General features: G+C 42.8%; 38 protein-coding genes and 1 tRNA gene (1 of these 39 only partly in view). 23 read left to right on the forward strand and 16 right to left on the reverse strand.

Annotation, left to right across the window (positions count from 1 at the left end; all coding sequences use genetic code 11):
• From ACP69U_RS08815 to ACP69U_RS08860, 10 genes are all read left to right on the forward strand, one after another.
• Positions 1 to 848 carry the 3' portion of a porin gene (locus ACP69U_RS08815; protein WP_109589414.1) on the forward strand. 196 nt of this gene lie to the left of the window's left edge, so only the last 848 of its 1,044 coding nucleotides appear in the window; the start codon falls outside the window, past its left edge; it ends in the stop codon at positions 846 to 848.
• Between the two features lie 195 nt (positions 849 to 1,043).
• Entirely contained in the window at positions 1,044 to 2,678 is a 1,635-nt protein-coding gene (locus ACP69U_RS08820) for a CTP synthase (protein WP_314884293.1), read from the forward strand.
• 230 nt (positions 2,679 to 2,908) lie between these two features.
• Entirely contained in the window at positions 2,909 to 3,784 is an 876-nt protein-coding gene (gene kdsA, locus ACP69U_RS08825; protein ID WP_424518253.1) for a 3-deoxy-8-phosphooctulonate synthase, read from the forward strand.
• A gap of 30 nt (positions 3,785 to 3,814) precedes the next feature.
• Positions 3,815 to 4,069: a heavy-metal-associated domain-containing protein gene (locus ACP69U_RS08830; RefSeq protein WP_198329356.1), complete on the forward strand. Its 255-nt coding sequence runs from the start codon at positions 3,815 to 3,817 to the stop codon at positions 4,067 to 4,069.
• Between the two features lie 263 nt (positions 4,070 to 4,332).
• The gene (locus ACP69U_RS08835) at positions 4,333 to 4,557 is read left to right on the forward strand and encodes a heavy-metal-associated domain-containing protein (RefSeq protein ID WP_011280902.1); all 225 of its coding nucleotides are present in this window, start codon (positions 4,333 to 4,335) and stop codon (positions 4,555 to 4,557) included.
• Between the two features lie 219 nt (positions 4,558 to 4,776).
• Positions 4,777 to 7,137 (forward strand): heavy metal translocating P-type ATPase, encoded by a 2,361-nt coding sequence (locus tag ACP69U_RS08840; protein WP_426138327.1) that lies wholly within the window; start codon positions 4,777 to 4,779, stop codon positions 7,135 to 7,137.
• 320 nt (positions 7,138 to 7,457) lie between these two features.
• Entirely contained in the window at positions 7,458 to 8,774 is a 1,317-nt protein-coding gene (gene eno / locus ACP69U_RS08845) for a phosphopyruvate hydratase (protein WP_426138328.1), read from the forward strand.
• A gap of 124 nt (positions 8,775 to 8,898) precedes the next feature.
• Entirely contained in the window at positions 8,899 to 9,207 is a 309-nt protein-coding gene (locus ACP69U_RS08850) for an FtsB family cell division protein (protein ID WP_055125147.1), read from the forward strand.
• 164 nt (positions 9,208 to 9,371) lie between these two features.
• Positions 9,372 to 10,139 carry a 2-C-methyl-D-erythritol 4-phosphate cytidylyltransferase gene (ispD, locus tag ACP69U_RS08855; RefSeq protein WP_426138329.1) on the forward strand — a complete coding sequence of 256 codons (768 nt, stop codon included), beginning with the start codon at positions 9,372 to 9,374 and terminating at the stop codon, positions 10,137 to 10,139.
• A 407-nt stretch (positions 10,140 to 10,546) separates the two neighbouring features.
• Positions 10,547 to 11,170 (forward strand): BLUF domain-containing protein, encoded by a 624-nt coding sequence (locus ACP69U_RS08860; protein WP_045444510.1) that lies wholly within the window; start codon positions 10,547 to 10,549, stop codon positions 11,168 to 11,170.
• 385 nt (positions 11,171 to 11,555) lie between these two features.
• On the opposite strand, the gene ACP69U_RS08865 is transcribed toward ACP69U_RS08860, so the two are convergent.
• From ACP69U_RS08865 to pyrC, 4 genes are all read right to left on the reverse strand, one after another.
• Positions 11,556 to 11,631: transfer RNA gene (locus tag ACP69U_RS08865), tRNA-Glu, on the reverse strand.
• A 53-nt stretch (positions 11,632 to 11,684) separates the two neighbouring features.
• A complete protein-coding gene (locus ACP69U_RS08870; RefSeq protein WP_140412980.1) occupies positions 11,685 to 11,882 on the reverse strand; it encodes a hypothetical protein in 198 nt (65 codons plus the stop codon).
• A 297-nt stretch (positions 11,883 to 12,179) separates the two neighbouring features.
• On the reverse strand, positions 12,180 to 12,839 hold the full coding sequence (rnt, locus tag ACP69U_RS08875; protein ID WP_201600334.1) for a ribonuclease T: 660 nt from the start codon (positions 12,837 to 12,839) through the stop codon (positions 12,180 to 12,182).
• Between the two features lie 291 nt (positions 12,840 to 13,130).
• Positions 13,131 to 14,201 carry a dihydroorotase gene (pyrC, locus tag ACP69U_RS08880; protein ID WP_426138330.1) on the reverse strand — a complete coding sequence of 357 codons (1,071 nt, stop codon included), beginning with the start codon at positions 14,199 to 14,201 and terminating at the stop codon, positions 13,131 to 13,133.
• Between the two features lie 327 nt (positions 14,202 to 14,528).
• Between pyrC and ACP69U_RS08885 the strand changes: the two genes are divergently transcribed.
• Positions 14,529 to 15,767, forward strand: coding sequence for an argininosuccinate synthase (locus tag ACP69U_RS08885; protein WP_060491644.1), 1,239 nt, complete (start codon positions 14,529 to 14,531; stop codon positions 15,765 to 15,767).
• A 156-nt stretch (positions 15,768 to 15,923) separates the two neighbouring features.
• On the opposite strand, the gene ACP69U_RS08890 is transcribed toward ACP69U_RS08885, so the two are convergent.
• The gene (locus ACP69U_RS08890) at positions 15,924 to 17,222 is read right to left on the reverse strand and encodes a hypothetical protein (protein WP_426138331.1); all 1,299 of its coding nucleotides are present in this window, start codon (positions 17,220 to 17,222) and stop codon (positions 15,924 to 15,926) included.
• 146 nt (positions 17,223 to 17,368) lie between these two features.
• On the opposite strand from ACP69U_RS08890, the gene ACP69U_RS08895 reads away from it, so the two are divergent.
• Positions 17,369 to 17,908, forward strand: a complete 540-nt coding sequence (locus ACP69U_RS08895; RefSeq protein WP_426138332.1) for a L,D-transpeptidase family protein — start codon at positions 17,369 to 17,371, stop codon at positions 17,906 to 17,908.
• A gap of 214 nt (positions 17,909 to 18,122) precedes the next feature.
• A complete protein-coding gene (locus tag ACP69U_RS08900) occupies positions 18,123 to 18,737 on the forward strand; it encodes a nitroreductase family protein (protein ID WP_426138333.1) in 615 nt (204 codons plus the stop codon).
• 318 nt (positions 18,738 to 19,055) lie between these two features.
• On the opposite strand, the gene ACP69U_RS08905 is transcribed toward ACP69U_RS08900, so the two are convergent.
• On the reverse strand, positions 19,056 to 20,753 hold the full coding sequence (locus ACP69U_RS08905) for a CYTH domain-containing protein (RefSeq protein WP_426138334.1): 1,698 nt from the start codon (positions 20,751 to 20,753) through the stop codon (positions 19,056 to 19,058).
• 358 nt (positions 20,754 to 21,111) lie between these two features.
• Here ACP69U_RS08905 and ACP69U_RS08910 point away from each other — a divergent pair, with 358 nt between their 5' ends.
• Positions 21,112 to 22,239: a DUF4349 domain-containing protein gene (locus ACP69U_RS08910; protein WP_426138336.1), complete on the forward strand. Its 1,128-nt coding sequence runs from the start codon at positions 21,112 to 21,114 to the stop codon at positions 22,237 to 22,239.
• Positions 22,240 to 22,388: 149 nt separating this feature from the next.
• Here ACP69U_RS08910 and ACP69U_RS08915 read toward each other — a convergent pair whose 3' ends face one another.
• Complete coding sequence (locus ACP69U_RS08915) at positions 22,389 to 23,975, reverse strand: isocitrate lyase (protein ID WP_045444527.1); 1,587 nt, start codon at positions 23,973 to 23,975, stop codon at positions 22,389 to 22,391.
• Between the two features lie 689 nt (positions 23,976 to 24,664).
• Between ACP69U_RS08915 and ACP69U_RS08920 the strand changes: the two genes are divergently transcribed.
• Both ACP69U_RS08920 and ACP69U_RS08925 read left to right on the forward strand, forming a co-directional pair.
• Entirely contained in the window at positions 24,665 to 25,654 is a 990-nt protein-coding gene (locus ACP69U_RS08920) for a LysR family transcriptional regulator (RefSeq protein WP_045444529.1), read from the forward strand.
• A gap of 418 nt (positions 25,655 to 26,072) precedes the next feature.
• Positions 26,073 to 27,455, forward strand: a complete 1,383-nt coding sequence (locus tag ACP69U_RS08925) for an NAD-dependent succinate-semialdehyde dehydrogenase (protein WP_201560342.1) — start codon at positions 26,073 to 26,075, stop codon at positions 27,453 to 27,455.
• Positions 27,456 to 27,605: 150 nt separating this feature from the next.
• On the opposite strand, the gene purN is transcribed toward ACP69U_RS08925, so the two are convergent.
• The gene (gene purN / locus ACP69U_RS08930; RefSeq protein ID WP_201560341.1) at positions 27,606 to 28,313 is read right to left on the reverse strand and encodes a phosphoribosylglycinamide formyltransferase; all 708 of its coding nucleotides are present in this window, start codon (positions 28,311 to 28,313) and stop codon (positions 27,606 to 27,608) included.
• Positions 28,313 to 29,362 carry a phosphoribosylformylglycinamidine cyclo-ligase gene (gene purM, locus ACP69U_RS08935; protein WP_426138337.1) on the reverse strand — a complete coding sequence of 350 codons (1,050 nt, stop codon included), beginning with the start codon at positions 29,360 to 29,362 and terminating at the stop codon, positions 28,313 to 28,315. The genes purN and purM overlap by 1 nt, the downstream gene beginning before the upstream one ends.
• Positions 29,363 to 29,703: 341 nt before the next feature.
• Here purM and ACP69U_RS08940 point away from each other — a divergent pair, with 341 nt between their 5' ends.
• From ACP69U_RS08940 to ACP69U_RS08950, 3 genes are all read left to right on the forward strand, one after another.
• Complete coding sequence (locus ACP69U_RS08940; RefSeq protein ID WP_426138338.1) at positions 29,704 to 30,810, forward strand: AI-2E family transporter; 1,107 nt, start codon at positions 29,704 to 29,706, stop codon at positions 30,808 to 30,810.
• 327 nt (positions 30,811 to 31,137) lie between these two features.
• Entirely contained in the window at positions 31,138 to 31,941 is an 804-nt protein-coding gene (gene hda, locus ACP69U_RS08945) for a DnaA regulatory inactivator Hda (RefSeq protein ID WP_426138339.1), read from the forward strand.
• 75 nt (positions 31,942 to 32,016) lie between these two features.
• Positions 32,017 to 32,706 (forward strand): DUF2057 family protein, encoded by a 690-nt coding sequence (locus ACP69U_RS08950; RefSeq protein WP_426138340.1) that lies wholly within the window; start codon positions 32,017 to 32,019, stop codon positions 32,704 to 32,706.
• 267 nt (positions 32,707 to 32,973) lie between these two features.
• On the opposite strand, the gene ACP69U_RS08955 is transcribed toward ACP69U_RS08950, so the two are convergent.
• The gene (locus ACP69U_RS08955) at positions 32,974 to 33,450 is read right to left on the reverse strand and encodes a Dps family protein (RefSeq protein WP_426138341.1); all 477 of its coding nucleotides are present in this window, start codon (positions 33,448 to 33,450) and stop codon (positions 32,974 to 32,976) included.
• Between the two features lie 375 nt (positions 33,451 to 33,825).
• Complete coding sequence (locus ACP69U_RS08960; RefSeq protein ID WP_045453124.1) at positions 33,826 to 34,485, reverse strand: YcxB family protein; 660 nt, start codon at positions 34,483 to 34,485, stop codon at positions 33,826 to 33,828.
• A 433-nt stretch (positions 34,486 to 34,918) separates the two neighbouring features.
• Between ACP69U_RS08960 and serS the strand changes: the two genes are divergently transcribed.
• The 4 genes from serS (at position 34,919) to ACP69U_RS08980 (ending at position 40,359) form a co-directional block, all read left to right on the forward strand.
• Positions 34,919 to 36,205, forward strand: a complete 1,287-nt coding sequence (gene serS, locus ACP69U_RS08965; protein WP_426138342.1) for a serine--tRNA ligase — start codon at positions 34,919 to 34,921, stop codon at positions 36,203 to 36,205.
• Between the two features lie 256 nt (positions 36,206 to 36,461).
• A complete protein-coding gene (gene tkt / locus ACP69U_RS08970) occupies positions 36,462 to 38,459 on the forward strand; it encodes a transketolase (RefSeq protein ID WP_426138343.1) in 1,998 nt (665 codons plus the stop codon).
• Positions 38,460 to 38,592: 133 nt separating this feature from the next.
• Complete coding sequence (locus ACP69U_RS08975) at positions 38,593 to 39,249, forward strand: LysE family translocator (RefSeq protein ID WP_426138344.1); 657 nt, start codon at positions 38,593 to 38,595, stop codon at positions 39,247 to 39,249.
• Between the two features lie 75 nt (positions 39,250 to 39,324).
• Positions 39,325 to 40,359 (forward strand): NERD domain-containing protein, encoded by a 1,035-nt coding sequence (locus ACP69U_RS08980; protein WP_426138345.1) that lies wholly within the window; start codon positions 39,325 to 39,327, stop codon positions 40,357 to 40,359.
• A 12-nt stretch (positions 40,360 to 40,371) separates the two neighbouring features.
• On the opposite strand, the gene ACP69U_RS08985 is transcribed toward ACP69U_RS08980, so the two are convergent.
• The 5 genes from ACP69U_RS08985 to ACP69U_RS09005 all read right to left on the reverse strand — a co-directional run bounded on the left by ACP69U_RS08985 (position 40,372) and on the right by ACP69U_RS09005 (position 46,358).
• Positions 40,372 to 41,343, reverse strand: coding sequence for a peptide ABC transporter ATP-binding protein (locus ACP69U_RS08985; protein WP_426138346.1), 972 nt, complete (start codon positions 41,341 to 41,343; stop codon positions 40,372 to 40,374).
• Complete coding sequence (locus ACP69U_RS08990) at positions 41,340 to 42,422, reverse strand: ABC transporter ATP-binding protein (protein ID WP_426138347.1); 1,083 nt, start codon at positions 42,420 to 42,422, stop codon at positions 41,340 to 41,342. The genes ACP69U_RS08985 and ACP69U_RS08990 overlap by 4 nt, the downstream gene beginning before the upstream one ends.
• A gap of 1 nt (position 42,423) precedes the next feature.
• A complete protein-coding gene (locus tag ACP69U_RS08995; RefSeq protein WP_087814459.1) occupies positions 42,424 to 43,338 on the reverse strand; it encodes an ABC transporter permease in 915 nt (304 codons plus the stop codon).
• Positions 43,339 to 43,479: 141 nt separating this feature from the next.
• Positions 43,480 to 44,496 (reverse strand): ABC transporter permease, encoded by a 1,017-nt coding sequence (locus ACP69U_RS09000; RefSeq protein WP_201600069.1) that lies wholly within the window; start codon positions 44,494 to 44,496, stop codon positions 43,480 to 43,482.
• A 221-nt stretch (positions 44,497 to 44,717) separates the two neighbouring features.
• A complete protein-coding gene (locus ACP69U_RS09005) occupies positions 44,718 to 46,358 on the reverse strand; it encodes an ABC transporter substrate-binding protein (RefSeq protein ID WP_201600072.1) in 1,641 nt (546 codons plus the stop codon).
• Positions 46,359 to 46,516: the final 158 nt, after the last annotated feature.

Here is a 46,516-nt window from a genome sequence, read left to right on the forward strand (position 1 = left end):
TAAGAGGCTCTGAAGCCATGACTGCTAACACTGATGTTATCTATCAGTTAGAGTATGGCACACGTGTCGATGGCGATAGCGATGGTTTCAGCAATCGTGATACGTATCTTGGTGTTGTAAACAAGCAGTTTGGTGAGTTCCGTGCTGGTAAAAACCAATCTACTTTAGACAAGATTAACAACGTTGTTGTAAACGATGGTTATTGGGATAACTTAGGTGGTAATAAGCTTGAAGAAGACGAAAACTATGGTGGCCTAAATATGGCTGATAGTAGACGTATCAATAGCTCAGTTATTTGGATGGCTCCAAAGTATAACGGTCTTCCATTACAGCTTTCTGTAATGTACAGTGCTGACGAAAGCTTTGTTGAATCAAGCAAAGATCGCGATAGTGGCTTTGGTGCTGCATTAATGTTTGACCAAGGTACTGGCTTCACTGCTGGTGTTGCTTACGACAAAGACCAAAATATTGCTGGTGATATCATCCGTGGTACAGCGACTGTAGATTTAGGTAAATACATGGCAGCTCCTGTGACTCTAGGTGCTTTGTATCAAGTAGCTGATTTTGACTATGATTATTCTACTAAGAAAGAAAAAGGTCTAGTAGTTAGTGGTGCTTTAGGCCTATCTAACTTTGCTCGCCCAGCAACTGTATATGTTCAGTATAATAAAACTGATAACTTGGATGGCATTAACAACTTTGACTCAGATCAAATCGTTGTTGGTGGTAAATACTTCTATCAAGACAATATGATTGTGCACGCTTATGCTGGTAATAACTCAGCTGATATTGGCAATGCTGATGCTGACGTATTAGCTATCGGTGGTGGTCTAGAATACTTATTCTAATCTAAGCATTAGAATCTGATTATAAAAACTCATCCTTCGGGGTGAGTTTTTTTTGTTATATCCTTTTTGAGTGGGTAGTGCGTTATAATAGCTAAGTACTAAAGATTGAATGTTTCAAAGAGTTTGTGCTTTTGCCCTATATTTTTTGACGTATTTTTAGTAAAATCCTTCTTTACCAATTACCGACAGAGTACTATGACCAAGTTTATATTTGTGACCGGTGGGGTAGTGTCCTCACTAGGAAAAGGTATCACCGCAGCCTCTCTTGCAGCGGTCTTAGAAGCCCGTGGCGTGACCGTCACGATGACCAAGATGGATCCGTACATCAACGTCGATCCAGGTACGATGAGCCCATTCCAGCATGGCGAAGTATTCGTCACTGAAGATGGTGCAGAGACTGATTTAGATTTGGGTTACTATGAGCGCTTCTTACGCCATTCAAAAATGAGTAAGAGCAATAACTTTACTAGTGGTCGTATCTATCAAAACGTCTTGAATAAAGAGCGCCGTGGTGAATATCTTGGTGGTACAGTACAAGTTATTCCACATATCACTGATGAAATTAAGAGTAAAATCTTAGCCAGTGGTGAAGGTTATGATATCGCTATTATTGAGATTGGCGGTACCGTTGGTGACATCGAATCGTTACCATTTATGGAAGCCGTCCGCCAAATGCAAGTGGAGCTTGGTCGTAATAGAGCTATGCTGATGCATTTGACGCTAGTTCCTTACATTGCTAGTGCAGGCGAAACCAAAACCAAACCAACGCAGCATTCAGTAAAAGAGCTACGTTCTATCGGTTTGCAGCCTGATATATTGATTTGCCGCTCTGATCACCACATCTCGCAAGACAACCGTCGCAAAATAGCGCTGTTCACCAATGTGGAAGAGCGTGCGGTTATTATGTGTGAAGATGCGCAAAGTATTTATCAGATTCCACGCACGCTTCATGAGCAGGATCTTGATGATTTGATCTGTGAGCGTTTTGGTTTAGATGTACCAGAAGCAGATTTAAGTGATTGGGATAAAGTAGTTGAAGCTCAGCTTAATCCTGAAATGAGTCTTACGGTAGCGATGGTTGGTAAATACGTCGAGTTGCCTGATGCTTATAAATCGATCAACGAAGCACTGCTGCATGCTGGTATCACTCATAAAGCCGATGTCAAAATTGACTATGTCGATGCTGAGCGTCTAGAAGACGATGACAGTTTATTGACGCAGCTACACAATGCCGATGCCATCCTAGTACCGGGTGGTTTTGGTGAGCGTGGTACCAATGGTAAGATAAAAGCCATCACTTATGCTCGTGAAAACAACGTGCCATATTTAGGTATTTGCCTTGGTATGCAGCTAGCAGTGATTGAGTACGCGCGTAATGTACTCAAAATCGATGCCAACTCTTCTGAGTTTGATCGCAAAACGGCAGAGCCTATCATTGGTCTCATCACTGAGTGGTTAGATGAGCGCGGCGAATTACAGATTCGTAGTGATGACTCGGACCTTGGCGGCACCATGCGTCTAGGCGCGCAGCAAGCCGAACTGGTTGCTGGCAGCAAGCTTAGCCAAATTTATGGCGCTAAAAATATCACTGAACGTCATCGCCATCGTTATGAGATGAACAATCGCTATATCGAGCCATTAGAGCAAGCAGGCATGACCATATCTGGTTATTCTGCCAAACAGCATCTAGTAGAATCGGTCGAGATTGCTGATCATCCTTGGTTTGTCGCCGTACAGTTCCATCCTGAATTTACCAGCTCGCCACGTGGTGGTCATCCACTGTTCAACAGCTTTGTAAAAGCGGCCAAGAACTATAACGAAAGCAAATAATCGTTAACGTATAAAAACTTACATGTATAAAAAAGACTGATCTTCGGATTGGTCTTTTTTTTGCGTTTAATTTTATGACTGTGGTTATGAATGAGATTGTTTTTAAGCAATAAACATGACAATTTTTTTAATGGTTGGTCAGCAATTACGCTTAACCCCTTTTTTTACTGAGTCTATCGGTTACAATATGGGAGAGAAATATTAATAACAATAAAGAGGGCAACGACTTCATGGAATATTTATCAACGGCGCAATCACATATCAAACTTACTACGCCAAATGGCAATACTCTTAATATCGGTAACGACCAACCATTTGTGTTATTTGGTGGTATGAATGTCTTAGAATCAAAGGAATTGGCATTTGAGATTGCAGAGCAATATGTCGAAATATGTCAGCGTTTGGGGATTGGCTATGTCTTCAAAGCCAGTTTTGATAAAGCCAACCGTTCAAGCCTGCACTCATATCGAGGTCCTGGATTAGAGCAGGGTCTTGATTGGCTGGGTCAAATTAAAGAAAAATATCAAGTCCCTATTATCACGGATGTCCACGAACCTTATCAAGCGGCACCCGTCGCTGAAGTCGCAGATATTATTCAATTACCTGCATTCTTATCGCGTCAGACAGATTTAGTACACGCGATGGCTAAGACAGATGCGATTATTAACATCAAAAAAGCACAGTTTTTAGCGCCGCATGAGATGCGTCATATCGTTAACAAATGCCTTGAGGGCGGCAACGATAAGTTGATCCTTTGTGAGCGCGGCAGTGCCTTTGGTTACAATAATTTGGTCGTTGATATGCTTGGTTTTGATACCATGAAGCAGATGGATATCCCTGTATTTTTTGATGTGACGCATAGTTTACAGCAGCCAGGCGGCCGTAGCGATAGTGCGGGTGGACGCCGTGAACAAATCACAACATTGGCACGAGCAGGGATGGCGACAGGATTGGCAGGGTTGTTTCTAGAAGCGCATCCAAGCCCAGAGACTGCAAAATGCGATGGTCCGTGTGCGCTACGTATGAGCCAATTAGAGCCGTTTTTGCATCAGCTGAAGCAAATTGATGACTTGGTCAAAGGCTTTGAGGTGTTAGATACTCATTAATGTATTCATAGACAATAAGAGGCTGAGATTATGGCGATGCAAACAGCAACAGTCAGTATCGAAAATATCGATGATGATGAAGGATTAAAGAGTGTGATGACAGCGCTGAAAAATATCACAGGAGTGACGGCCATCGAGCTTGATCCTGATAATCATGTTGCCACCATACGTTATGAAGATACAGACACCAGTATCCATGCGTTTACGGCGGCAATCAGTACGGTCGATTATGTGACTCAGCCATTTCCTCTTGATGCACCGCAAAACCCACGTCATGATGATTAGACGTTATTCTAAAATAAGCGCTATTGTCTGTCACTTAGGCATAAATTCACGGTTCTATTATTTACAGTTCCATTATTTACGGTTCTATTAATAAAGTGATAATCAAAGAGCCTTGTTGTTAACCGTGATAGGGCTTAAGCTGGTTAAGTGCTATTTTTATAACGTCTTAAAAGATAGCCGTCTTAAAAAGACAGTTATAAAAGCAATTCTTTAATAAAAGTATTTACCTATAAAAACTCAGTTACAAAAATAAGGAGCCTCTCATGGCAAACCAAACACGTATTATCAAAATTGATGGCATGACTTGCGGTGGCTGTGTGGCCAGTGTTCATAACGCCACTGCCGATATCGATGGCTTAGACGATATCAGTATTGAGCTGGCAGATAATCAAGCGACGGTTACTTTTGATGATAGCAAAACCAGTGTAGAAACAATTGCTGCTGCTATCGACGATGCAGGCTTTGATGCCACTGTTGCTAATGCTTAACCTGCTTCATTTGTATTAAAAAACCGGCTATCAAGGCTGGTTTTTTAATGGTTAAAAATTATTGATAGTAGCGTACTCATTATTCAGTGTGACCATACCAATATTAAATTTAAAAGTGTGCTATTTGTTTGACTTAGATATTCCATCCATTGAGTTGCTATCCTAGCTCAGACGACTTTATAACGCCATAACGCATAAACGCCATACCGAGTTTTATTTATGAATGATACTACCCAAACCGACAATCATGACGCCTACGATGTAAAAACTGATATTCAATCCAATACGCCGCTCGCGCCGCAGCGTGCACATTTGCAGCTAGCAATTGAGGGGATGACGTGTCAAGCCTGCGCCTCACGAATTGAGAAGGTGCTCAACAAAAAGCCGTCGGTATACGAGGTGAGTGTAAATTTCGCTGGCGAAACTGCGAATGTTGATTATGATCCGACTCAGACAACGCCTGAACAAGTGACAGAATGGGTAAATAAAACAGGCTTCGTTGCCAATTTGCAGGCGGCCGATAGTTTGTTTGCAAAAACAACCGAAGATACCGCGACTCAGTACCCATGGCGTTTGATTGGGTTATGGGTTTGTTTGGTGCCATTTTTAGTTGGTATGGCAGGTATGCTCGTTGGGCAGGGTATGGCGTGGATGCCGCCGATTTGGACTCAATTTATATTGGCGACCCTTGTACAGTTTGGATTTGCTTTACCATTTTACAAAAGCGCTTGGGCATCGATTAAAGGTGGTCTTGCCAATATGGATGTGCTAGTCGTCATCGGTACCGTGACTATTTGGGCGTATTCCACTTATCTATGGCTGACCCATGGCGATGGTACTTTAAACAGTTTGCTGCAAAGTGGTCATGCTGGTGGTCACGGTGCGGATGGCAGTCCTGCGGTGTATTTTGAAGCAGGCGTCATGGTCATTGCTTTTGTACGTACGGGTAAGTATCTAGAAGAGCGCACCAAAAAACACAGCCTCAATAGTATCGATTTATTATTGTCCTTAACGCCCGATGAAGTCGAACAGCAGCAGCCTAATGGTGATTTTCATAATGTTGCTCTTAAAGACGTGCAAGTTGGTGATATTTTGCGTGCCAAGCAAGGCAGCCGCGTCGCAACCGATGGGGTGGTTATCGATGGTGCTGGCTGGTGTGTCGAGAGTCATTTAACGGGTGAGTCGGTACCGCTTAAAAAAGAAGTGGGAGATAAATTATTGGCAGGGGCGTTGGTTGAAAATGGCAGCTTGTTATACCGCGTCAGTGCTAAAGGTAGTGATACAAAGCTTGGTGATATGGTACAAGCCCTCAGTGATGCCCAAGGCTCAAAAGCCAATTTAGCTCGTCTCGCCGATAGAGTGACGGCGGTATTCGTCCCAGTCGTCGTTGCCATTGCGCTTATCACCTTTGGAGTGACGTGGTGGCTGACTGGGATGATGGATACTGCCTTGATGCATGCCGTCTCGGTGTTGGTCATTGCATGTCCTTGTGCTTTAGGTTTGGCAACGCCAGCCGCTATCATGGCTGGTATGGGCGTTGCTGCTCGTCATGGTGTCTGGTTCAAAGACGCACAAAGCCTTGAAGCGGCAGGCAATATCGATACGGTGGTGCTCGATAAAACGGGCACATTAACCATCGGTAAGCCGACTATCGTGGACCATGTGATGGTGGATAAATCGATCGCAGTCGATGATGTGTTACAAATTGCCGCAAGCGTTGAAGCACATGCCAGTCATCCACTAGCAACAGCATTGGTTAACGCGGCTACTGAGCGAAATTTGCCGTTGATGAATGTGACTGATATTAGTGTCATTAAAGGCGCTGGTATACAAGCCAATATTGAAGGTTTGGGTGTGGTAAAAGTCGGTACCGCAGAGTTTGCTAATTTAACACTGCCTAAGCTGATGCCAAAGGTATGGCAAATTGCCAGTACCGTTGCCGTTAGTATTAATGAGGAAGCTTTGGGTGCTTTTGCTCTAGCTGACGACTTAAAAGTAGATACTCCGAAGACTATTACTGCGCTGCAAGACGCAGGTATTAATGTCATTTTGATGAGTGGTGATAAGCAGTCTGTGGTCGATCATGTGGCAGGGCAGCTGGGTATTGAGCAGGCTTATGGTAAAATGAGCCCACGTGATAAGGCCAGTCAAATTGCCTTGTTGCAAACGGCTGGTCATAAAGTTGCAATGGCAGGTGATGGTGTCAACGATGCGCCAGCGATGGCAACTGCCGATGCAAGCTTTGCCATGTTTGAAGGCACAGATGTCGCCCAGCATAGTGCGTCTGCACGCTTGATGGGTGAGTCACTGATGCATATTGATGCCGCGCAAAAAATCGCCAATGCAACAGTGCGCAACATCAAGCAAAATCTGTTTTTTGCTTTTATTTATAATTGCCTTGGTATTCCGCTGGCTGCTTTTGGTTTTTTAAACCCTATGATTGCCGCCGCTGCGATGGCGCTGAGCTCTATTTCAGTATTAATGAATGCCTTACGTTTGACCCAATTTAAAACAGAGGTTGAGCTGGATAACACAGTATCTGGCTCCGAGACTAAAGCAAAGCGTCTAACAAAAGCATAAGAATCATATGACTTTTAATATTATAGGTGCTGAGACAAATCCATAATTGGTAATTTGTTTATCTAAGTATGATTTTATCAGCGCCAGTCGGTGCAAGATAAGGGAAGTTTGGCAAAATTTATGCTATGATGCCAAGCACTATAGCTGACGATTAAAGTATTAAAACCACCTTTAATCTTGCTCAAAACTTGCTGACTATATAGATAAACAAAGCTGGTTTGAGCATAGCACTATACGATATTTTGCTTTATCTTTTTTGTATTCTAGTTGCCGTTATTTATCCCACAAACTTGGCATGACCAAAGGAATTAACAGACATTATGTACGCTGAAGAAACCACCAACGTCACCGCAATTAAAGACATTCGCGCCCGTGAGATTTTAGACTCGCGTGGTAACCCAACCATCGAAGCTGATGTAATCTTAGCTGATGGCACTATCGGCCGTGCTGCTGCCCCAAGTGGTGCATCAACTGGTTCACGCGAAGCGCTTGAGCTACGTGATGGTGACCAAAGTCGCTATATGGGTAAAGGCGTTAAGAAAGCCGTTGCTAACGTCAATAGCCAAATTCGCAGCGCGTTGATGGATAAAGACGTCACCGAACAGCAAGGCATTGATGATGCAATGATTGCGCTAGATGGCACAGAAAACAAAGATAGCCTTGGCGCCAATGCCATGCTAGCGGTGTCTCTTGCCACTGCAAAAGCCGCTGCCAAGTCACAAAGTTTGCCATTACATCAATATATTGCAAACTTGCGCAATCAGACGTCGCTGACGATGCCTGTACCGATGATGAACATCTTGAACGGTGGCGAGCATGCGGATAACACGGTTGATATCCAAGAATTTATGATTGAGCCTGTTGGTTTCACCAGCTTCTCAGAAGCGCTGCGTGCGGGTACAGAAATTTTCCACAGCTTGAAATCTGTGCTGAAATCACAAGGCTTGAATACAGCGGTTGGTGATGAAGGCGGTTTTGCACCAAACCTACGTAGCAACGAAGAAGCTATCACTGTTATTATGCAAGCGATTGAGCAAGTCGGCTATAAAGCGGGCGAAGACATTCATTTGGCGCTAGATTGTGCGGCTAGCGAATTCTACAAAGATGGTCAATATATCTTGGCAGGCGAGGGCAACAAAGCCTTTGATAGCCAAGGATTCTCAGATTATCTAGTCGGCTTGTCGCGTCAATATCCTATTATCTCTATCGAAGACGGGCTTGACGAGTCTGATTGGGATGGTTGGAAGTACTTAACTGAGCAGATTGGTGATAAAGTTCAGTTGGTTGGTGATGATTTATTTGTGACCAATCCTGCTATCTTGCAAGAGGGTATTGATAAGCATATTGCCAATGCAATTTTGATTAAGTTTAACCAAATCGGTACTTTATCAGAAACGCTAGATGCGATCTATCTAGCGAAGAAAAATGGCTATGCAACCATTATCTCACATCGTTCAGGTGAAACTGAAGACAGCACCATTGCAGATTTAGCCGTTGGTACGGCTGCTGGTCAGATTAAAACTGGCTCTCTATGCCGCTCAGACCGTGTGGCAAAATACAATCAGCTGCTACGTATCGAGCAACAAGTACGTGCAAGCTACCGTGGTCGTGAAGAGTTCATCGGTCTACGTGGTTAACAAGCCAGATTTCTTGCTACAGCTAGGCGATATGTCATCATTAATACGGTGATATATCGCTTAGCAAGCTTAGCTGGTTTTTTATTTTTATTATTGTCTCTATGTTGTTCGGCGTTATTATCTTATGAAATACTTTAGCCAATTTATGCTACTTGCTCTAGCCGTTGCCGTCCTTTTGGGACTGCAATATCAGTATTGGCTGGGCGAAAATGGTCGCTTTGAGCATAATAAATTGCTGACTCAAATCGAAGAACAACAACGCTTAAACGAAAACCAAGTGGCAGCAAATAATTTATTGCGTACTGATGTACATGACTTAAAAACTGGTCTTGAGGCAGTAGAAGAGCACGCTCGTTTAGACTTGGGTTTGATTAAGCCGAACGAGACCTTTGTACAAGTATCTACGGCGCCCACGACGCATAGCCGTTATTAATTGCTCTTGACTGTCTAAAATTATGATCTTCTATTGTCTATAATAGAAATCTTATTCACCTGAAATTCGTTACTCCTCTTATTCCTCGTCTATCCCTAGCAATACTGTCATGGGTTCTAACCATGAATACTACTTTATGAATATTGCCTTATGAACATTGCCTTATGAACATGACACCTAATGTACATGCCATGATCGTTGCTGCGGGTCGCGGTAGTCGTTTTGGTGCCTCTATTGCCAAGCAATATACGATGCTGCAAGGGCAGACCTTGCTACAGCATAGTGTGGCACGGCTTGCTAGTAGTGCTTATATTGATACATGTTTATTAGTCGTCGCAGCAGATGACAGTACGGCACAGACATTGAATTTTGCGCTACCCATACATTATGCCATGGGCGGCGCTGAGCGCTGGCAGTCCGTACAGGCAGGGGTAAAGGCGATTATTGAGGCGGGAGCCAACGATTCAGACTTGGTTGTTATTCATGATGCTGCGCGTCCTGCGGTTCCCAATCATGATATTGAAGAGGTCATCGAAGCGGCGATGCTAGAGCCCTATGGCGCTATCTTAGCGACACCGGTGGCTGATACTTTAAAGGAATCTTATCCGCAGTCTACCGCTCAATCTGAGCTTGTAGGTGAGACGGCTGTAGTTAACCTGACAGTGAGTAGCAGCCCACATTCTTACGCTAAACGTACTATCGATCGCCGTCATATGTGGCAAGCACAAACGCCGCAAGTGTTTCGCTTAGGTCAGCTGCAAAAAGTATTAACTTATGTCGCTGAACACGAGCTCACCATTACTGATGAAGCCAGTGCATTTGAATATTTAGACCTACCCATTCGCCTCGTGACTGGCAGTCGCCAGAATATCAAGCTTACCTATCCTGATGATGCTATCTTGCTCGCAGCGATTATTACCGCTCAGTTCTGAGTAGACAAAAAATAATTAAACACTCGCAATAGCCATCAGTCTGTATCAATCTCATTAATGAGCCGGTGGTCTTATCGCTCATTGGATGACGGCTTTTATCATCACTTTTCCCTCCCATATTACCTATTTATCCTATTGCTTCCCAAAAACCACAGTGCAAGTTCTCAGTAGAAATAATTGTGAATTATTGTTTGGTTTTTTCAATTAATGATATAAGATAAACATATATTGCTTTGATGACTAAACTAGCCTATGATGTAACCAACTTAATACAATTAATATAAACATTTATAAAATCAATAATATACCAAGCCTATTTGATATTTTCAAAGATCTTGTTTCTATGTTTTTTCTAAATTTAGTATGGTTGTCTTAGCTACATTTACCTAAAAATAGGGAGAAGCTGATTGTCAACAATCAACGATTCGACAAATCCAGTGACGACAGATCTCTGCCAGCTTATATATATAAGCCAAATTACTTCGACTGGTCTTTCAAGCCCCAGCACGCTTAACGACATCTCAGAGGTCGCGATTGAGCGTAACCAAGCCGATAATGTTACGGGTATTCTTTGCTATGGCAATGGCTACTTTTTTCAATGTGCAGAAGGGTCAGAACAAGATTTAACCAATCTAAAGAATCGCTTATTATTAGACGATCGACATAAAGAATTAAAAATCTTAGATTTTTCAGAAATTACCGAACGCCGTTTTTCGAACTGGTCTCTACGCTCCATTACACTTGAACGTTGGATGACCAAAGAGCCTGAGCTGAAAAAACTCATGCCATTTAAACCCTATGATTGGGGCTCTAACGCATGGCGCGAATTTTTAGATATCTTACAAGGGTATTATGAGGAACAAGCAAGAACTGGCAATATTGACACGCCACCTATCAAGTACAGCACGTTAGGGGTGACGTTAAGTAAGGTTGTTGGTCAGCATCAAGCATTCTTCTTGATTCAAACAGTACTCGGTATCATGATTGTGATGACATTGTTGTGGCTAATGCTATCAGATAAGATTTGGTAGTTTTTGTAAAAATAGACTGTTTGACTGAAAAATCCAGTATTCAATGCTGGATTTTTTTTGCTTAAATTTATGATAAAAAATTCAATAAATAAACAAAACATCAAGTTAGGTATAGAAACCATGGATAGCGACACTTAGTAAATATACCTTAATATTTTGAGCGAACCTAATACCGGATCTTATCTATAAAATTAATTATGCTTCATTTATCAAGTAAATCGGCGATGACGAACTGAGTGCTAAGGTATCAAGAACCTCATGATATAAAAAACAGGCATAAAAAAAGTCCAATCACAATGGTATTGTGATTGGACTTTTTGGTGGTACGCTTATTAGTCTTATCAGATGCTTTGCAGCAAACTTGCTAATAAGTGACGCCAAATAGTGGCGTCCCCAGGGGGATTCGAACCCCCGTTACCGCCGTGAAAGGGCGGTGTCCTAGGCCTCTAGACGATGGGGACTAGTAACACAACACCTCAGCTGCTTTCACCTTTATGCTGAAGTGGTGCGTATTCTAATAGCGTCTGCGCTTGCTGTCAAGCCTTTTTCTTCTTCTTTTTAAAATTAAGTATCTTTTTTTGATCGCACGGCGAGGATGTAAGTCATTACGCTTTAAATGATAGCGAATCCATAGAGAAGTACAAGCACTAATAGTCAATGCGAGCAGCATATAACCGAGGATGGTTCCCCATAACTTAAGCTGTGGATCCATAATAGAGTCCCTCCTATTACGCCTCGATAGCATGAATCGTACGGGCTATCGAGACAATGTGGGCAACTTAAACCATCTATAGGATATAACGAGACGTTCTAATGTTAGTAATTACAACAACTTATCTGTTTTTGAATTGTTTTACACAATATGATATTCAACGGTTAGACAAGTTGCTGATTTATTGTGATATCAATCATATCCCTATTGATTGTAAAACCAAGATGTTAAAGTCATCAAGTATTACAAATAGCACTATTATGGGTAGTTGGCAATATAGGATATGTGATAAATGGATTATTTGTGACTACTCTCAGTCGAATCCTCTTTATTTTCTTCAGTATGCATCGCATTAGCCAGCATAGGATAATGGTTTAGGATATGACAAAACAGCTCAGCAGTCTTTTGTGTATCGTATAGGGCAGAATGTGCATCATTACCATCGAAATCAAGCCCCGCTGCCTTGCAAGCCCGTGCTAGTACTGTCTGACCAAATGCCAGCGCAGATAAAGTCACTGTGTCAAAAACTGAAAAGTTATGAAACGGGTTGTGACTTTTGTTATTGGTACGCAGCACTGCCGCATTCAAAAATGCTAAGTCAAAATGGGCGTTGTGCCCAATTAAGACGCACTGGCGGCAGTCCTCAGTACGGCGTACTTCTTTTAACCCTTTGAAGATACGGCGTAGTGCTGTTTTTTCGTCTTCGGCAATGGCTTTACGCATTGGATTGTTGGGATCAATGCCAGTGAAGGCAAGGGCACTTGGCTCAAGATTCGCGCCTTCAAAGGGTTCGATATGAGCATTGAATGCTTCCCCAGGATAAAACACACCTTGCTCATTCAGTAGTACAGGAATGCAGGCAATCTCTAGTAAAGCATCGGTTTGCGCATTAAAGCCGGCAGTTTCCACATCAACGACGACAGGCAGAAACTTACGAAATCGGTCTTTTAGACGCATTGGTGCTAGCTCGTCTGCTGCGGCATCTTCTGTGTGACTATTTGATGGGCTCTTAATGCTATTATCTATAGGGTTTGATGAGTTTTCGTTAGGTAAGGCGGCATCGTTTGGAGTGGTCATATCTGGTTAAATCGCTTTTATCAGTCGTATTGTTATATTGAATTAAGACATTAAATGAAAAATAAATAACCTATGATACAAATCACACCGCTGGTTAGCAGATGTCATTCTTATCATAGGGTTAAACTTCTCAAGTTAAAATAGAATACAGATGGTTTTGCTTAGTGCGTTTTATGCTTTGATAGACCAAGGCAGTGTCTCGCCTGCCATAAGCGGGGTCAATGATGAGCCATCAAAGTAAGGATAGACTGCTGGCACTTGCATAGGCGTATTGACAAGTGTAATCGTGCTGTCATTGATTGGCAATCCATAGAACTGAGCCCCAAAACGACTGGCAAAGCCTTCTAACTTGTCTATTTTTCCCACGCTATCGAAAGCGGTGGCATACAAGGGCAAGGCAGTAGCAGCGCTATAGCAGCCAGCACAGCCACAAGCGGCTTCTTTTTTATCCGTCGCATGCGGGGCTGAATCCGTGCCTAAGAAAAACTTAGGATTGCCACTGGTTGCCACATCTAATAATACTCTTTGATGGCTTTCACGCTTCAAAATAGGCAAGCAATAAAAGTGCGGCTTGATACCGCCAACCAATAGATGATTGCGGTTAAACATTAAATGCTGCGGGGTGATAGTGGCGGCAATGTGATTGCCTTGTGCTAAGACAAAATCAGCGGCATCACTGGTAGTAATATGCTCGACGACAATCTTTAATGTAGGGAATTTGACAATGATTTGCGCCAATACTTCGTCTAAAAAGCGCTTTTCACGGTCAAAGATATCCACATGATCTTGCGTCACTTCGCCATGTATCAATAAGGGTAGGTTGTACTTTTCTAATGCTTCAAAAACATCGACACAGGCGTTAATATTGGTGACACCATCAGCCGAATTGGTAGTCGCGCCAGCAGGATAAAGCTTGACCGCTTGAACGATACCTGATTTTGCTGCCATCTCGATATCTTGAGCAGTGGTTTTATCAGTGAGATATAAAGTCATACGTGGATCAAATGCAGTTTTGCGCTCAGTACTCAGCTCACTGGCTACTAAGTGCGCCATGATACGGTCGCGATAGGCACGCGCATCGTCAGTGTTCTTAACAGGAGGCACTAAGTTTGGCATACATATGACACGGTTAAAGCTGTTTGCTGCGTGCGATACAGTCGTGCTCAATGCTTTGCCATCACGCAAATGGATATGCCAATCGTCTGGCTGAAGGATGGTCAACTCTCTAATCGAATCAGTCATAATGTCGTCGCGCTCTATATCGTCATATACGGAAATAAAAGGAAGGGATACTGTACTGCTATCATAACAGATTTGCCTACTTGACTAAATATGCGGCTAAATATCTGTACATAATAGATGGGTTGTTTTTTAATTTGCGGCAGTCAACTGTCACCTATATGTGAATAATTGAAATCTATCGACCCAAAATTTAAATCAAAAGCTTATGCCATGGGGCAGTTGCACTTTTGCCTATAGTAAATATGATGTACACTGAGCAAGTAGTTTATCTTTTGATTGAATATTAGCGCTTTTCCTAACACTAAATGCTCACAATAGGAGTTCTTCATGGCTCAACTTGATCCAAAAAATATTAATAAAATCGTCTTGGCCTATTCAGGTGGTCTTGATACCTCCATTATCGCTAAATGGCTGCAAGAAACCTATGATGCAGAAGTGATTACCTTTACTGCTGATATCGGTCAAGGCGAAGAAGTTGAGCCAGCACGCGCCAAAGCTGAAGCTATGGGCATCAAACATATCCATATTGAAGACTTACGTGAAGAGTTCGCCCGTGATTATGTGTTCCCAATGTTCCGCGCCAATGCCATCTATGAAGGCGAGTATCTGCTAGGGACTTCTATCGCCCGTCCGTTAATCGCCAAGCGCTTGGTTGAGATTGCTAAAGAACACAACGCCGATGCTATTAGTCATGGCGCTACTGGTAAAGGGAATGACCAAGTCCGTTTTGAGCTTGGCGCCGTTGCTTTATCGCCTGACGTGGTTACCATTGCCCCATGGCGTGAGTGGGACTTGTCTAGCCGTGAGAGCTTGATGGAATATGCCAAAGAGCATAACATTGCGATTGATTATGCGGGCAATAAGAAAAAATCTCCGTACTCAATGGACGCCAACTTATTACACATCTCTTATGAAGGCGGTATTTTAGAAGACCCTTACGCCGAAGCAGAAGATGATATGTGGCGCTGGTCAGTGAGCCCAGAAGAAGCGCCTGACGAAGCACAATACTTAGAATTAGAATACGAAAAAGGCGACATCGTTGCCATCGATGGTGAAGCACTTAAGCCGTATGAAGTCATGATTAAGTTAAATGAGATTGGCGGTCAGCATGGTATTGGACGTTTGGATATCGTAGAAAACCGTTATGTTGGTATGAAATCACGCGGATGCTATGAGACGCCAGCGGGTACCATTATGCTAAAAGCGCATCGCGGTATTGAGTCATTGACGCTCGATCGTGAAGCGGCGCATCTAAAAGATGAGCTGATGCCACGCTACGCCAAAACTATCTACAATGGTTATTGGTTCAGTCCTGAGCGTATGATGTTACAAGCATTGATTGACAAGTCACAAGAATATGTCAATGGCACAGTACGTGTGAAGTTATACAAAGGTGCTGTGAGCGTTGTTGGTCGTAAGTCAGATGATTCGTTGTTTGACGAAAAAATCGCGACTTTTGAAGATGATGCGGGTGCTTACGATCAAAAAGATGCAGAAGGTTTCATCCGTCTAAATGGTCTACGTTTGGCTATCGAAGCCAGTCGTGGTCGTGATTTATCGAAGTAAGCCGGTCTTAATAGACTGTGCTAGATAAAGCATGAATAAAAAATATGAATAGAAAAAGGCGCTATACGAATAGCGCCTTTTTTTTGTGGATTTTTTAAAGGTTTGTTCGATGATTTTTTGCTAATTAAGAAGTTCTGTATTCAGAGCTTTTATTTATCATTGAGCCGCTTTTGTTTCTTTATCATCAGGCTCCTCATCGTCAACCATGACAATAGCCACATCCTGCTGCTGACGTTCTTCGATAACATCTTGTTCTATGACTTCTTCTGTCGCCAGTAACACACCGTCAGATTTTTGGCTTTGATACTTGAGCGTTGCAAGCCCGCCAAGCACCCCGATCACAGCAATAATAATCAGGATAACCGGATTTTTCCAGAGGGGTATTGATGCCTCGTATTCAATGGGCTTTTCGCTGGTGGTGGTCGGCGTATTATCGTTATTACCACCAATTAAACCCAAGCTTACCAAAGGTGGTTTGGGTGCGCTGGCAGGTTCGGAGGTAATACGTAGGCGATTACGACTGAGATAGATATCTGAGATTTTGGCGAGCTGTAATAGCCAGCGTTGGTGTGGCAAGGCAATGGCTTGCATTTCTGTAAAGACTAGCATATCGTTATGGCGACCTTGCTGCAAGTTATCAGGTGAGCGCCCAATGGCTTTTAAATAGTTACCAGTTGCCAATTGCATATCTTGCACAGGCTGTTGATTTTCAGGCTTGAATGTCGTCAATTCATGCCAGTAAGGATTGAACGCTGGTGGGGTGTCAGCGAGCTGCTCTGTACTTAATAAGGCACGTTCTGTATGAGGATGGTTTTCGGATTCGGCTGCTGCCTTTGTTTTTACTGCCAAGTCTAAATTGACCTCTGATGCTGCGACTAGACTGTTATCTTCATTTACCTCATTCAATTTAACAGAGACAGACGCTGGCTCATTGATGGCAAAGCGAGCAGCTGATAAAAACTGTGGCTGTAAAGCGAACCACTTATCCATCTCGTCGTTATCAAGTTGGCTATAGTCGGCTAAAATAGCCAGCTCACGTAAGACAATCACGCATAAGGACGTGAGGAGTATCTGTACTTGCTGCGTTGTTGCGTCAATCTGCTGAGCAATATAGTCACTCGCTTTAATCACGCGAGCATTATCATAAAATATCGCATCCGCCGCTTCATGGCGGTGATATAACGTCGCATTCATGGTCGAAAAATTCATGGAATTATATTGGCGTAGCTCTTTAACAGCGCCGCGACTAAATAGCTTTTTGCTCACAGCTTGTCCGTCATTGTGCTGCTGGTAAGCAAGCAAGGCACTGATAATGGCTTGCAAACTGGCATCCATTGCCAATCGAGCTTGTGGTAATGAAAGCTTGGCGGCATCGGCCAATAAAGATACCATTGGCTTGGTATCTTGATAGAGAAAATCATACATCGACACACGTGTCGGTGAAATAGTCGTCATAATCTGCTAGCATCAAAAAGTGTGCCCCTATATTACGGTGCCAAAAGCCTTGATACAATCCCTTAATAATAGAAAAAATCAATCAACTTACTTATCACGCGGTCAATAATGATATCTATTGGATAAATGACCGTTGGAAATATTCTATGAAAAATAACGAAAGCTATAACGAGAAAAATAACGAAAGTTCTGATGTGCAGTTGGTGGTTAATATTGCTAAGCAAACATTAACGCTCTACCAGCATAATAGAGAAATGGCTCAATATACGGTGTCTACTGCTAAAAATGGCATTGGCAGTCAGCAAGATAGCGGCTGCACACCTCTTGGCAAACACTTTATCGCCGAAAAAATTGGTGCAAATAAACCCATGAATGCCGTGTTCATCGGACGCGTCCCTACTGGCGAGAGATATAGTGCAGAGCTTGACAAACAACACCCTGAGCGCGATTGGATATTAAGCCGTATTCTTTGGCTAAGTGGTGTGGAAGAGGGCTTTAATAAAGGCAGTAATAGTCAAGGTGGCTGCGATACTTATCAGCGTTATATTTATATTCATGGTACGCCAGACAGTGAACCGATGGGTGTGCCACTCTCGCATGGCTGTATACGTATGCGTAATGAGGATATTATTGAATTGTTCGACCAAATTGCAGAGGGCATATCGGTGACGATTGTTGCTCATTAACCATTTTTAGCCCATTTAGGTACTTTCGTTCAGGCTCAGGACATGCCCTAAGTAAAACAGAATAATGTTATAGAGTGATTGATAAAATAAACTTTATAAAGTATAGATATTATTTAGCATATTGATATAATATCTTGCTTATGAATGATCGACTTGTCATGCTAAACATGGCTCGTTTGACCTATATTTTATGATAACTATAAGGATAATATCGATGTCTAAAGAAAGCCTAGCCACTTTACAACAAGCCTTTGATGAACGCCGGTCAATATATGCTTTGGGCAATGAGCTGCCAGTAGAGCCACAAGCAATTGTGAATATGGCAGAGCGTGCTTTATTACATACGCCTTCTGCTTTTAATTCACAATCTTCGCGCTTGGTCGTACTGTTTGGTGCCGAGCACCAGAAATTGTGGGATATCGCTGAAGAAAAACTGCGTGCAGCCGTCGGCGATGGCGACTTTTCTGGGACTAAGCAAAAGTTAGACGGCTTCCGTGCGTCAGCGGGTACAGTGCTGTTTTATGAAGATAAAAACGTGACTGAGTCATTGCAAGAGCAGTTTGCGTTATATGCAGATAGATTTCCAGTTTGGGCTCAGCAAACCTCAGCCATGCATCAGTATGCGATGTGGACTGAGCTACGTACTTTAAATGTTGGTGCCAACCTACAGCACTACAATCCGCTTGTGGATGAAGACGCAGCTAAGGCTTATGCTATCCCAGATAGTTGGGAGTTGGTGGCACAAATGCCATTTGGCAACATTGTTGAGCCTGCTGGCGAGAAAACGTATCAGCCAGTTAGTGAGCGTATGAAAGTGCTAGGTTTATAAAATACTTAAGCTTATAAACGCGCTAGATGTAGAAAATTGATAGTAATTTTTGAAATATGTTTAACTGAGTTGAAGTATTAGGTTTTCCAAATGCCTGAGTTTAAGCATTCAATTAAAAAAAGCACCTCAAAGCAAGCGCTTAAAAAAAGACAGCCCATATAAAGTGAGCTGTCTTTTTTATTCTAAGCTTAGTTCATGCTGCTATAGTCGATTCAATTTAAAAGTAGAACAAGGCAACCGAGTGTAGATGTATATTAAATACTTCAAGCGAGGCTAACGCTGTAATGCTTTTATAGTGGAATGACTATAAGAGCCTTTTTACCGAAATACTGAGCTGTCTGCCACTTTCGCCAAGCGTTTTTCTGTTCGCTTAAGGTCTCTCACTAGCATGACTGCAAACCATCCAGCGCCATATAATGCACTGCTATCTGTCTTCGACTTTAATTGATAGCGCTGTTGGTACATTTTATGATTATGATATTTATTCAAGGTCTTTTGCGCTTTTGCTAAGTATTTTAGCCAGCGTTTGCTTTCCTTCTTGGCTTTTTTCTTTTTTGACTTTTTCTTATCTAGTAATGGCGCAGTAAACTCACTGATATAAAGTAAGGTGGTTAACTGCTCATGCAGCTCGTGCTCTGCATTATTATCGTCTAGATCAATATTTTCTATATCGTCACTTTTTGAATCTACGTTTTCTAAGTCACTATCGTCTAAGTCAACACTTTGTAAATCGTCATCTTCCAAATCATTGCTTTCTATATTAATGTTATCTGAGCCAAGGTCTTTTTTACTCTGTAGCTCTTGTACTGCCTTGCCAAGCTTTGCCTGCTGTTTGGATAAGGTTTTTGCCAGTTTATCGATGGCGAGTTGATCAGCCTGTGGTTCAAGGCTTGGGTCGCTCATGGTAAAGGCGATCAGCTCAAGTAAGGTCAGCTGAAAATCGTTGGCACTGACAGCCTCTTTCGGAGTAATCTTCAGCGCATCCATATCTGTTGCCCAATCGACAGTAGGTGCACCATGCTGCTGTAAGTTAGGCTCTATATGTGAGGCAAGATGGGCAAGCTCTCGATATTCATTCAATAACGTGGCTGTTGGTTTTAGTATCGGCAGCCAGTCTGGATTGATTTCGTCAGAATAGCTGGCAAACGCTTGTAGGGCAGCTTGTAAGCGGGTAATGCCAATGTATAGTTGTAATGCATGGTCGTCGTCTTCGCTGCCAGCGACGATAGCGCTGCTATTGGGCAGTATTTGCAACAGACAGTTATGTACCGCTGCGCGCACAAAGGCAGGCATGCTGATTTTCTTATCGATATTTAGCTGGTCAAGGTCAGCGTGGACAGCTGGACTATGCTGTTGTCCTGTGATGAGTAAGCCACCGCGCTCAGCTTTGGTCACCGTCGACAAACAAAGCTTGTAGCGCTTACACCAAGTTTTGGCGGTTGCAAATAAAAAATCGATATCTCCTGATATCAGCTCAAACTCAATCTCTTGAATAGCATCACGCTGAGTATCATCATTACCGTGAATAATCTCTCCATAATCGTACGCCATCTCGACATGGTTATTTGCATCATTGTCACCATCCCTGCCACTATCATCCACTAGCAATCGTGTGGTGCGCTCTACATCGGTCACATATAACCGTGTGAGATTTTTAGCCAGTTTTTTTAGCTTAAATTCAGCCAGAGCAGGGGCGACAGAGGTGTTTTTATAAATGGTTAAATCAGGCATGAGCGTATTATTATCGAGCATCGCTTGTACTTGTTCATTATCCAGTACCGCATTATGCTCTAGGCGTGCTGCAATGCCATCGCCGCCCGCTTTGATGGTCTGTACCCAAGCATCGCCTTCTTTACGGATACGCAAGCCAATGCCTGCCTCTGCAAGCTGTTGGTCTGGGGTGTCGTAATAATGAGCAGCCAGTGTCGTCACCTCAGAAGATTTAACACGTGCTTGGCGCATCAAACCTTTCAGTCGCGACTCTGGTACCAAAAACTTTAGCTCTATCTCTTGCATGATGGCTCCCGATTATTTTAATAAATTTGAATGACTACCATCGTATGAAAGCTATCGGCGAATAACAAGCAAAATTTTTTCTATAAATACTCTGAGCCAATATTAGAGATATACTTTTAGTAGGTAATCATTATAATTAACGTTAATTATTGAACAAAAGTAGGATAAAGTGGTTGGCTTTATAATAGAAGCTAAAATATTTTTATCCAATATATTTATCATATCTCATAAAATGCCGGATTATAAAATAATGACGCAATGCAATCAAAAGAAGTATGACACTCATCAATCTCATTCAATATTACTGCCTAAAGCCTTGTTTCCATCAGTTTTATGTCTACCAATAATGCTTGGGTCTGTGTTATTGATAGTTGGCTGCGATAGCTCTTCTGAATATGCAGAAAGCAGCGCAGATCTGACAGCAGTGGCAACCGAAGAAGTTGCAGACGCTACAGAAGGGGAGATGGTCGGCATTATGTCAGATGTGGCATTCGATAACGCATCCGATGGCTTAGAGGTTGCAAACCTATCGAGCACTAGTGAACAGACCCTTGGTAGTCAGGCAGCAGACATTAAAATTGCGGGCAAAGCGCTATTAATAACTGCCAGTGCTGATTTTAAAGTTGAAGATGTCGTCAAAACTAGTGATGCTATTGAAAGTTTGACACGGCAACAGGCTGGTTATGTGGCACTGAGCAATATTAGCAATCATCCACGTGATAGTCGAACCTTTGTACAAGGCAATAAAGATATCACGATTACAACCTACACTCGTCAAGCTGACATGACGGTTCGTATTCCTCGCGCCAATGTCAGTAAGTTCCTAGCGCAATTACAACAGCAAGTCGCATTTTTAAATGAGCAGCAGTTTAGTGCTCAAGATGTGACATTAGATATTTATCGTGAACAGCTAACGAGCCAGCTAAATAGTGATATGGCAAGCGAGCTTAGCCAAGAACGCCTGAGTAGTAAAAATGATAAAGACCAAGGTAGCAATGTTGATGCTATTACCGCGACTTATGCGGCACGTCGTCAACAAAAGCTTGCCAAGCTTGAGCAACTGGCTATCGCTGATAAAGTTCAATATAGCACCATTAACCTGACCTTTATGCAGCCAGATATCAGTTATAAAGAAACCACACAAAATCTAGATGTGCTATTAGATGCTGAGCAGCCAAGTTTTAGTAGTGAAGTGAGTCAAGCATTTAAAGATGGCTTGGAGATACTTAGATCAGTAGCGCTTGGATTGATACAACTGTGGTGGTTGCTTGTACTTGGCGGTATTTTTTATCTAATTTACAGAATGATAAAGTCAATCTATCGTAAATTTTTTAAACATGATCCCCGTATAAAAAATATGAAGCGTGAGCTAATGGGTGAAAATCCAAAAAGCCACGATTCAATCGGTATACAGAGCAGTCAGGTAGAGGATAATAGCAATAATATGAAAGAGACTGATAGTAAGGATAATAACCACTCAAATTAAGAATTAACAAGCTCACAATGCTCAAAATCTTACAATAATAGAGTGCAAATAAGCAGACATAAAAAAAGCCGCCCTACAAGATAGGACGGCTTTCTCTATAACTGGTACTTACGAGATGTACTTATAAGTGGTCGGTAAGTGGTCGGTGATTAGAACTGGTTCATCGTGTTCTTGCCGCCGCCAGCTTTAAGGGCATTTTCACCAGAGAAGATCTCTTTGTGATCATCGCCAAGGTCAGAACCAGCCATTGCTTGGTGCTTCACACAAGCGATGCCTTCACGGATTTCTTTACGTTGTACGCCAGCTGCATAAGCAAGCATACCATCTTCACCGAAGTAGCCTTTAGCAAGCTCATGCACGCTAAGCGCAGTGGTGTGATAAGTAGGTAGCGTGATTAAGTGATGGAATACACCTGCTTCACGTGATGCATCACGTTGGAAGTTTCTAGCCGCTTCGTCAGCTGCTGTATCAAGTTCAGTACCATCGTAATCAGCACTCATCAAGTCATCTTTATTGTAGGCAGATAGGTCTTTGCCTTCTTCTTCCCACTGAGCGATGATTTGCTTACGGAAGTTCAGTGTCCAGTTGAATGATGGGCTGTTATTGTATACAAGCTTAGCTTTTGGCTGTTGCTCTTTAATACGGTCAACCATCATTTTGATGTGTGCGACGTCTGGAGTCGGTGTTTCGATCCATAGTAGATCAGCGCCATTTTCTAGAGCCGTTACACAGTCAAGTACGACACGGTCGATGTTCGTTTCTTCACGGAATTGATATAGACCATTTTGAAGACGAACTGGACGTACTAGTTTGCCGTTATGCTTAAGCAAGCTGTCGTTCTCTTTGGCGTTTTCTAGCGTGACTTCTTCCATCTCGATAAAATCGATGTACTGAGAAGCAAGATCGCCTGGCTCATTTGATACTGGAATTTTTTGCGTTAGTGATGCGCCTTCAGAGTCAGTACGAGCAACGATAACGCCGTCTTCAACACCAAGCTCTAAGAATGCATAACGAATAGCGTTGATTTTTGCGATATAGTCTTCATGCGGTACAGTGACTTTACCCGCTTGGTGACCACATTGCTTCGCGTCAGATACTTGGTTTTCAACCTGAATAGCACAAGCACCAGCTTCGATCATTTGCTTGGTTAGCAAGTAAGTGGCTTCTTCGTTACCGAAACCTGCATCGATGTCAGCAATGATTGGCACAACATGTGAATCAAAGTTTTCGATTTTTTCTAGGATAGCTGAGGTATCTTGACCCGCTTCTTCTGCAGCGTTTAGCTCACGGAAGTAGTCGTTCAATACTTTAGCATCAGCTTGACGCAAGAAGGTGTAGATTTCTTCGATTAGCTTAGGTACAGAGGTTTTTTCGTGCATAGATTGGTCAGGAAGAGGACCAAACTCAGAACGAAGGGCTGCAACCATCCAACCTGATAGGTAGATGTAAGTTTTAGACGTAGTACCGAAATATTTTTTCTTAGCATACATGGTTTGTTGAGCCACAAAACCATGCCATGCACCTAAAGACTGCGTGTACTGAGACGTATCATTGTCATAGTCTTCCATGTCTTGACGCATGATTTTTGCAGTATATTTGGCGATATCTAAGCCCGTTTTAAAACGGTTTTGTGACATCATACGTGCCGCATCGGTTTCGCTGATATTCTGCCAGTTACCGTGCTTTTGCTTTAATTCACGTACTAAGTCGATCGCTGATTTATATGCAGTTGACATCTATGTCTCCTTGGGGTGGTGAAAATTAGTAACTTAGAAAATTACAAGTATTGAGGTAATTTTGATATATGTAGAAAGATGCTGGCAGAAGTGAAAATCTAAAATATAAACCTTATGCGTTAGCAATCTCTACTAAACTATAAGAAAATTATGATAAAAGCAAATAAAACCTGTCTAATTGGTCAGCTTTTATTATTGGGTCTTTCGTTTTAGGTTGAATGCGATTTTTATAAGCCTTTTTTGACTGTTAAAGTGCTTATTGCCCTAAAAAGTGCCAACTACTCATTCAAGCTTAAAAACAAATGAGAGCAAAAAATTAAGTTTGTGTAATAAATGTTATGTCCGTATTTCCGCATGAAAATACGATAAAATACCTATGGTAGTCAATCCATCAAAACGCACGGCGACTGCCTAACATTAAACAAGGACTGATTAAGCGCTTGCTAGCCACTATAGCTAGGTTACCTTGATTTATCTAGTTTATGATTATTATCTTGGGTATTTAATTTTATGATAGTGCATATAAAACAATGACTTATGATTAATGATTTCAGTTATAATAAGCGTATATCAAAATAATTAATATAAAATTGTCCTTATTTCATGCTGTTATAGATGATTTATACTAAATAACAGGGCAAAAAACGCCGCGTTTGTAGTGGTATTTATTTTAAGGTAAAGAGACATATATGAATTTGCAGCGGGTAGATTTAAATTTATTGGTACATCTAGATGTGTTGTTACGAGAAAAAAACGTCACTCGTGCAGCTGAGCAGCTTGGCATTACCCAACCTGCCATGAGTAATATTTTGCGCCGGCTGCGTAAGCTATTTAATGATCCATTGCTGGTACGCTCATCTGAAGGTATGACACCGACTGAACGCGCTTTGGAGTTGCAACCTCGTATCCGTGAAATACTGGCGGATTTGACACAAGTATTAGAGCCACGCACAGAATTTCGTCCTTATAGTACCTCGCGCGTTTTTCGCATCATGACCTCAGACTATGCTGAAGCGACACTGGTACCAAAATTGGTCAAAGCATTGCGTTCAGAGGCACCAAATGTCATCTTAGATTTCTTAACGCCATCGGACGTCTCATATCGTGATATGGAGCAGGGGCGAGTGGATTTGGCGATCAACCGCTTTAATGAAATTCCGCAAAGTTTCCACCAAGTCCTAGTCTGGCGTGATACCTTTAGCTGCCTATTGTCCTCTGACAGTCCCTATGCTCATCGGTTTAATCTTAAAAATTATCTTAAGGCGCAGCACGTTTGGGTCTCTAAAACTGGTATGGGTGTGGGATTTGGTGTCAATCCAGAAAAATCTGGTGGCCTAGGTTCAATTGATCAAGCACTGCAACGTTTAGGTCAAAAACGTCAAATCAGTGTTTTTACCCGCCACTATCAAATGCCAGCCATGCTTGCAGCCAATAAAGATTTGGTTGCAACTTTGCCTACGCGTGTAGCAAAAATGCAGGCTAATAACGATAGTATCATGATGGTCGAGCCACCATTTTTTATCCCTGAATTTGAGCTAACAATGGCATGGTCGCCTTTGTTGCAGCATCATCCCGCCCATCGTTGGTTGCGTCAGCTTATCATGCATGTGGCTCGTCAAATTGTTGACGAAGAAGAAAATCCACCCCAAGAAATTCCTGTGATGAATCATTTGTTTTAAGCCATTTATTTTTGGTTATCGATTGCTTATTTATTAAACCAGCCCAAGCGCTGGTTTTTTATTGGCGTAATTTTACTGAAAAATCTCGTCCAAGATTTTGACCTAATAAATCAGTCAGTCACATTCTTAACATCTTACGAACACTTCTTTATAACTTGTAAAACTACTCGTTGCACATTTTGCTATGATAAATCCCACTTAAGAAAAAAGACAAATACATAGCCTATTGTTAAGTTATACGACAGTATCGGATTTCATAAAATCGTTGATGAAATTGTCCAATCTAACCAGATACGTTTATAAAAATGACTATGCTTGGTTTATGTGTTTCTAAGGTTTATGTGTTTCTAAGATTTCAGATGATAAAGCGATAAATTTTTAAACCAATAAAATAGTTGAATAAATAAGGATAATAATCATGGCAGATATTACTACTATAAACCCAGCAACGGGTGAAGCGATCAAAGAATACGATTACATGAGTAATGACGAGGTGAACAAGATTGTTGAATCCTCGCACCAAGCATTTACTGAGTGGCGTAAAACCAGCCATGAAGCGCGTGCAAAAGTCATCAATTCTATCGGTGAGACATTGCTCAAGTATAAAGAAGAGTTGTCTAAACTCATGACTGAGGAGCGTGGTAAGCTCTATAGTCAGAGTTTGCAAGAAATAGATTTGTGTAAAGCAATTTGCGACTATACCGCAGAAAAAGGAGTGGCTGCACTTGCTGACGATGAACGTGATATTGAAGGCTTGAAGAAAGGTATTGTGACTTATCAGCCTATCGGTGTCATTTATGGCATGCAGCCATGGAACTTTCCTGCTTACCAAGTATTCCGTTATACCATCGCAAATCTGATGGCAGGTAATAGTATTTTACTCAAGCACGCGTCAAACGTGACTGGTTCAGGCTTGTTAATCGAAAAAATCTTCCATGAGTCAGAGTTACCAAACGATTTGTTCCGTACGATTTTAATCGATCACGACCAATCAGAGGCATTAATCGGTCATGACAAAGTGCGCGGTGTCACACTGACAGGTAGCGACGGCGCTGGTAGCATTGTAGGTCAGCAAGCAGCAAAAGCCATTAAAAAAGTGGTGCTAGAATTAGGCTCAAACGATGCCTTTATTGTCTTAGAAGATGCTGATGTAGAGTTAGCGGTAGAAACTTGTACCCAAGCGCGTCTCATTAATAATGGTGAAACTTGTGTCGCCGCTAAGCGCTTTATCGTCGTTGATAGCTTATACGATGATTTCCGTGAACGCATTGTCAAAAAGTTTGCAGATGCTAAATCTGGTGATCCGATGAATGATGACTCTGATCTTGGTCCGTTAGCCCGCAAAGATTTACAAGAAAAATTGCATGAGCAAGTAGAGGACAGTGTGGCAAAAGGCGCAACGATTGCTGTTGGTGGTCAATTGCCAGAAGGTAAAGGCAGTTTTTATCCAGCAACTATCTTGGAGAATGTCGAAAAAGGACAACCTGCCTATGATGACGAATTATTTGGTCCTGTCGCCTCATTAATACGAGCCAAAGACCAAGATGATGCATTACGCATTGCCAATGACAGTCGCTACGGTTTGGGCGGTGCTATCTTCTCTAAAGACGAAGACAAAGCCATTCGCCTAGCGCGCGAAGAGTTTGATACGGGCATGGTTTACATCAATGGTTACGGTCTTGCAAATCCAGCGTTGCCATTTGGTGGAGTGAAGAACTCAGGTCATGGTCGCGAGCATGGCGGTTTTGGTATCAAAGAATTTGTAAATATTAAAGGGTTACACGTTCATAAAAGTCAATAATAGCTGAAGTCTTCGGGATTAATATGCTTTAGAAGATTTTAAAGGTAGCTATTAGAAAGCCCAGTCATTCATTGAGTGACTGGGCTTTTTTATGCGAAGAGTTTAAGTTTGATAGTTGGTGCCTGATAATTTGTGACTGTCACTATTTATTCAGTCGTTCAAATATAGTTTTAACGGTAGCGTTGGTAAAGACATACTTTGTTGATTGGCTGCTTGAGCATGGTCTAGCGAGAGTGCGCCTTTGGCCAATAATAAAATCGTCCAAGGGAGCAATTGATGCTCAAGCTTTTGCACGCGTGCTTGCAAACTATTGGCAGTGTCTTTTTGATGTATCTCTAACAGCGCTTGGGTCAAAACAGCCCCCGCATCCAGCTCAGCAGTGACGACATGAATACTACAGCCATGATGTCGCTCACCTGCTTGTATCGCACGTTGATGGGTATCGAGGCCTTTATAGACAGGTAGCAAAGAGGGGTGCAAATTAATCATCGGCGCTGGTGCATTATCGATAAATGAGCCACTCAATACGCGCATAAACCCTGCCAAGACAATTAAGTCAGGCTGCCATGCGCTTAATTGCTCGCTGGCATGACTCTCAAAAGTCTTGATGCCCATGCGTTTGCCGCTAGCAACATGTGACAATACTGCCACAGGAATGTCAGCGTCTTTTGCACGGGTGATGGCATAAGCATCCTCACGGTTACTAATGACGCCAACAATCTCAATTGGCAGTGCGCCAGCTTGCATCGCATCTATCAGTACTTGCAAGTTGCTACCACTACCAGATACCAAGACAGCAATGCGCAAAGGCTTACTGTCTTGACGTGTATTGGTTGATATTAACGATATTTCTGACATTAACGGTACACCACAGCATCCGCTTCACGCTTCACCATTTCGCCTAATTGCCAAGCTTTTTCACCAGCATCATTCAAAGTTTGAATAGCCGCATCTGCTTTATCTTTAGGCACGACAATGACAAAACCAACGCCGCAGTTAAAGGTGCGGTACATCTCGCTTTGTTCAATATTTCCTTGGGTTTGTAACCAAGTGAATAGCTCTGAGAACTGCCAGCTAGTCGTATCAATGCTAGCAGCTAAATTCTCTGGTAATACACGTGGTAAATTATCGGTTAAGCCGCCACCAGTGATGTGTGACATTGCATGTAATGCTGAGCTACCAAGAGTATCTTGTAGCGCTTTAATCGCTTTAACATAGATGCGAGTAGGAGCCATTAACGCGTCTTGGATAGGCTGACCATCTAATTGCTCATCGCTGCTCGTCACATCAATGCCGCTGACTTCGATGACTTTACGTACCAATGAATAACCGTTTGAGTGTGCACCACTTGAAGCAAGAGCGATCAATACATCGCCTTCCGCGACGTTTTCGCCAGTGATGACTTCCGCTTCTTCGACCACACCGACACAAAATCCAGCCAAGTCATAATCGTCGTCTTGATACATACCTGGCATCTCAGCGGTTTCGCCGCCGATCAGAGCACAGTTTGATAGCTTACAGCCTTCACCAATACCTGTGACCACAGTCGCTGCTACATCAATATCAAGCTTGCCAGTTGCATAATAGTCTAAGAAAAATAATGGCTCTGCACCGCAAACCAATAAATCGTTGACGCACATGGCGACCAAGTCGATACCGATAGTGTCATGACGATTCAGCTGTAATGCCAGCTTGAGCTTAGTACCGACGCCGTCAGTGCCTGACACGAGTAGAGGAGAGGTGTAACCAGTTGGTATACGACAAAGCGCTCCAAAGCCGCCAAGTCCGCCCACAACCTCAGGACGAGAGGTGGCTTTTGCCACTGATTTAATACGTTGTACCAACGCATCGCCAGCATCAATATCAACACCAGCATCTTTGTAGCTTAAAGAAGGCTTGTTACTCATGGTCATCTCACAAATTTTATAGGGAATGAAGGTCTGTCAGTAGAAAATCGAGTTGGTCGTGTTAATTCTGAATATAGTGCGCGCATTATACCCAAAAATGACCCTTACTCGCAAAGCAACTTGCGGATATTTGGCGGATATTTCACGAAGACTGACTTTAAGTGGTAAATAAAAAGTTAAGAAACAAAAAATGACGGATTTTTTGCTGTACTCTGCGATAATGGAACGCTAAATTTATTGTCGATAACAGTTCGCTATTACGCCGTTGTTGTACGATAAGACGTATCATTTCTTTCAATTATGCTCCCATCTTAAATCAGCCTATCATAGGATTCCTTGTCATGATGAACCAACCAATAGATCCTTTTTTTCGGCGCTTATTTATTGTCGTTGCTATGGTAGTGGGTGTCCTCTTATTGTATTTAATGATGCCAGTTATTATACCGTTTATCTTTGCTTTCGTACTGGCTTACTTATTCAATCCGCTGGTCAAACGATTGTCGAAATATATCAGACGCTGGATAGCAATTATCATTGTTTACTCTACCATCACTTTAGGAATGGTGCTGCTGCTTTGGTGGTTAATACCGACATTGTGGCATCAGTTGCAAGCGGCGTGGGATTATATGCCAAAGATTTTAACTTGGTATAATGAAGTGGTACGTCAATGGTTCGCTAGCAATACCCGTATTCGACTACCAGAGCTAGAAGCGAAAGGCTTTTCTGATACGTTAGTCGAGTATATGCAGACCAATTATAAGTTTGAAGATGCCAGTACCATGATGAACCAAATATTGGTTTCAAGCATGAACTTTATCAATAGTGCTGGACTCATTGTGCTAGTACCTATTTTAACTTTTTATTTTTTGTTCAATTGGGATCAGCGTTTACAGACATGGAAGCTAGCGATTCCTCGTGCCTATAGCAAAAAAGTTATCCAAATTGCTCAAGAGTGTGACAGTGCATTGATGGCATTTATCAAAGGTCAGCTATTGGTCATGGTATTATTGGGAGCTATTTATGCGGTGCAATTACAGCTTATTGGGCTTGAGCTAGGGCTTATCATTGGTATGGTTGCTGGTATTGCCAGCTTTGTTCCTTACCTTGGTTTTGGCATTGGTTTTATCGCTGCCATTATCGCTTGCCTGTTCCAGTTTGGGTTAAATTGGACGTATCTGTCGCTGATCGTCGGTGCTTTTTTGGTTGGACAGGCTGCCGAAGGTTATATCCTGCAGCCATTGCTGTTGGGTGATAAGATTGGTCTATCGCCGCTGTGGGTCATTTTTGCAGTATTGGCAGGCGCAAGCCTATTGGGTTTCGTTGGTATGCTAATTGCTCTGCCTGTCTCTGCTGTGCTTAATGTACTGTTCCGCCATTTATACGCCTACTATCGTACGACTGATTTTTATAAGGGTCGTAAGCAGTTGGCTCTGTTTGAGAAGAGATAAGGGCTTTATCCTGAAAGTGAGAGGGTCATTATTAATCAGTATATGGTGTGAGATAAACAGCGATCGATAAGGCTTAATAGGTAAAAGACTTGTCAGTCATTTTGCAAATATGTTATATATAGGCGCAGTATTCACAGTGTTAGCCGTTAACCAATTAGTCGTTAACAAGATGACTTTTGATTAAGTAACCCTCGAATATATCCCTAATTAAAACGACGAGATGCTAACGTAGTAAGTTTATATCAGGTAGTATGAGAGCATCTCAAAGACAGTTATTAATAATTTATCCTTTTATTTATTGCATTACGCAAAACGAGTTGATGATTCATGGCAGAAGCACAGCTAAGTCTCAATCTGGACATTAAGCATGATGCAAGTCTAAGTGACTTCGCCGGTCCTGGTTGGATGTCGATTATTGACGCAGTGCGACAGTTACATGTCGGCCTGATCGGTCAGCTGTACCTATTTGGCAGTCCTGCTACAGGCAAGTCGCACTTATTATCTGCTATTTGTGAATCATTTATTGAGATGGACAAGTCAGCGATTTGTTTGTCACTCAATGAGTTGATTCATACCGATGTGCACGTTCTTTCATCTCTAGAAAATTTCGATCTAATCGCGATCGATGATTTAGAGGTGCTGGAGCAAAGCAGTCAATGGCAAGAAGCGTTATTTCATTTAATCAATCGTAGTCGTGAAGGTCAGCGCCAATTGTTGTTTGCAGCCAATAAGCCTGCTGGTGAGTTGCCCTTTCAACTAAGAGATTTGCTGACTCGTTTGGCTCAGGCACCTACGTTCAAAGTACCCAATGGTCATGACTTAGCCGACCGTCAGGCGTTATTACAATCTATCTTGCGTCGACGTGGTTGGCAGTTTGATGATCGAATTATTGATTATTTGCTTACTGAGGGACCACATCGCATCGGTGCGATGATGGAAGTACTCAATTATATTCAGCCGATGTTTTCGAACCTTGGGCGTAGCAATATATCCAAAGCCGTCATCACTGACGCATTGCGTACCATTGATGAGCAGACTCTAGCAGCAGAGCTTGCTGATATTGCGCAAGAGACACAAGTAGATAACGATTCAGCGGAACAAGATCAACATACGATGCCACTCGATTTTTAGCATTAACAACTAAAGTCTTTTATCCAAAACGCTTTTACTATTGCCAAAACGTTTTCACTATTAATGGAATCACTTATGAAATCCAATGCTTCTTTGCTAAAAAAACTGACCATCAGCACGTTGCTGATTGGTGCAGGCTCTGTCTCTATGCTGTCGCATGCCGAAGTAACGCTACTGGTTGATGACCATATCAAAGTCACGGCTATCAATGGGCAAGAAGTGCAGCAGAGCGCTTTTCAACCATTGACTAAAAAGTTCACGCTTCAGCCGGGTCAACATGCGATTACTGCGAAGTATGATCGCTTATATGACTTGCGCCGTGATGAGCATGATTATTTACGTTCGGGTAATGTGAGCGTGACAGCAGAATTGGCGGACAATCAAACCTATCGTCTGACCATGCCAAATCAGCCAGAAGAGTATGCAGCAGCTAAAGAATATGCCAAGCGTCCGATACTGGCAGTAGAGAAAAACAATACTGTGATTGCAAGTCAGCAAGGTATCGCTGGTAATCAAGGTGGATTGTTGTCAGGTTTAGGCAAGGCGTTCGGCGGTGTATTTGGCGGGGCAGATGATGCAGAGCTACAGAATCAGCGTGCGATTGCCGCATTAGATCAACCAAATGTGAATACGGGTACGGTAGCGACTACTAAGCAAACCACTAGCGTTAGTTCATCTGCTAATACCTTAGATCAATTTATGCAAATTTGGTTACAAGCCACGCCTGCTGAGCGCGAAAAAATGCGTCAATGGATGCAAAAATAAGGTTTCATTAGCAACAGCAAGCACAAAAAAAGCACCTAAAGTAGGTGCTTTTTTATGATCTAGATTTTAGGGCGTGCCCTCAATCCAATCAATTACTCTCTAAATGGGCTAAAAATGGCTAAATTTTGTTAAACATCGTCAAATAGCTTATCAATATCTCGATATTAACAGCGCTATCTTCCTTGTTTAACTGCAATTTATCTCATTTTTATCACCATTTTTAAAATGAGGACACGCCCTAGTGATGTACTGTTTAATTAGTAATGATTAACCCAAAAAGGCGTTATACATCCAGATGAGCTTTTCTTGCTCTTGTACATAGGCATCTATGAGATCAGCTGTTCCTTGATCTTCGCTGTCTGCTGCTAGAGCAGATACTTTACGCTGCTCTGTAATCAAAGCTTGTAAACCAGTTACCACGCCTTTCACACAAGCATTGCCATCTTTGACGTTTTTATCTTCTTGAATGCTAGTATGCTGAGTAAAATCGCTATAAGCGTGCAGCGGTGTGCCGCCCAAAGTTAAAATACGTTCAGCGATTTCATCAATTTGTAATTGTAGCGCAGTATACAGTTCTTCAAATTTTGGATGCAAGGTGAAAAAATGCTCACCTTTTACATTCCAGTGATAGCCACGGACGTTTAAATAAAAGACGTGGTAAGTTGACAATAAATTGTTTAGTTGTGCAATGACTTCGCTCATGTCAGCTTTTTCTAGACCGATTTGATTAGTAGCGTTACTCATAATATTATCCTTATAGTTTGAGTGTTGAGATAAAACATTAAATGAAGAAGGTGAGAAGTGTAGCAACTCGTGTGCTGCATTACTATGCTCTTTAATATATTAACGCTTTTCAGCCTTAAAAAGTAACAATCTTAGAAAATAGTATGATAAAACTGCCATATAGAATGGCGTCAGCTTAAGCTAAAATCATAACTATACATTCATATAATTTAGACCAGTTATCACCTTTCTTCTTACAGATATTATAATAGTAGAGCACCATCGATAAGTTAATTTTAATAAATTTATAATTATGATTGGTTTTGTAAAAAGCATTTTTTATTGATCATTTCTTTATCGCTCATATAATAAGCGATAAAGAAGTCTTCTACTATTTTATGCTGGCGGCTGTAAGTTTTCAGGATTTAAGCCTTTAACGGGGATAACTTCTTGCAAATGCTGACGTACCGTATCGATCGGGAACTTCTGTGCTTCTAAGCGCTTTGGCACAATTTGGCTGCCTTGTTGACCTTTCATCTCAAACATCATAAAGATATAGTCGTCCGTCTCATCCCAGCTTTTGACAGCTGACCATGGAATGACGGCTTGCTGGGTTGTGCCTGCTCGCATTTGCATGCCGCGCATTTGGTTGTTATTAAATGTGTCAGGCTGATTCACTGGCATCGCCATGACGAGGCCATGCTTTTGTACGCCCAATTTCATCTGACGCATCTCGTCTGGCATCTCTTGATCGGCCACTTGCTTGTCAAACTCTCTTTTCACATACCATTTAAAGCCAAGGGTACGAACCAGTAAATAAATGACGACTGAAACTAGCATCAGCCAAAAGATAATGGTTGAGTAGCCTGTCACAAAAACCAACCCTGCGATCGCTAGTACCACGGTTACCGCCATAATGATCCATTCTTTCGTTTTGATACTTTTTAGACCGAAAGAAGGGCTGGCACTGGCAAATAGCTCGTATTGTGCTTGATGAAATTCTGCCTCAGTTAGGTTTAAGGCGACAGGTTGTAGCGTATAGGGGTACAAGGCCATAAAGGTTTCTCAAATACTTGTATTGAAAGTGTTGGGTTTAAATCGACAAAACGTAGCAGCTACGTCGTACTTGGCTAGAAGTCGAATAAAAGGTATGCGCTTATCTTACCGAAAAGTACCCCTAAATGAAACATATAAGCCGCTCTGTTCGTTGATAGAGGTGATATTAATGGTTTTAATAAGGATGGGCGAGGCTTATTGAGGTGAGCTGAACTTTGAGAGATGCATTTAAAGCAAATGTAACTGGCTACGGATAATGAAAGTAATAAATGAAAATTCAATCAGCAGCGGTCAAAACATGGTCAAATCTGCTGTGTCTTGGTATTATAGCGGCTATCACTTATTTTGATAAAATCAGCACCTTTAAAAACAGTATCTTTAAAAATAACACTTTCGAACCTCTTCCTCACTTCTAGCGTTACAGGCAACTATTATGATTGATCCAAAACTCTTACGCGGCGATTTAAGCGATTTACAACAGCAACTGGCCACTCGTGGTTATGCACTTGACATAGATTTTTGGCAAACAGTTGAGTCAGAACGTAAATCTTTGCAGATCAAAACCGAAGAGTTGCAGTCGAGCCGTAATGCGGGTGCTAAGCAAGTGGGTGCTTTGAAAAAGTCAGGCGAAGATGCCAGTGAGCTATTGGCTGAGATGCAGAATGTCAGCGGTGAGATTAAAACAGCCGAAGACGAGCTGCGCACTCTACAAGAGCGTATCAACAAAGCTGCTATGCAAATTCCAAATATTCCAGCAGCCGATGTGCCAGTGGGTACGTCAGAAGAGGATAACGTAGAAGTGCGCAAGTGGGGTACGCCTCGTACGTTTGATTTTGAAATTCAAGATCACACTTATATTGGCGAGACACTTGGTATGCTCGACTTTGAAGCCGCGACTAAGCTGACTGGCAGCCGCTTTAATGTACTAAAAGGACAGTTGGCACAAATGCATCGCGCGTTGATTCAATTTATGCTAAATACCCATACCATGAAGTACGGCTATCTTGAGACCTATGTGCCTTATATTGTGAATTCAGATAGTCTCAAAGGTACGGGGCAGCTGCCTAAGTTTGAAGATGATTTATTTAAGCTGAAAAATCATACAAACAACGAAGATATGGACTTCTATCTCATTCCTACTGCTGAAGTTCCAATGACCAATTTGGTACGTGGCGAGCGTTTGGATATTAGCGAGCTGCCGCTTAAATTTACCGCGCATACGCCTTGTTTCCGTAGTGAGGCGGGCTCTCATGGTCGTGATACTCGTGGTTTGATCCGTCAGCATCAGTTTGAGAAAGTCGAGATGGTCAATATTGCTACGGCTGAGCAGTCTGATGAATTGCTTGAGGCAATGACTGGACAAGCTGAATATATCTTGCAGCAATTGAACCTGCCATACCGCACTGTGCAGTTATGTACAGGTGATATGGGCTTTGCAGCGCAAAAGACTTATGATATCGAAGTATGGTTACCGAGCCAAGATACCTATCGTGAAATCTCAAGCTGCTCTAACTGTGGTGACTTCCAAGCGCGCCGTATGGGCACACGTGTCAAAGATGGTAAACAAACCAGCTTAGCACACACGCTAAATGGTTCAGGCTTGGCAGTGGGTCGTACACTATTGGCAGTGATGGAAAATCATCAAAATGCTGATGGTAGTATCACCATTCCAGAAGTATTGCGTCCGTTCATGGGCGGTGCTGAGACGATTTCAGTTTAATATCTATATTGCTTGTACTAGCTGTGAGTTACTAAGATGACTCACAGCTTTTTAATATAGGGTAGTTTGATAAAACTGATATGAATAATTATTAAACACAAACGATTCTGTCATACCATTTCTTAGCTAGCTCTATGGCAAATATGTTAATATTGCACTTTGATTTTATAGTCTATAACTTAGGGGCGCATTTGGCGTCCTTATGCTTATACTCCTTTGAGTAAACTCTCCTCTTAGCCCAATACTAGGACACTCTATGCCAGCTCCAATTAGCGAACGTAAATTAGCCAATGCCATCCGTGTACTGACGTTTGATGCGGTTCAAAAAGCCAACTCTGGACATCCGGGCGCGCCAATGGGTATGGCTGATATTGCCGAAGTTTTGTGGCGCAAGTTTTTGAAGCACAACCCAACCGATCCACAGTGGCACAACCGTGACCGCTTTGTCTTATCAAACGGTCATGGCTCGATGCTTATTTACTCATTGCTACATTTATCTGGCTATGACGTCAGCGTTGATGACCTGAAAGGTTTCCGTCAGTTGCATTCAAAAACCCCAGGTCATCCTGAGCTTGGTTATACACCAGGTATTGAAACGACTACTGGTCCACTAGGTCAAGGTATTGCCAATGCTGTGGGTTTTGCAATCGCTGAAAAAACTTTAGCGGCACAGTTCAATCGTGACGGCCATAACATCGTTGACCATAACACCTATGCATTCTTAGGCGATGGTTGCTTGATGGAAGGTATCAGTCATGAAGTTTGTTCATTGGCTGGCACGTTAGGTCTTGGCAAGTTAGTCTTCTTCTACGATGACAATGGCATCTCTATCGATGGTAACGTCGAAGGCTGGTTCACTGATGATACGCAAGCGCGTTTTGAGTCATACGGCTGGCAAGTTATCAAAGTCGATGGTCATGATGCTGATGCTATTACTCAAGCAACTGAACAAGCGCTTAAAGAGACTACTAAACCAAGTCTTTTGATTTGCAAAACCACGATCGGCGCGGGTAGCCCGAACAAGCAAGGTCTAGCAGCCAGTCATGGTGCACCACTAGGTGATGATGAAATCGCCTTGACTCGTGATGCATTGTCTTGGAAGCATGCCCCGTTTGAATTAGATGATGAAATCTATGAAGCGTGGGATGCTAAAGCTAAAGGCGACGTACAGCAAAAGAACTGGGATGCGGACTTTGACGCTTATAAAAAAGCCTATCCTGAACTGGCATCTGAGTTATTACGCCGTCTAAATGGTGATTTGCCTGCTGACTTTGATAGCCAAGCACAAGCCTACATTCAGCAAACTCAAGAAGCGGGCGGCGATGTTGCCAGCCGTAAAGCCAGTCAAAACGCCATCAATACCTTACAGCCATTATTACCAGAATTGCTAGGCGGTTCAGCGGATCTAGCTGGCTCGAACCTCACGCTATTCAAAGGCGCTAAAGGCATCGAGAAAGATGCTGACGGCAACTATATCTATTACGGTGTACGTGAGTTCGGTATGACTGCGATTGCCAATGGTATTGCATTGCATGGCGGTTTTATCCCTTACGTCGCGACGTTCCTAATGTTTATGGAATACGCACGTAACGCTGTCCGTATGGGCGCATTGATGAAGCAGCGCGTCATCCATGTCTATACGCATGACTCTATCGGTCTGGGTGAAGATGGCCCAACGCATCAGCCAGTTGAGCAATTGACTAGCCTACGTACCACGCCAAATCTACGCACATGGCGTCCGTGTGATGCGACTGAATCTGCTAGTGCTTGGGTAGAAGCTATTAAGTCTGAACATAATCCATCAGCATTGATTTTTAGTCGTCAAAGCTTGCCACATCAAGCACGTGATAGTGAGCAAGTAGCCAACATTACCAAAGGTGGTTATGTACTGGCAAAAGAGCAGGGCGAGCTACAAGCGATTATCATCGCTACTGGTTCAGAAGTTGGCCTTGCGATGGAAGCATATGAGACATTAAGCGCTAATGGTGTTGGCGTACGTGTGGTATCTATGCCATGTGCAGAAATCTTTGTAGAGCAAGATGCCAGCTATCGTGAGTCAGTATTGCCTGCCAATATTCGTGCTCGCGTTGCAGTCGAAGCCGCGCATGTAGATTACTGGTATAAGTTTGTTGGTTTAGATGGCAAAGTCATCGGCATGACGACTTATGGCGAATCTGCTCCTGCAGATCAGTTATACAAAGAGTTCGGTATTACCACTGATGCTGTGGTTGAAGCGGTAAATAGTTTGGTGTAATAAACCTAACTTAGTCAGTATTTAAAAAAAGAGCTGCCGGAGAAATCTGGTGGCTCTTTTTATTGGCTAAATAATCAGTATATTCATAATGGTATTTAGTCCATAATTAAAAAAAACAGAGTACGGAATAATTATGAACTGGGATTTGTTGAGTATTTTTATCACGGTCGGCTTGGCGCATTTTCTTGCACTATTGAGTCCTGGACCAGATTTTGTATTGATCGTAAAGAGTGCTATTAAGAACGACAGTAAAGAAGCAATAGGGGTTGCGCTCGGTATCACCTTTGCTAATGCAGTGTACATTGGTCTATGTCTAATTGGTGTTGGCTCAATTTTAGCCGCCTCTGCACCTATTATGATTACGCTAAAAATCATTGGTGGGTTGTTTTTAATGTACCTTGGGATACAGGCGTTACGCGCACGAAAAGATGCGTATGACCAATTTCAGGTAGCCCAATCACCCCATTCAAATATACCTAAAACAACTTTTTTAAAAGAATTTACTGCAGGGTTTTTGTCTGGAATATTTAATCCTAAAAATCTACTCTTTTATCTCAGTTTATTCACTGTAGTATTGACACCAGAAATAAGTTTTGTGTTCAAATTGGGCTTAGGTATTTGGATGACTGTTGTGGTATTCGCGTGGGACACTGCTGTCATATTTCTATTGTCGACTCGCAAAGTACGCGCTAAATTTACCCAAGTTGCTTATTACATCGATAAAGTTACAGGGGCGTTGCTTGGCGTCATTGGTTTAACTATCGTCAGAACAGCAATTGTAGATCGGTAATTTTAACCAAAAGTAATTAGTATATTGATATTGAACGTTATTTATTTTTTCATAACCACTTTCAAGAAAAAAACCATGTCCATCAAATCCACCTTTAAAGGCTTTCTAGGCGAGACCGTTATCAATGTCGCCATGTGGCTAAAACTTGAAAAAGATGTCTATCACCGATTAAACGGTATTACCTTGCCAAGAGCCAATGGTGGCAGTACCCAAATCGATCATATTATCGTCTCTGTATACGGCATCTTTGTCATCGAAACCAAGAATTATAAAGGCTGGATATATGGTAGCGAGAAGCAAAAGCAGTGGACGCAAGCTTTCCCAAATGGAAGTAAGTATAAATTCCAAAACCCATTACGCCAAAACTACTTGCACATTAGGACTCTCGCAGATTTATTAGGATTGGAGCTGAGCTACTTTCATTCGATGATTGCTTTCATCGGTGAGTGTGAGCTGAAAACTCGTGATGAGTTGCCTGAACACGTATTGACAGGTGGGATGGTCTCTTATGTGAAGAAGAAACAAGATGAGATACTGACTGAAGACGAGGTCAAGTCTATCGTTGAGCAGATTAATAGCAACAGATTTAGCAAATCTTGGCGCACCAATAGAGAGCATAAAGCCTATCTAAAAGACAAGCATAGCCTCTCAAACAAACAGCCTAGTAGTAACTCCACTGATAAAACAATTGCTAAAACTGCCAGTAAGTCTACACTCGAGCCGGTAATAAAAGAAACCGCTAAACGAGCCACGCTGAAAAGCCGAGAAGTGCTGCGATGGTCGGGTCAGACTGAGATTGAATCTAGCGATTTACCAGTTGATAGTTTTAGTACTCAGCAGACAAACACACCATATGTCAGTATATCGCATGATATTGCTAATAAAGTGTTCCTTACACCGTTTGAGATTGTAGAGCCTGAGCCACAGGTGGAAGCACCTACAATATTTGAGGCGACAAACCCTACTGCTAATCTCGTCCAAGCGCCAACTTGCCCGAAATGTAATGGAGAGATGGTTAAACGCACTGCAAAGAAAGGCGCACGCCAAGGACAATCCTTTCATGGGTGCGCGCAGTTTCCTAAGTGCCGATCCGTAGTTAATATTGCTTAGCCTTTAATCCTCTTAACCATAGATTTCTTCCAAGCGTAAACAAGCCACCAATCGACCGTCCCACTCTCGCAGTTGTGGCTCTATTTCGCTGCACTGCGACTTGGCATAGGGACAGCGTTTGTGCAGGGCGCAGCCACTTGGTGGATTAAGCGGGCTTGGTAACTCACCTTGTAGAGTTAGATCATTTTTATGGCCATTTACCGTTGGTGCAGCAGCTAAGAGGGCGATGGTATATGGATGCTTTGGCGCATTATAGATCGCCTCTTTCGGGCCATGCTCAACCGCCTGACCTAAATACATCACCATCACATCATCAGCGACATGACGCACGACTGATAAGTTATGCGAGATAAAGACGTAAGCAGTACGATACTCGTCCTGCAAGTCCATAAACAGATTCAAGACTTGTGCTTGAATGGAAACATCGAGCGCGGAAGTAGGCTCATCAGCGACGACAATTTTAGGATTGAGCATCATGGCGCGGGCGAGGGCAATACGTTGGCGCTGACCCCCTGAAAACATATGCGGATAGCGGCCAGCATGTTCAGGGCGCAGACCGACATTTCTCATCATCTCGTTGATTTTGTCGCGCTTGTCTTCTTTAGAGAGTTTGGTATGGATATCCAATGGTTCAGTTAATTGATAGCCAATAGTATGGCGTGGATTTAAGCTACCATAAGGGTTTTGGAAGACCATTTGAATTTCTGTACGCAGATCTTTTAGCGCTTTTCTGCTATAGCCGGTAGTGCCTTCATCATTGATAAATAGCTCGCCATGAGTAGGTTCTTCGATGAGTGTTAGCTGGCGGGCAAGAGTAGATTTACCGCAGCCTGATTCACCGACGACGGCCAGTGTCTTGCCAGCCTCAAGCTCAAACGACACACCATTCAATGCTTTAACGTAAGCTTTTGCTTTACCCAACCCTTGCGATACTGGGTAGTGTTTATGTAGATTGTCTGCTTTCAGGACTACTTTATTACTCATACTTGTGACTCCAAGGTAGCAGCGTGAGAGGTAGATGAATTAGAAGGCAAGCTCGGCAACTCTGGATGAATACAGCGCACCTTGCCATTGGGCGTATCCAATATGGGCGGTGGCACTTCACAAGCCGATTCTTTGTACGGGCAGCGAGGAGACAATAAGCAACCGCTTGGGCGATCGTATTGGCTAGGCACGACTCCGGGTAAACTGTTCAATCTATCTTGACCGATAGCTAGCTCTGGGATTGCTTGTAGCAATGCCTCGGTATAAGGGTGAGCAGGCTTTTGGAAAATATCCGGCACGGTACTGGTTTCGACCACTTGTCCGGCATACATGACTGCGACATCACGCGAGTTTTGCGCGACCAAACCCAAGTCGTGGGTAATCAGTACCATCGCCATTTGTTTTTCGCGTTGCAATCGGCTTAGCAAGTCCATGATTTGCGCTTGTACGGTGACATCGAGCGCGGTGGTAGGTTCATCGGCGATGAGTAGTTTGGGCTCACAAGCAATTGCCATCGCAATCATAACTCGTTGACTCATACCGCCTGATAACTGATGTGGATAAACCTTGAGCCGATTTTTGGCATCGGGCATTTCGACCAGCTCTAACAGCTCTAAGATACGTGTCTGTACTGCTGAACCACGCAAGCCTAGATGCTTGCGTAATACTTCGCCCAGTTGCATCTCAACCGTGAAGCTTGGATTTAAGCAAGACATGGCATTTTGAAAGATCATAGAGATGTCTTTGCCAATGATGCCGCGTTTTTCTTTGGCTGACATACTGAGTATGTCTTTATCATCGAACATAACGCGCTTGGAACGGACAGTTGCAGAGGGTGGTAGTAGTCCCATCAGTGCCATCATGGTGACTGACTTACCCGAGCCAGATTCACCCACGACTGCGATGACTTCGCCTTGTGTAATCTTTAGCGACACATCATCGACTGCACGAAAAGCGCGCACCCCTTGCCCGAAAGTCACTGAAAGATTTTCAATATCTAACAGCAATGGTGATTCTTTTTTTGATGCGTCATTCATAGAAGTGTGAGTGGTAGGCGTTTTAATTAATGGTTCAGTCATCTTAGGTCACCTGCTTTAATTTGGGGTCTAGCGCATCGCGTAGGCCATCACCAGTCAAGTTAATCGACAATGCGGCTAAGAAAATAGCGACACCGGGCCAAATAGCTAGCCAAACATTACTCTGAATATATTGACGCGCCGTACCAAGCATTGCACCCCATTCAGCATCGGGTGGCTGTACACCAAAGCCTAAGAAACCAATTGCACCTGCTTCTAAAATAGCAGAAGAGAAAATCATCGTTGCTTGTACGATAAGCGGTGCCATACAGTTGGGCAAAATAGTGATAAACAATAAGCGCAACACACCAGCGCCCATCACTTGTGAAGCGATAAAATACTCACGCTGTAGCTCTACCATTGCAGTAGCACGAGTCAGCCGAATAAAAGGTGGCGTACAGACCAAGGCGATCGTAATAATCGTATTGGTCATAGAAGGCCCTAAGATAGCGGCAATGATGATCGCCAACAGTAAGCTCGGGTAAGACATCAAGATATCATTGACCAGCATGACCGCTTTGCCCCAAACCTTGGGCCAAAATGCAGCACTAAGTCCTAATGAAACACCGACTAACATGGCAAGAGTCGTCGCGCTCAGACCGATAAATAGAGAATAACGCGCGCCATACATCACTCGAGACAAGGTGTCTCGTCCAGCATCATCCGTGCCCAGCCAAAACATTGTATTGCCGCCATCCAGAAAGGCAGGCGGCAACTGCTCTTGACCAGTAAACAACTCGTAAGGGTCATGGGGCGCAATGGCAGGCGCAAGGATGGCAATAATGACCATCAATGCCAGTACAATAAAACCAAGCACCGCGCCTTTATTTCGGCAAAACGTCGATAAAAATAGCTGCCAAGATGACGGCGGTGTGGCGGCCATAAGGTTGACATCAGAGGGAAGAACAGAAGGCTTCATGAGCAGTTCCTATAGTGGCTAACGCGTTGAAAGTATGTCAGTCTCATTTTTAGCAAGCATTTAAAATGTGCTAAAACTCACTCAAGACCATACAAACACCAATAACCACTATTTATAATATGAGTATTTATCAATGTTAAATTAAGAAGTATGTCGAATACGCGGATTGATAAGACCATACAAAATATCAATAAATAAACTAACTAAAATCAGGGCGGTGGCGACCAATAAAATACCGTTTTGCACAATAGGATAATCACGAGTGAAAAACCCATCTAGCAGCCAATTACCAACACCTGGCCAACTAAAAATAGTCTCAGTGATAATAGCCCCCGCGAGCAAGGTCGCCATTTGTAAACCAATCACCGTCACCACAGTTATCAGGGCATTGCGCATGACGTGTACCAATATCACGCGGCGCGGCGATAGGCCTTTGGCGCGCGCTGTACGCACGTAGTCCTCATCTAACACCTCTAGCATCGCCGAGCGTGTCATCCGTGCAATCATCGCGAGTGGTATGGTCGATAAGGCAATAGACGGTAGGATAAAGTGTTTTACCACGTCCCAAAACGCGCCAGGTTCTCCTGATGTTAAAGAGCCCAATAACCATGATCCATATAAAGGTTTGACGTCTAAAAACTGCGCGACAGATATGACACCAGCGACGGGCAACAGGCCGAGATAATGGGCGAATATACCAGTCAGAATAGGCCCCAATAAATAGATGGGCATAGAGTAGCCAGCCAGCGCTCCTGACATTAAAGTGTAGTCAATCCATGTACCACGTCGTAGCGCGGCAAAGATACCTAAGCTCACACCGACAATACTGGCAATGACAATGGCACATAAAGCCAGCTCTAAGGTTGGTACAAAATGAGCAAAGAAGTCTTGTAATACCGGAGTACGAGTACGAAAGGATTGACCAAAATCACCGGTCAATATTCCAGTTAAGTAATCCCAATATTGGACAATGAGGGGTTTGTCTAAGCCAAGTCTTTCTAACGCTCGAGCATGTAGCTCCGGATCGACCATACGCTCACCCATCATAATCTCGACGGCATCTCCAGGGACGAGCCGAATTAGGGTGAATGTCGATAGCGTTAAGCCAAGATAGACAGGAATTAGAATGGCAATGCGACGCAAAATATAAAGTAGCATGGGCTGCTCAATTCAATAGTTGTGGTTCAATCGTTTAAGATCGATGAGTAGAATGTTGGCAGAGATGAGAGAGTCGGTGACAAAATGCTTAAAAAATGCTTAAAAAATGCTTAATAAGGCGCTTAACTCATATAAATACGGCTGGAGCAGAGTGTCTGACCCAGCCGAATATAAATTAAACAATCATGCATGCATGTCTTACCGGACGTCATCAGCTCAGGTTATTCAACCTTTACACCATCGAAGCGTATTGAGCCAAGCGGACTAATTTTATAATCGACGACGTTTGGTGCGGTGAATACCGTGACCACCGAATGCGCCATTGTCGTCCAAGGCAATTGCTCTTTGAATATCTGCTGAGCTTGTACATAGTCGCTGACGCGCTCATCTTGATTGGTAATCTGACGGGCGTTAGTCACCAAAGTGTCAAAATCTTTATTACACCAGCGTGAGTAGTTATTGCCACCGACCGCATCACAAGATAGTAGCGTACCAAGCCAATTATCAGGATCGCCATTGTCACCAGTCCAGCCCGCTAGAATGACATCAGGCTCACCTTTAGCAGCGCGGTTTAGATACTCGCCCCATTCATAAGTCACAAGCTTGGTATCGACACCAATTTTTGCCCAATCTGCTTGTAGCATTTCAGCCATGAGTTTGGCATTAGGATTGTATGGGCGTTGAACGGGCATATACCATAGATTAATGGCAAGTTTGTCCGCGCCTGCTTCTTTTATAAGGGACTTAGCCTTTTCCACATCGTAAGGTGCATCTTTGATAGATTTGTCGTAACCCCATTGTGTGGGCGGCATTGGATTGGTGGCTTTTAATCCTTCGCTTTGATAAACCGCATTGATAATAGCGTCTTTATTAATTGCCATGTCTAATGCTTGGCGAACTTTAAGGTCGCTAAGCTTCGGTTTTTCAACGTTATAGCCGACATAACCGACGTTAAAGCCGGGTTGATCGAGAACGGTGGCCTTACCAGATTTTTTAACAGAGTCAATTTCGGCAGGTTTTGGATAAGCGGACACATGACATTCGCCTGCTTGCACTTTTTGCGCACGAACCGCCGAATCTTTGGTGATAACAAACACGAGATTATCGATATGAATATCGTCTTTGTTCCAGTAGTCTGGATTTTTGGTATAACGAATTTGCGCGTCTTTTTGATAAGAAGTAAAGACGAAAGGTCCTGTACCAACGGGTTTGGTGTTGATATCAGCAGCATTACCAGAAGCCATTAACTTTTCTGCATACTCAGCAGAATCGATATAAGCGAAGGGCATCGCTAGGTTCTGTAAAAATGGCGCATTGGTTTCGCTTAGGGTAATTTTTACGGTATTGTCATCAACTTTTTCAATATTGGAGATAATATCAGGTAGCCCCATACCGACCGAATAGGGGAACTCAGCAGGATAGGCTTTATTAAATTCAAACTCTGGATTGGTTATACGCTCTAGAGTAAAGACAATATCATCTGCGTTGAAATCACGGGTTGGGGTAAAGTAATCGGTCTTACCATATTTAACCCCTTTACGTAGGTTAAAGGTATAAGTCTTGCCGTCTTCACTAATATCCCAGCTTTCGGCTAAGGCTGGCTGAATCTCAGTACCATCTCTTTTGAACTCTACTAAGCCGTTGTAGATGGGAAAGGCGCTCGCATCAAAATCTGTACCTGCAGTGTACTGTGCTGGATCGAATCCAGCCGGACTACCTTCTGAGCAATAAAGTAAGGTTTTGGCTGCTTTAGCATCTGAGCTGGCAGCAGATTCATCGGTGGTTTTGTTGTCGCCGCTACAGGCACTGATGCCTAGAATAACTGTTGCCAACATCGTCAGTTTGAAGAGTGATTTTTGCATTATTACATCCTATGTAATGATAAATAGTCGCCAATATATTAGACCTCTTGCAAAAGTAGCAGAGGGTTTTACAATAACTAATACATTCACAACTAGCTAAGAACCATGCCAAACATAGATAAGCTACTCGAACAAAATAACGCAGGCTTCAAACGCTA

This window comes from Psychrobacter sp. TWR1-1-1 (assembly GCF_049895865.1).
In the GTDB taxonomy this organism is placed as follows: domain Bacteria; phylum Pseudomonadota; class Gammaproteobacteria; order Pseudomonadales; family Moraxellaceae; genus Psychrobacter; species Psychrobacter immobilis_A.

Excerpts from the sequence above, each read along its gene's own strand:
- ACP69U_RS08975 (WP_426138344.1), top strand. The coding sequence starts at position 38,593 with ATGAACTGGGATTTGTTGAGTATTTTTATCACGGTCGGCTTGGCGCAT.
- kdsA (WP_424518253.1), top strand. The coding sequence starts at position 2,909 with ATGGAATATTTATCAACGGCGCAATCACATATCAAACTTACTACGCCA.
- pyrC (WP_426138330.1), bottom strand. The coding sequence starts at position 14,201 with ATGACTGATTCGATTAGAGAGTTGACCATCCTTCAGCCAGACGATTGG.
- ispD (WP_426138329.1), top strand. The coding sequence starts at position 9,372 with ATGAACATGACACCTAATGTACATGCCATGATCGTTGCTGCGGGTCGC.
- ACP69U_RS08890 (WP_426138331.1), bottom strand. The coding sequence starts at position 17,222 with ATGACGACTATTTCACCGACACGTGTGTCGATGTATGATTTTCTCTAT.
- purN (WP_201560341.1), bottom strand. The coding sequence starts at position 28,313 with ATGTCAGAAATATCGTTAATATCAACCAATACACGTCAAGACAGTAAG.
- ACP69U_RS08870 (WP_140412980.1), bottom strand. The coding sequence starts at position 11,882 with ATGGATCCACAGCTTAAGTTATGGGGAACCATCCTCGGTTATATGCTG.
- ACP69U_RS08905 (WP_426138334.1), bottom strand. The coding sequence starts at position 20,753 with ATGCAAGAGATAGAGCTAAAGTTTTTGGTACCAGAGTCGCGACTGAAA.
- ACP69U_RS08900 (WP_426138333.1), top strand. The coding sequence starts at position 18,123 with ATGTCTAAAGAAAGCCTAGCCACTTTACAACAAGCCTTTGATGAACGC.
- ACP69U_RS08885 (WP_060491644.1), top strand. The coding sequence starts at position 14,529 with ATGGCTCAACTTGATCCAAAAAATATTAATAAAATCGTCTTGGCCTAT.
- ACP69U_RS08915 (WP_045444527.1), bottom strand. The coding sequence starts at position 23,975 with ATGTCAACTGCATATAAATCAGCGATCGACTTAGTACGTGAATTAAAG.
- serS (WP_426138342.1), top strand. The coding sequence starts at position 34,919 with ATGATTGATCCAAAACTCTTACGCGGCGATTTAAGCGATTTACAACAG.
- ACP69U_RS08925 (WP_201560342.1), top strand. The coding sequence starts at position 26,073 with ATGGCAGATATTACTACTATAAACCCAGCAACGGGTGAAGCGATCAAA.
- ACP69U_RS08985 (WP_426138346.1), bottom strand. The coding sequence starts at position 41,343 with ATGAGTAATAAAGTAGTCCTGAAAGCAGACAATCTACATAAACACTAC.
- tkt (WP_426138343.1), top strand. The coding sequence starts at position 36,462 with ATGCCAGCTCCAATTAGCGAACGTAAATTAGCCAATGCCATCCGTGTA.
- ACP69U_RS09005 (WP_201600072.1), bottom strand. The coding sequence starts at position 46,358 with ATGCAAAAATCACTCTTCAAACTGACGATGTTGGCAACAGTTATTCTA.
- ACP69U_RS08990 (WP_426138347.1), bottom strand. The coding sequence starts at position 42,422 with ATGACTGAACCATTAATTAAAACGCCTACCACTCACACTTCTATGAAT.
- ACP69U_RS08980 (WP_426138345.1), top strand. The coding sequence starts at position 39,325 with ATGTCCATCAAATCCACCTTTAAAGGCTTTCTAGGCGAGACCGTTATC.
- purM (WP_426138337.1), bottom strand. The coding sequence starts at position 29,362 with ATGAGTAACAAGCCTTCTTTAAGCTACAAAGATGCTGGTGTTGATATT.
- hda (WP_426138339.1), top strand. The coding sequence starts at position 31,138 with ATGGCAGAAGCACAGCTAAGTCTCAATCTGGACATTAAGCATGATGCA.
- ACP69U_RS08995 (WP_087814459.1), bottom strand. The coding sequence starts at position 43,338 with ATGAAGCCTTCTGTTCTTCCCTCTGATGTCAACCTTATGGCCGCCACA.
- ACP69U_RS08940 (WP_426138338.1), top strand. The coding sequence starts at position 29,704 with ATGATGAACCAACCAATAGATCCTTTTTTTCGGCGCTTATTTATTGTC.
- ACP69U_RS08840 (WP_426138327.1), top strand. The coding sequence starts at position 4,777 with ATGAATGATACTACCCAAACCGACAATCATGACGCCTACGATGTAAAA.
- ACP69U_RS08850 (WP_055125147.1), top strand. The coding sequence starts at position 8,899 with ATGAAATACTTTAGCCAATTTATGCTACTTGCTCTAGCCGTTGCCGTC.
- ACP69U_RS08835 (WP_011280902.1), top strand. The coding sequence starts at position 4,333 with ATGGCAAACCAAACACGTATTATCAAAATTGATGGCATGACTTGCGGT.
- ACP69U_RS08960 (WP_045453124.1), bottom strand. The coding sequence starts at position 34,485 with ATGGCCTTGTACCCCTATACGCTACAACCTGTCGCCTTAAACCTAACT.
- ACP69U_RS08895 (WP_426138332.1), top strand. The coding sequence starts at position 17,369 with ATGAAAAATAACGAAAGCTATAACGAGAAAAATAACGAAAGTTCTGAT.
- eno (WP_426138328.1), top strand. The coding sequence starts at position 7,458 with ATGTACGCTGAAGAAACCACCAACGTCACCGCAATTAAAGACATTCGC.
- ACP69U_RS08820 (WP_314884293.1), top strand. The coding sequence starts at position 1,044 with ATGACCAAGTTTATATTTGTGACCGGTGGGGTAGTGTCCTCACTAGGA.
- ACP69U_RS08920 (WP_045444529.1), top strand. The coding sequence starts at position 24,665 with ATGAATTTGCAGCGGGTAGATTTAAATTTATTGGTACATCTAGATGTG.
- ACP69U_RS08950 (WP_426138340.1), top strand. The coding sequence starts at position 32,017 with ATGAAATCCAATGCTTCTTTGCTAAAAAAACTGACCATCAGCACGTTG.
- ACP69U_RS08955 (WP_426138341.1), bottom strand. The coding sequence starts at position 33,450 with ATGAGTAACGCTACTAATCAAATCGGTCTAGAAAAAGCTGACATGAGC.
- ACP69U_RS08830 (WP_198329356.1), top strand. The coding sequence starts at position 3,815 with ATGGCGATGCAAACAGCAACAGTCAGTATCGAAAATATCGATGATGAT.
- rnt (WP_201600334.1), bottom strand. The coding sequence starts at position 12,839 with ATGCGTCTAAAAGACCGATTTCGTAAGTTTCTGCCTGTCGTCGTTGAT.
- ACP69U_RS09000 (WP_201600069.1), bottom strand. The coding sequence starts at position 44,496 with ATGCTACTTTATATTTTGCGTCGCATTGCCATTCTAATTCCTGTCTAT.